The sequence below is a fragment of the Nonomuraea sp. NPDC049152 genome (assembly GCF_040648355.1).
Taxonomy (GTDB): Bacteria; Actinomycetota; Actinomycetes; order Streptosporangiales; family Streptosporangiaceae; genus Nonomuraea.
The window spans coordinates 1-56,254 of the sequence record NZ_JBEZDO010000044.1 but is presented as its reverse complement, the minus strand read 5'-3'; the positions used below and the strand labels follow the sequence as shown (position 1 = coordinate 56,254).

Annotated in this window: 54 protein-coding genes and 1 tRNA gene (1 of these 55 cut by a window edge); 26 read left to right on the top strand and 29 right to left on the bottom strand. The window is 66.2% G+C overall.

What is annotated here, in order from left to right:
• Window positions 1-2,647, bottom strand: partial view of a type ISP restriction/modification enzyme gene (locus AB0B45_RS46645; protein ID WP_358144666.1) — the 5' portion only. Its footprint begins 701 nt before the window's first position; the window shows 2,647 of its 3,348 coding nt (coding positions 1-2,647); its start codon is at window positions 2,645-2,647; its stop codon lies beyond the left edge, outside the window.
• A 799-nt stretch (window positions 2,648-3,446) separates the two neighbouring features.
• On the opposite strand from AB0B45_RS46645, the gene AB0B45_RS46640 reads away from it, so the two are divergent.
• The gene (locus AB0B45_RS46640; RefSeq protein ID WP_358144665.1) at window positions 3,447-3,956 is read left to right on the top strand and encodes an Imm21 family immunity protein; all 510 of its coding nucleotides are present in this window, start codon (window positions 3,447-3,449) and stop codon (window positions 3,954-3,956) included.
• 47 nt (window positions 3,957-4,003) lie between these two features.
• Here AB0B45_RS46640 and AB0B45_RS46635 read toward each other — a convergent pair whose 3' ends face one another.
• From AB0B45_RS46635 to AB0B45_RS46580, 12 genes are all read right to left on the bottom strand, one after another.
• A complete protein-coding gene (locus tag AB0B45_RS46635) occupies window positions 4,004-4,459 on the bottom strand; it encodes a hypothetical protein (RefSeq protein WP_358144664.1) in 456 nt (151 codons plus the stop codon).
• A 345-nt stretch (window positions 4,460-4,804) separates the two neighbouring features.
• The gene (locus AB0B45_RS46630; RefSeq protein WP_358144663.1) at window positions 4,805-5,074 is read right to left on the bottom strand and encodes a hypothetical protein; all 270 of its coding nucleotides are present in this window, start codon (window positions 5,072-5,074) and stop codon (window positions 4,805-4,807) included.
• 134 nt (window positions 5,075-5,208) lie between these two features.
• Window positions 5,209-5,583 (bottom strand): hypothetical protein, encoded by a 375-nt coding sequence (locus tag AB0B45_RS46625; RefSeq protein WP_358144662.1) that lies wholly within the window; start codon window positions 5,581-5,583, stop codon window positions 5,209-5,211.
• A 490-nt stretch (window positions 5,584-6,073) separates the two neighbouring features.
• Window positions 6,074-7,450 carry a tyrosine-type recombinase/integrase gene (locus AB0B45_RS46620; protein ID WP_358144661.1) on the bottom strand — a complete coding sequence of 459 codons (1,377 nt, stop codon included), beginning with the start codon at window positions 7,448-7,450 and terminating at the stop codon, window positions 6,074-6,076.
• Window positions 7,451-7,453: 3 nt separating this feature from the next.
• The gene (locus AB0B45_RS46615) at window positions 7,454-7,681 is read right to left on the bottom strand and encodes a helix-turn-helix domain-containing protein (protein WP_358144660.1); all 228 of its coding nucleotides are present in this window, start codon (window positions 7,679-7,681) and stop codon (window positions 7,454-7,456) included.
• Window positions 7,678-9,261, bottom strand: coding sequence for a YfjI family protein (locus AB0B45_RS46610; RefSeq protein WP_358144658.1), 1,584 nt, complete (start codon window positions 9,259-9,261; stop codon window positions 7,678-7,680). The genes AB0B45_RS46615 and AB0B45_RS46610 overlap by 4 nt, the downstream gene beginning before the upstream one ends.
• Entirely contained in the window at window positions 9,258-10,118 is an 861-nt protein-coding gene (locus AB0B45_RS46605) for a bifunctional DNA primase/polymerase (RefSeq protein WP_358144657.1), read from the bottom strand. Before AB0B45_RS46605 ends, AB0B45_RS46610 begins: the two co-directional genes overlap by 4 nt.
• A gap of 14 nt (window positions 10,119-10,132) precedes the next feature.
• Complete coding sequence (locus AB0B45_RS46600; RefSeq protein WP_358144656.1) at window positions 10,133-10,351, bottom strand: hypothetical protein; 219 nt, start codon at window positions 10,349-10,351, stop codon at window positions 10,133-10,135.
• A 141-nt stretch (window positions 10,352-10,492) separates the two neighbouring features.
• Window positions 10,493-12,709, bottom strand: coding sequence for a cell division protein FtsK (locus tag AB0B45_RS46595; protein ID WP_358144655.1), 2,217 nt, complete (start codon window positions 12,707-12,709; stop codon window positions 10,493-10,495).
• Window positions 12,710-12,849: 140 nt separating this feature from the next.
• On the bottom strand, window positions 12,850-13,602 hold the full coding sequence (locus AB0B45_RS46590; RefSeq protein ID WP_358144654.1) for a hypothetical protein: 753 nt from the start codon (window positions 13,600-13,602) through the stop codon (window positions 12,850-12,852).
• 14 nt (window positions 13,603-13,616) lie between these two features.
• Window positions 13,617-13,931, bottom strand: a complete 315-nt coding sequence (locus tag AB0B45_RS46585; RefSeq protein WP_358144653.1) for a WhiB family transcriptional regulator — start codon at window positions 13,929-13,931, stop codon at window positions 13,617-13,619.
• An 83-nt stretch (window positions 13,932-14,014) separates the two neighbouring features.
• On the bottom strand, window positions 14,015-14,188 hold the full coding sequence (locus AB0B45_RS46580) for a hypothetical protein (protein ID WP_358144652.1): 174 nt from the start codon (window positions 14,186-14,188) through the stop codon (window positions 14,015-14,017).
• A gap of 136 nt (window positions 14,189-14,324) precedes the next feature.
• Between AB0B45_RS46580 and AB0B45_RS46575 the strand changes: the two genes are divergently transcribed.
• The 3 genes from AB0B45_RS46575 to AB0B45_RS46565 are packed head-to-tail and all read left to right on the top strand — an operon-like array spanning window position 14,325 to window position 15,535.
• Window positions 14,325-14,657, top strand: coding sequence for a hypothetical protein (locus tag AB0B45_RS46575; RefSeq protein ID WP_358144651.1), 333 nt, complete (start codon window positions 14,325-14,327; stop codon window positions 14,655-14,657).
• Window positions 14,654-15,202 (top strand): hypothetical protein, encoded by a 549-nt coding sequence (locus tag AB0B45_RS46570; protein ID WP_358144650.1) that lies wholly within the window; start codon window positions 14,654-14,656, stop codon window positions 15,200-15,202. The genes AB0B45_RS46575 and AB0B45_RS46570 overlap by 4 nt, the downstream gene beginning before the upstream one ends.
• 9 nt (window positions 15,203-15,211) lie before the next feature.
• Complete coding sequence (locus AB0B45_RS46565; protein WP_358144649.1) at window positions 15,212-15,535, top strand: hypothetical protein; 324 nt, start codon at window positions 15,212-15,214, stop codon at window positions 15,533-15,535.
• A gap of 117 nt (window positions 15,536-15,652) precedes the next feature.
• On the opposite strand, the gene AB0B45_RS46560 is transcribed toward AB0B45_RS46565, so the two are convergent.
• Window positions 15,653-15,940, bottom strand: a complete 288-nt coding sequence (locus AB0B45_RS46560) for a winged helix-turn-helix domain-containing protein (RefSeq protein ID WP_358144648.1) — start codon at window positions 15,938-15,940, stop codon at window positions 15,653-15,655.
• Window positions 15,941-16,030: 90 nt separating this feature from the next.
• On the opposite strand from AB0B45_RS46560, the gene AB0B45_RS46555 reads away from it, so the two are divergent.
• From AB0B45_RS46555 to AB0B45_RS46545, 3 genes are all read left to right on the top strand, one after another.
• Window positions 16,031-16,267, top strand: a complete 237-nt coding sequence (locus tag AB0B45_RS46555; RefSeq protein WP_358144647.1) for a hypothetical protein — start codon at window positions 16,031-16,033, stop codon at window positions 16,265-16,267.
• The gene (locus AB0B45_RS46550) at window positions 16,267-16,500 is read left to right on the top strand and encodes a hypothetical protein (RefSeq protein ID WP_358144646.1); all 234 of its coding nucleotides are present in this window, start codon (window positions 16,267-16,269) and stop codon (window positions 16,498-16,500) included. Before AB0B45_RS46555 ends, AB0B45_RS46550 begins: the two co-directional genes overlap by 1 nt.
• A 119-nt stretch (window positions 16,501-16,619) precedes the next feature.
• On the top strand, window positions 16,620-16,934 hold the full coding sequence (locus AB0B45_RS46545) for a hypothetical protein (RefSeq protein ID WP_358144645.1): 315 nt from the start codon (window positions 16,620-16,622) through the stop codon (window positions 16,932-16,934).
• 548 nt (window positions 16,935-17,482) lie between these two features.
• Here the strand turns inward: AB0B45_RS46545 and AB0B45_RS46540 are convergent.
• Both AB0B45_RS46540 and AB0B45_RS46535 read right to left on the bottom strand, forming a co-directional pair.
• The gene (locus AB0B45_RS46540) at window positions 17,483-17,971 is read right to left on the bottom strand and encodes a hypothetical protein (protein ID WP_358144644.1); all 489 of its coding nucleotides are present in this window, start codon (window positions 17,969-17,971) and stop codon (window positions 17,483-17,485) included.
• A 2-nt stretch (window positions 17,972-17,973) separates the two neighbouring features.
• A complete protein-coding gene (locus tag AB0B45_RS46535; protein WP_358144642.1) occupies window positions 17,974-25,311 on the bottom strand; it encodes an RHS repeat-associated core domain-containing protein in 7,338 nt (2,445 codons plus the stop codon).
• Between the two features lie 526 nt (window positions 25,312-25,837).
• Here AB0B45_RS46535 and AB0B45_RS46530 point away from each other — a divergent pair.
• From AB0B45_RS46530 to AB0B45_RS46520, 3 genes are all read left to right on the top strand, one after another.
• Window positions 25,838-25,916 (top strand) — tRNA-Ser (locus tag AB0B45_RS46530).
• 363 nt (window positions 25,917-26,279) lie between these two features.
• Window positions 26,280-26,681 (top strand): hypothetical protein, encoded by a 402-nt coding sequence (locus AB0B45_RS46525; RefSeq protein ID WP_358144640.1) that lies wholly within the window; start codon window positions 26,280-26,282, stop codon window positions 26,679-26,681.
• A 214-nt stretch (window positions 26,682-26,895) separates the two neighbouring features.
• Entirely contained in the window at window positions 26,896-28,284 is a 1,389-nt protein-coding gene (locus AB0B45_RS46520) for a hypothetical protein (protein WP_358144638.1), read from the top strand.
• Window positions 28,285-28,528: 244 nt separating this feature from the next.
• On the opposite strand, the gene AB0B45_RS46515 is transcribed toward AB0B45_RS46520, so the two are convergent.
• Window positions 28,529-28,924, bottom strand: coding sequence for a cupin domain-containing protein (locus AB0B45_RS46515; RefSeq protein WP_358144637.1), 396 nt, complete (start codon window positions 28,922-28,924; stop codon window positions 28,529-28,531).
• A 51-nt stretch (window positions 28,925-28,975) separates the two neighbouring features.
• Here AB0B45_RS46515 and AB0B45_RS46510 point away from each other — a divergent pair, with 51 nt between their 5' ends.
• The 5 genes from AB0B45_RS46510 to AB0B45_RS46490 all read left to right on the top strand — a co-directional run bounded on the left by AB0B45_RS46510 (window position 28,976) and on the right by AB0B45_RS46490 (window position 35,518).
• Window positions 28,976-29,962, top strand: coding sequence for a helix-turn-helix domain-containing protein (locus tag AB0B45_RS46510; protein ID WP_358144636.1), 987 nt, complete (start codon window positions 28,976-28,978; stop codon window positions 29,960-29,962).
• A gap of 1,149 nt (window positions 29,963-31,111) precedes the next feature.
• Window positions 31,112-31,843 (top strand): Crp/Fnr family transcriptional regulator, encoded by a 732-nt coding sequence (locus AB0B45_RS46505; protein ID WP_358144634.1) that lies wholly within the window; start codon window positions 31,112-31,114, stop codon window positions 31,841-31,843.
• A 57-nt stretch (window positions 31,844-31,900) separates the two neighbouring features.
• Window positions 31,901-32,659, top strand: coding sequence for a hypothetical protein (locus AB0B45_RS46500; protein ID WP_358144632.1), 759 nt, complete (start codon window positions 31,901-31,903; stop codon window positions 32,657-32,659).
• Window positions 32,656-34,743, top strand: coding sequence for a hypothetical protein (locus tag AB0B45_RS46495; protein WP_358144630.1), 2,088 nt, complete (start codon window positions 32,656-32,658; stop codon window positions 34,741-34,743). Before AB0B45_RS46500 ends, AB0B45_RS46495 begins: the two co-directional genes overlap by 4 nt.
• A gap of 4 nt (window positions 34,744-34,747) precedes the next feature.
• Window positions 34,748-35,518, top strand: coding sequence for a hypothetical protein (locus AB0B45_RS46490; protein WP_358144628.1), 771 nt, complete (start codon window positions 34,748-34,750; stop codon window positions 35,516-35,518).
• Between the two features lie 40 nt (window positions 35,519-35,558).
• Here AB0B45_RS46490 and AB0B45_RS46485 read toward each other — a convergent pair whose 3' ends face one another.
• Complete coding sequence (locus tag AB0B45_RS46485; RefSeq protein ID WP_357599437.1) at window positions 35,559-36,131, bottom strand: Pycsar system effector family protein; 573 nt, start codon at window positions 36,129-36,131, stop codon at window positions 35,559-35,561.
• Between the two features lie 483 nt (window positions 36,132-36,614).
• Complete coding sequence (locus AB0B45_RS46480; protein WP_358144627.1) at window positions 36,615-36,740, bottom strand: hypothetical protein; 126 nt, start codon at window positions 36,738-36,740, stop codon at window positions 36,615-36,617.
• A gap of 73 nt (window positions 36,741-36,813) precedes the next feature.
• On the opposite strand from AB0B45_RS46480, the gene AB0B45_RS46475 reads away from it, so the two are divergent.
• Complete coding sequence (locus tag AB0B45_RS46475) at window positions 36,814-37,257, top strand: hypothetical protein (protein WP_358144626.1); 444 nt, start codon at window positions 36,814-36,816, stop codon at window positions 37,255-37,257.
• A 154-nt stretch (window positions 37,258-37,411) separates the two neighbouring features.
• On the opposite strand, the gene AB0B45_RS46470 is transcribed toward AB0B45_RS46475, so the two are convergent.
• Window positions 37,412-37,963: a helix-turn-helix domain-containing protein gene (locus AB0B45_RS46470; RefSeq protein WP_358144624.1), complete on the bottom strand. Its 552-nt coding sequence runs from the start codon at window positions 37,961-37,963 to the stop codon at window positions 37,412-37,414.
• Window positions 37,964-38,064: 101 nt separating this feature from the next.
• On the opposite strand from AB0B45_RS46470, the gene AB0B45_RS46465 reads away from it, so the two are divergent.
• Complete coding sequence (locus AB0B45_RS46465) at window positions 38,065-39,282, top strand: MFS transporter (RefSeq protein WP_358144622.1); 1,218 nt, start codon at window positions 38,065-38,067, stop codon at window positions 39,280-39,282.
• 75 nt (window positions 39,283-39,357) lie between these two features.
• Here the strand turns inward: AB0B45_RS46465 and AB0B45_RS46460 are convergent, their stop codons facing one another.
• From AB0B45_RS46460 to AB0B45_RS46450, 3 genes are all read right to left on the bottom strand, one after another.
• On the bottom strand, window positions 39,358-40,236 hold the full coding sequence (locus AB0B45_RS46460; protein WP_358144620.1) for a family 16 glycoside hydrolase: 879 nt from the start codon (window positions 40,234-40,236) through the stop codon (window positions 39,358-39,360).
• A gap of 533 nt (window positions 40,237-40,769) precedes the next feature.
• Window positions 40,770-41,915, bottom strand: a complete 1,146-nt coding sequence (locus AB0B45_RS46455; protein ID WP_358144618.1) for an MFS transporter — start codon at window positions 41,913-41,915, stop codon at window positions 40,770-40,772.
• Window positions 41,912-42,259: a winged helix-turn-helix domain-containing protein gene (locus AB0B45_RS46450; protein WP_358144616.1), complete on the bottom strand. Its 348-nt coding sequence runs from the start codon at window positions 42,257-42,259 to the stop codon at window positions 41,912-41,914. The genes AB0B45_RS46455 and AB0B45_RS46450 overlap by 4 nt, the downstream gene beginning before the upstream one ends.
• 129 nt (window positions 42,260-42,388) lie before the next feature.
• Here AB0B45_RS46450 and AB0B45_RS46445 point away from each other — a divergent pair, with 129 nt between their 5' ends.
• The 3 genes from AB0B45_RS46445 to AB0B45_RS46435 all read left to right on the top strand — a co-directional run bounded on the left by AB0B45_RS46445 (window position 42,389) and on the right by AB0B45_RS46435 (window position 45,649).
• Complete coding sequence (locus AB0B45_RS46445) at window positions 42,389-43,534, top strand: serine hydrolase domain-containing protein (protein WP_358144615.1); 1,146 nt, start codon at window positions 42,389-42,391, stop codon at window positions 43,532-43,534.
• Window positions 43,535-43,619: 85 nt separating this feature from the next.
• On the top strand, window positions 43,620-44,438 hold the full coding sequence (locus tag AB0B45_RS46440) for a DUF4097 family beta strand repeat-containing protein (protein WP_358144612.1): 819 nt from the start codon (window positions 43,620-43,622) through the stop codon (window positions 44,436-44,438).
• Window positions 44,439-44,491: 53 nt separating this feature from the next.
• Window positions 44,492-45,649, top strand: coding sequence for a serine hydrolase domain-containing protein (locus tag AB0B45_RS46435; RefSeq protein ID WP_358144610.1), 1,158 nt, complete (start codon window positions 44,492-44,494; stop codon window positions 45,647-45,649).
• 399 nt (window positions 45,650-46,048) lie between these two features.
• Here the strand turns inward: AB0B45_RS46435 and AB0B45_RS46430 are convergent, their stop codons facing one another.
• From AB0B45_RS46430 to AB0B45_RS46420, 3 genes are read right to left on the bottom strand one after another with little or no spacing between them, the layout of a single operon-like run.
• Window positions 46,049-46,270, bottom strand: a complete 222-nt coding sequence (locus AB0B45_RS46430; RefSeq protein ID WP_046086987.1) for a helix-turn-helix transcriptional regulator — start codon at window positions 46,268-46,270, stop codon at window positions 46,049-46,051.
• Window positions 46,270-46,761 carry a DUF2975 domain-containing protein gene (locus AB0B45_RS46425; RefSeq protein WP_358144608.1) on the bottom strand — a complete coding sequence of 164 codons (492 nt, stop codon included), beginning with the start codon at window positions 46,759-46,761 and terminating at the stop codon, window positions 46,270-46,272. Before AB0B45_RS46425 ends, AB0B45_RS46430 begins: the two co-directional genes overlap by 1 nt.
• A 19-nt stretch (window positions 46,762-46,780) precedes the next feature.
• Complete coding sequence (locus AB0B45_RS46420; RefSeq protein ID WP_358144606.1) at window positions 46,781-47,167, bottom strand: hypothetical protein; 387 nt, start codon at window positions 47,165-47,167, stop codon at window positions 46,781-46,783.
• A 130-nt stretch (window positions 47,168-47,297) separates the two neighbouring features.
• Here AB0B45_RS46420 and AB0B45_RS46415 point away from each other — a divergent pair, with 130 nt between their 5' ends.
• The 4 genes from AB0B45_RS46415 (at window position 47,298) to AB0B45_RS46400 (ending at window position 51,544) form a co-directional block, all read left to right on the top strand.
• Window positions 47,298-48,548 (top strand): S8 family serine peptidase, encoded by a 1,251-nt coding sequence (locus tag AB0B45_RS46415; RefSeq protein WP_358144604.1) that lies wholly within the window; start codon window positions 47,298-47,300, stop codon window positions 48,546-48,548.
• A complete protein-coding gene (locus tag AB0B45_RS46410) occupies window positions 48,548-48,919 on the top strand; it encodes a hypothetical protein (protein ID WP_358144602.1) in 372 nt (123 codons plus the stop codon). The genes AB0B45_RS46415 and AB0B45_RS46410 overlap by 1 nt, the downstream gene beginning before the upstream one ends.
• On the top strand, window positions 48,868-50,070 hold the full coding sequence (locus tag AB0B45_RS46405) for a hypothetical protein (protein WP_358144601.1): 1,203 nt from the start codon (window positions 48,868-48,870) through the stop codon (window positions 50,068-50,070). Before AB0B45_RS46410 ends, AB0B45_RS46405 begins: the two co-directional genes overlap by 52 nt.
• A gap of 601 nt (window positions 50,071-50,671) precedes the next feature.
• Window positions 50,672-51,544: a hypothetical protein gene (locus tag AB0B45_RS46400; RefSeq protein ID WP_358144600.1), complete on the top strand. Its 873-nt coding sequence runs from the start codon at window positions 50,672-50,674 to the stop codon at window positions 51,542-51,544.
• A 459-nt stretch (window positions 51,545-52,003) separates the two neighbouring features.
• Here AB0B45_RS46400 and AB0B45_RS46395 read toward each other — a convergent pair whose 3' ends face one another.
• Window positions 52,004-52,369, bottom strand: coding sequence for a darcynin family protein (locus tag AB0B45_RS46395; RefSeq protein WP_358144599.1), 366 nt, complete (start codon window positions 52,367-52,369; stop codon window positions 52,004-52,006).
• A 72-nt stretch (window positions 52,370-52,441) separates the two neighbouring features.
• Window positions 52,442-53,335: an NAD(P)H-binding protein gene (locus tag AB0B45_RS46390; RefSeq protein WP_358144598.1), complete on the bottom strand. Its 894-nt coding sequence runs from the start codon at window positions 53,333-53,335 to the stop codon at window positions 52,442-52,444.
• Window positions 53,336-53,448: 113 nt separating this feature from the next.
• Here AB0B45_RS46390 and AB0B45_RS46385 point away from each other — a divergent pair, with 113 nt between their 5' ends.
• Both AB0B45_RS46385 and AB0B45_RS46380 read left to right on the top strand, forming a co-directional pair.
• Complete coding sequence (locus AB0B45_RS46385) at window positions 53,449-54,393, top strand: LysR family transcriptional regulator (protein WP_358144597.1); 945 nt, start codon at window positions 53,449-53,451, stop codon at window positions 54,391-54,393.
• Window positions 54,394-54,440: 47 nt separating this feature from the next.
• A complete protein-coding gene (locus AB0B45_RS46380) occupies window positions 54,441-54,626 on the top strand; it encodes a hypothetical protein (RefSeq protein WP_358144596.1) in 186 nt (61 codons plus the stop codon).
• A gap of 397 nt (window positions 54,627-55,023) precedes the next feature.
• On the opposite strand, the gene AB0B45_RS46375 is transcribed toward AB0B45_RS46380, so the two are convergent.
• Entirely contained in the window at window positions 55,024-56,124 is a 1,101-nt protein-coding gene (locus tag AB0B45_RS46375) for a DNA alkylation repair protein (protein WP_358144595.1), read from the bottom strand.
• Between the last annotated feature and the right edge of the window lie 130 nt (window positions 56,125-56,254).

Below are 56,254 nucleotides of genomic sequence, written 5' to 3'. Positions count from 1 at the left end.
GCCCGAGACGCTGAGAGAGCAGGCGCGCCAGGCCCGGAGCGAGGTTGGGGGACCCGGCAGCGCGATCACGGTAGAGCGGAAGTACTCGCCCGCCGCGGCCGTTGGTATGGTGCATGTCCGGCACGTAGGCGGTGAAGATCAGACCGGGGCCAGTCTCGATTGGATGTGCGTGCTGTTCTGTCGCGAATACCTGGGTGTCGCTCGCCACCTGCCACAACTCAGGCCGGGGCCGTTCCTGAACACGACTGTCCGGGATGACCCATTGTCGATCGAAGGAGCGGTAACCGACGCGGACCGGGACAGGGCAGGGACCGGACTCATCCTTGATTGTCCCCTTGTGAACAGCAAAACCCATGATCGGCTGTATCGCGCTGTCGACCTTACGGGCGTCGCTCTCCTTGAACAGAACGGCCTTGTCGTCGGCAGGCGCCTTGATCAGGCGCTCCCAGCGGTCTCGCAGGATGTTGGGGTTCGGGTCGTACACCCAGGTCCGGTTGGGCTTAACGCCGGGAGCCTGCCAGGGCATGAGGTCCCCGAGCGCCGGGTAGCTGAGCCAGTCCTCTCCTCCGGCGGGCTGAAGCCGGTCTTGCCAGTCGGCCGCGCACTTGGCCCATCCAGGGCCGTCGACAGCCAGTTCTGCCAGGCGCGCGAACTTCTTGGAGCGATGCCCGGCCAGGCTGAGGTGATGGATCAGTGCGGGTGTTTCCCGGTTGCCCGTGCCGTACCGGACGAAGACGCCGATGCAGAGCGGCTGCTGAACGCCGGGGAAGACACGAGTCGACACGTCGGGTTGATGTCCCTCCGGTGAGAGATCGATGATCCATCCCTCGTCGGCCGTCCGGCGGAGGTATTCGCGCATCCCCGCAAAACCGGGGCCGGTGGTGTAGCCCGAGGTCGTGATGAACGCCACGATGCCAGCGGGCTGATCGGGGTGGGCATCGAAGACCTTCCACGTCGCCCACCGCCAGAAGTACACATACAGGTTGGACAGCACGTACTCATACCTGCCGAGCCCGGCAGCCTTAAAGTCGAGCAGCGGCGTGCCGTGCCCGGAGTTTCCGGCGCCCTGCTCGATCCAGCCGCCCAGCCCCTTGGCGCGCTCCCTGTACGGCGGATTGCCGATAACGACCTGGACCGGTGTCTCCCGCTTGACCCGGTTGGCCTCGCGGCGAGACCGCACGATCGGCTCGTACATCGAGCCCAGGTCAAGCTGCGTGTCGTCGAAAGGGCTGTCCAGGGTGTCGGCGACGTAGAGCTTCTGATCCTTCTCGGCGATCTCGGCGCCATGCTCGGACTTGAGCGCCTGATTCAACCGAAGTTCGGCAACCGCGTACGGTCCGGCCTGCCGCTCCATCCCGACCAGACGTCCGAAGAGCTTCTTCAACTGGGCGGGAACGGCGCCCTTGCCCTCCTCTTCCTCCACCGTCCGGGCCACGCTGTTGACGATGTTGAGCAGATAGGTTCCCGTGCCCATCGCCGGGTCCACGACCACGACGTCGTCTGCTGCGAAGCCGCCGTCCCGCCCGAACCTGGTCCGCAGGATGTCATCGACGAAGCGGACCATGAACGAGACGACCTCGTTCGGCGTGTAGTACGACCCGCTTTCCCTGCGAAGGTCGGAGTCGTATGCCTCCAGGAAGTGCTCATACAGGTGGAGATAGGAGTCCGCCGAGCCGTCGCTGATCCGGTCCCAGTCCACCGCTCCGATGACCCGCTTGAGCGTCTCGGCGACGACGCTGCGGCCCTCTACCGCGTCATGGGTCAGTACGGCCAGGGCTTTACCCATCAGCGAATGATTCTTGCCGAGTGCCGCGGCGATCTGGCCCAGACTGCGACCCTCAAAGGCGATGCCATCCACCCGCGCCAACAACATGGCGAACGTCACCGTCTGCGCGTAGGCGTCGGCGAACTCCTCATGGGTCAGACCGGGGAACAGGAGTTTGCGCCAGTCCGTGGTCAGTTCGGTGAAGACCCTCTGCTTCTCTTCGCCCCGGAGCTCACGGCCGATGGTTTCGATGACCTCGGTGCGCAGCAGTTTGCACAGCCCGGCGACAGCGCGCACGAGCTGGCGAATGTTGCGGGGCGGGTTCGGCTTCCACAGCAGGAAGTTGGAAATGACGCGGGCGAACTCCCCGTCGAGGGGAGCAAGCTTGCTCCCCGCCGTACGGACGTCACCGTTCAACCGGACAACTTGCCCGACCAACTCACCATCGCGATACAGCGCCCACAGAGCGCCATCGGTGTAGAGCACGTTCGGCAGGAGCCGCAGCTTCTCCCATTGCGTCTTCTCATGCTTGTTCGGGGTCCAGGTCGTCGGCACGCCACGGCCCGGCGCCTTGAGCTCGACGTAGCCCACCCGAGCACCGGCCACATCAACGGCATAATCCGGGCGCACGCCGAGCGTTGCGAGCGACATCTCGCCGATCATCGCCACGTCAACGCCGAGGGCAGCGGCCATCTCCTCGAGCAACCGCTCTAATGGCGCGCGAAGCTGATCCTCGGGCTGTCCACCACCGTTCAATTTGACGGTGGCGGATTTGCCGAAGCGGGCCACCGCTTCAACGGCTTTGTCCAGCAGCGGCTTAGGGGGGTTAGTCGCGGCCATGTGCACCCGTTCGATGTGAAGTTGTTGCACCGGACTGGTCACTTGTGTATCGCTTGATCCGGCCTGCCAGTTTCACACGTTCCAAGCCGCATTTACAGGGGTTCGCGGATATTAGTAGATCTTCGTAACGTGCGATCTTGGCGACGAGCAGTTGGCCCAGTAGCCGGGCCACGTGCCACCGCTCATGTTTCGGCCCCAGCCGCACAGATCTATTCGGTAATATGTTCGGCCATCGGACGGATCTTCGGGGCTCCGTCGCGGAACAGGGTGGATCTATGGACAGCCTTAGCCACAACATCACTCCGTACACTCATCCCGAGCGATGGACGGAGGATGAAAAGGCCCTCTTCGAGGAAGGTAGATGCTGCTGGGTGATTGAGAGTGGGCTTGGGCGAACCGAGCATTGTGGTGAGCCCAGCAAGCATGGAGCATCCTTCGGTTACTGCCCAGAGCACACTGATCGTTTTCTTGAGGACTATCACCCCAACGGCACCCCTCGCTATTAGCTGCCGCTCAGCAGGTCGGCCAAGTTGACCACGAAGGTCAGCGGACTCCAGCCGCTTCACTGGCAGCTGCCGTGCCGATCGCCACGTCGGTGCCGAGTTCACGGGCTGGGGCGATCGCTGCCGCGACCCTCCTTCGTCGGGTCTTGCCACCGGGCACGGTGGCGCGGCTGACGGCAACGTCGGCCACCAAGGCCATACAGCAGGCCCCACGCGTCACCCTCCGACGATTTCCCCTGGGGATGCCTTGAGCGGAAGGCGTCATGTGACCATGGCCGAGTAGCCATGCCAGGACCACCGCCTTCTCTGCGGATACACCGATGAAAGCGAGGCCATCAGTGCTTCACACCTGGGTCCAAAGCGCAGGAGGGCCGCTGATCGCCATCCCCGAGTCTGAACTGAACAACTGGGCGGGTGTGGACGACAACGACGGTCCCGTGGAGACTTGGGGTGACTATGGCCGCGCCTGTGCCGTTGAGGGCTACATCGGTCTCGTTGCCGTTGGTGCGCAACAGGCTCTCGTCCTCAGCGACGAACCGGCCATGACGACCTACCTGGTGACCGAACGCCTTTTCGTGCGCTGGGCCGGCGCACACTCCGAAGCCGAGCTGGTCGCGGCGGCCAGGCGAGCTCTGGCAGAGCAGCCGGACTGGGACGATGACGAAGACCTGATCTGGGAGGCGCAGGAGGCGGTCGTGCTCTTCGACTCCGCGATTCCCGGCGCTGAGCTGGAACCTGACGACCGACTCATCATCGATTTCGAACCTGGCCGATACAGGGTCCGGGCCATCTACACGAAGGACGAGGACAACCGGATGGTCCTCGTCCACCTCCAGCCGGCGACCTGAGCCCTGGGCGCCCTTCGCTCCGGTGTCCCTCCATGGGGACGAGGCGGTCAGGTGTCGTATGAGCCGTCCCAGGGTTCGTAGAAGCCGAGGTGGTCCGGGTAGAGCTCGGTGTGTTCGTCACCGTCGAAGGTCTCGATGACGAGGCCGAACAGCACGCCGTCGACCTCGTGGCGGAAGGGCCGGATGGCGATGTCGCCGTAGCGGAGGCCGGGGAGCGCGTTGAGCCACTGCTTCAGCCGCTCCTGCGCCGCGTCGATGGCGGCCCGAAAGTTGTCGTCGGTCCCGGTGCGCTCGATGCGGGAGTTGAGGTGGTGGCCGGCGGTATCGAAGGTGTGCAGGACGGCGTACCAGCGTTTGTGCGTCCGCCAGTCGTCAGTGTGCGTGTAGCCCGCCGGGAAGGCGGCGACGACGGAGCCGAGGAAGTGTCCGCCCTCCCAGTGGCCGATGGTGTCGGTGCGGTAGTCGGGTTCATAACTGATGGGGATGATCTCGGGGACTGCCATGCGCGGGAGAGTAGCGATCAGGTACGACAACGCCCCGGCGCTGTGCGTGATTTTGCTAACGGAAGTGCTAACACCGTCCCTGGACGCGAGTAGACATCCGTAGAAGGCGATCAAGTGTGAGGCGTCTGTGAGCAGGTCTTTCTGGCATCCGTGGACGCCAGTGGACGATCTCGAACTGGCTACGGATCAGAAGGTTAGGGGTTCGAGTCCTCTCAGCCGCGCAGGGCTTGACCGGGGAGTTCCTTGATCGCAAGGCTCCCTGAGTCGTTTCTAGGGCGCCCTCTACGAGGCTCTGCCCGAGATGCAGCGCGTCCTTGGCTTGATCGATGAGACGAACTGAGGCTGCTACCGACGCTCGCGAAGCACGGCCTCGATGCGCAGCCCGAATCCGATCAGAGCGACAACTAGGAAGATCAGTACCCCGGCGAGGGATGTACTGGTACTGGCTGCAACCCCGGCAAGCGCGATGCCAGCGCCTATGCCCACATTGCCGAGCGTGCGCAGGCGAGCAGCAGAGGTTTCGCGTTGCTGTTGGCTGTCTGGGTGAACCGTCGGCCGCTGTCTCACGTCGGCGATCTTCTCACGCTGGCACCAAGATCCGAAATAGGCGATCACGCCTCCACCCGTCCGATCGCGGCCACCGGGCTCACGCGGTGGGCACCATCGGCGACCGCTCATCTCTGGTCGAGGCTGGGCCGCGGTCCGCCTGCTGCACCTGCAAAGCGGAGGTCGCCTGCCATCGGAGTCGGTCATCTCCGCATGAAAGGGACCTCGTAGGTAGGTGGCTGACCGTTCATCAGGTCAGTGAGGTCATCATCGGTGAGGCTGAGGTCGACGGCGTTGCCTGCCTGACATGGATTCCAGCCGCGCTCCAGGGCCCTACGTATGGTCGCTGTCACGAGTGCCGGCCGTATGGACATCGTCCGCTCGCCGAACCACGCGTCCGGCCGAGAGCAGGGAAGCGATACCAAGAGAACGCGGGCCGGTCCATCGGCCAGCTCCACCGCAAAGGTCAGCGGTCCCCAGCTGTTTCCCTCGCAGTACGTGGGCTTGTGGCGGACTCGCCAGCGGTAGGCGACGCCGTCGACGGTGATGATGCGTGAGCCCTTCTTGGGGATCGCCATGAAGGGGTCTCCTGCTCTGTTGTTCCCTGTGCCGTGGGAGTGCCGAAACCAGCGACAAGCGAGACGAAGCGTCCGTCAGCGTACTCCCGATCAGACACACCATCGAGCGGGTTTTCGCAGGAGGCGTTGAAAGCATCAAGATCATGTCATGCCCACGAGAGAGGACGGTCGCGGGGCGGATCAGCTGATCAGCAGGTGACGGGAAGTGCGCGAGCTCGAGCCCGCGCGGAGGCGCGGAGAGTGCTCATCTGAACAGGGCAGGATGCCGCTGACGAGGTTTCTGCCCTTCCCTACGGATAAGAAGGCGCAGGTGATGCTCATCTCGAAGCCGGGCGCGCAGGTCCGAACCCTGCAAGGGGCACCATCGATCGGTCGGCGGCATAATGCCAATGATTCCTGCGGCCCCGTGATCGCATTTGTGATCATGGGGCCGCAGGCTTGAGCGAGAGGGAGACGGCTGGTCGATCGTTGGTCATACTTCTCAGCGCGGCTACGGCGAAGCATTGTCCCCGAGTGCGCCGTCGAGCATCGTGTGCCAGACCTGGTCTTGTCCGTCGATGCACTTGGCGTAGATCTTCAGCAGGACTTCGACGCTGTGGCCTGCCCACTGGGCAACTTGGGTGGCAGGGACTCCGGCGTTGAGGCGGAGGGAGACGCCTGCGTGGCGGAGGTCGTAGGGACGCTTGGCGAGCTGGGTGGCGACCTGTGCGGGCGTGAGCGCCAGGGCACGAGCGGTCTTCCAGGTGCGGATGTAGCCGGACTTGTGGAGCACGCTGCCACGCTCCGTTCGGAAGAGACGACCGTCTGGGGCTACGCCGTACCGCTGGATATGGCTTCGCAGGACGTCCACGAGCTGCGGCGGGATGGGGACTGACCGCTTGGCCTTGCGGGGCCGGCCTTTGAGCCCTCGGTGTTCGTGCACTTGGCCGCTGTCCGTCCACTGGGTGCCAACTGCGGGCGCTGAGCCGCTGAGCATGAGCCGTCCCCAACCCTTCTCGGGCAACGTGCAGTCGTGCTGCCGCAAGGCTGCGACCTCGCTGGGCCGCATCATGGCGTAGTACATGCAGGCGAAGAACGCCACGAGCCGGTCTCCTCGCCGCCATCCGGCGTAGCTGACAGCGGTGAGCAGCTCGCGCACCTGTTCTGGTGATGCCACCGCGGCAGGGTCGATCTCTTCGCAGACCTCGGCCTCGGGCGCCTTCCAATCGAGGTCCTCGCTGAGTGGGTTCTTGGCGAGACGCTTCTTGGAGACGGCGTAGCGAAGCACGTTGAACAGCACGCGTCGACGGCGGCTGTAGTACCCAGGTGCGGCAGCGGTGCCGTCGCGCTTGCGTGCGCATGCTTCGAGGGCGGCGGTGATGCGGTCGTACTCCGCGAGATCGCTGACAGGGATCGATGCCTTGGAGATCCAATCGAGGGCCTGGGCGATCTCGTCGGGCTTGTCAGCGGCGCGCTGCTGCTTGTTGAATGCCCACCTGTACAAGGCGGTCCGCAACACGTCGGCGTCCGGCGCACCCCGCTGATCGCGTACCAAGACGGGAGTGACGGCCACCAGGGTTTCAGCGATGGAGATGCGCTGTCTCCCCGAGACCTTGGCCCAGCGAGCGTCGACGTAGTCGACGGCGTGGGCGTACCAGTTCGTTGTGTTCTGAGCGCGGAGCATGGAGTCCGGTAGGCCAGTCTCAGTGTCGAAGGCCTCGCCGTTCTGGGCGGCCTTCTTCACCTTCGCGCGGAAGCTGTCGGCGAGCTCCCACGTGGCGAAGTGTTCAGTGAACACCTTCTCTTCCACGACCCATCGGGCCATGTGGGGGCGGTTGCCGGCCTTCTTGGTCGAGACCTTCCAGATGCGAACGCGGTAGCTCTTCATGGGTCAGCTCGCCTTTCTCTCGGCCAGGGAGTCGATCCACATCTCGAAGTCCCGGCGCTTGATGCGGAGCTCGCCGTTGGGCAGGCGGTGGCACTGCGGGGTCCTGCCGAGTGCTCGCCAGCGCTGCCAGGTGCGCCGTTTGATGTCCAGCTCTTCGAGGAGTTCGGGGACGCTCATCCAGGTACCGGTGCGGCTGCTGGCGTGGCGGATGTTGATGGCGGTCGGCTTCACTTCGTCGTCCCTTCGAAGGCGTGACCGGACAGGCAGGGGTGGACGGCGTAGGAGGGGGAGGGGCGGCGGCCTGGTCCGCTGCGGGGCGGTTCGGGCTCGCGCCTGATCCAGCCGAGTTGTTCGAGCAGGTCTAGCGGGGCCTCCAACTCGGTGACCTTGCGGAAGCGGCTGCGGGAGAGCGCGGTGAAGGCTTCGCGGACGGTGAAGCGGGCCGTACGGGTGCGCTCAAGCCAGGCGTGAACGATGCGGGCGCCGTCAACGTCGGCGTCGGTGCCCATGGCGTCGAAGGTGGCCAGGACGTGAGCGGTGAAGTACTCGCCGAGGGCGATGGCGGCGTTGACGGTGTCGGCGCTTATCGGGCGTCGCCAGCCGTCGTCGACGTGTGCGGCAAGGTGGATCAGGCCGGCCAGGCGCATCACCGCGCCGTCGAACTTGCCTGCCCAGTCGGTGATGTGTCCGAGGTCGCCCGAGTCGGGGCGTAGGCGGGTCTCGGTCCTGCGGCGGTGCTCGGTGAAGGTCTCGCCGGCCTCGGCGGACAGCACCAGGCGGGCGGGATCGTCCCAGTCGTGCATGCCGATGGTGAGCTGCTGGAGGTTAGCGTCGTAGCGGGCGGCGACGGGTTCGGGCACGGGCGGCGGGTCGATGCGCCGGTATCCGACGTTGCTCTTGGGCAGGCTGTAGAGGATGCGGCCGAGCAGGCCTTTGCCTCGGAAGCCCGGCATGCCTGCGATGTCGGCGATGATCTCGGGTTGTACGGCCAGGCCCATGGTCAGGGCGGCGCTGTCCACCCGTTCCGTGCGGCCTCGCCGATCGACGATCAGGGCGTCTCCGGCGTGCCCCTTGAGGAACAGATCCAGGTTCGGCGTGCCCGAGTAGCGTCCGGCGAGCGTGGCGAAGATGCCGCCCTCGGCGCTGAGTATGGCCAGCCGTCCCCCTTGTTCGGTGAGCAGGCTGGCGGCTGTTTCCGGGGTGATGTCGTCGGCCACGAGCCGGGGCAGGACGGGCACCTTGATGCCCTCCACGGCCAGGGCGGCGCTCTGCGCCTCGGCGATGGCCTCGGGTGCGGCTTCACCTCGCGCGCTGCCTGCCGTACGGGCTGCCTTCTCCGCCATATCGACGGCGAGGCGGCGCGCAACTTCGGCCTCGGTGATCTGCGGGCCGATCCGGTCCAGCAGCGCCTTCTCCGCGCGGTGGAGCGGCGCGGTCATGGCGCGGAAGACGGCAGACTTGCGCGAGCCTGGCGGCATCGCGACCAGGACGAAGAGGTTGACCGGTTCGGTCCATGAGCCTCGGACGTTAACCACTGCGCGGCCCCCGGCGGCGGTGGACAGGGCGGCCAGACCGACACAGCCCGCCAGGTCGAGCGGTGTCTGTGTCTCCTCCGCCACGGCGGACATGTGATCGGCCACCCACGCGGGAAGCGCATGCACGGGAAAGGGCGGCAGTTCGCGACGCTGGCCGAAGGGCGCCGGCTTCTCCCAGGGTTGCGCGGCCTGGTGCAGCTCGGCGAGCTGCTCAGCCGCACCAAGCTTGGTGAGAAGGGCGTCGGCGGCAGCGTGTGGATCGGTGATGGTGCTCAAGCCGCCCTCCGTGGCTGGCGGCTCCCGGAGTCGAGTCCCGAACGGATCGTGGAGAACGCTTCTCGGGCCGAGAGCCCGATGGCCTCGGCGGCGCTTTGAAGGCAGACTTCGGCCAGATGGCGCGGCAACAGGTCTGCGGCGGCGAGCTGGCCGAGGGCGAAGGCTGCGGCGTTGAGCGTGTTGTTGCGGGTGCCAGGAGCGGCGGCCAGGACGCGCTCCACCTCGGCACGCATGGCGGTCAACGCGTAGCCGAGAGCGTGACCCAACGCCGGCCTGGGGGCGGGCTGCACGGGGTCGAGTGCGAGACGTTCGGCCAGCCACGAAGGAAGCGGCGCCGGCGCAGCTGTGTGGATGGCCTCATACCTCCCAGAGCCCACGCGGCTTCCAGGGCCGACGACGTAGCCGCCGCGCGCCCGGGTGTCGATCTTCCAACCCAGCTTGCCGGCCGAGTTGCCAAGCTCCACATCTGGCGGGGTGGAGAAGTAGAGATGCGTGCCGCCGCGCCCCGTGCGGACCGAGAAGGTCTCCAACAGCAGAGGCTCTGCTGCCTGCTCGCAGAGCACGGCGAGAACGTCAGAGCCGTCATGAACGCCGGGCAGAGCCCATTCCGGCGGCGGTGGATCATCCCCGGCCTGAGGGACGTCCAGGTCGATCACCGTGAGGCGGGACGGGCCGCATGCGATGCCGATGTTGTACGGCGCGCGTGCCCACATCTGGCGGATGCGTGCTGCGTCGGTGGTGGCCTGCCGTTCCCAGTCGGTGAAGCCGCGCAAGGGGCGCTTCTGGCCGGGTGTGAGGGGGAAGACGTGCCATCCGCGAGCGGCGGCGGCCAGGGCGTAGCGGGTGAGGTCGTGCATGTGGATCTCCAAGTTCAGTGGTTGCCGTCGCGGTGGAGGCGGCGGGCGTAGACGTAGAGCTGCCAGCCGAGGCGAGGCCGCATCCCGGTGCCGTGGCAGGCGCGGCAGGTGCGGTTCTTGCCGCCGGGGGCGCAGCGGCGGCAGAGGCCCCACGGGGACGCGACACAGAAGCCGAGATAACCGAGAGTGATGAGTGGCAGGCACAGCACTAGCAGGACGATGGCGGTAGCCATGAAGGCCTCCAGGGCCGATTTCGGGGTTTTGTGCAGGTCAGGGTCTAGGTACTAGATCGCTGATAGGTAGGCGTTTTCGGCTCTAGGGGAGCCTCTAGACCTAGAGGGGCCGGCCTCTAGGTCTAGAGGCGATCCCGGGCTCTACGAAGCCGCTCCACGGTCACGTTGGGTGATGGCGTTCGCGATGTCGTCGCGGACGATGCCGATACGGTTCGCGCCCTTGCCGCCACCCTCGGGAGTGCCCCATACCTGGCTGGTCTTGATGCCGTACGGCTTGAGCGCTGTCGTGAGCTGAGCCGTCTTCGCTCCGCCCTCCAGGGCCGCCCATGGCCCGTAGACCTCGCTGCGGAGATCAGCCAGGCGGTCCACGACGATCTCGTTCCAGACCTTGGCCTCGGAGGGCGGGACCACAGCGAGGATGTCGGCCAGCAGGACATAGGTCGGGGTGAGCTGCTCAGGCCTCTCACCCAGGCCGTGCCCGGACAGCGTCCCCAACTCGGCGCGCAGCGCGTGAGCCCGATCGGCGATGCGCTGGGTAGCGGGCGTGTCGAGATAGGCCGACCGGACCACCTTCGGCATCGGAGTCGCCCCCACGAGATAGCCGATACCGGCGTCGGTCTCAGGGACGAACACGGTGGCACGGACGCCGTTCTTGTAGGCGGACGTCCCGAGGATCATGTCGTTCTCGATCTGACCGGCCACCCGCAGACAGAATCGGATCGACACGTTCGCCGAGATGCCGGTGGGCAGGCTGTCCTTATCCGGACGCTGGGTGGCCAGGATCAGCACCACGCCGAGGGCGCGTCCGAGCTTGATGATGAACTCGGCGTCGTCGCCGGCCTTTCCGCCGTACACGGGGTGCGCGAACAGGTTCTGACACTCGTCGATGAAGCAGATCAGCGGGTGGAGCCCAAGGGGCCGCTTGTCGGCGATCTGGCGGGTGACGCGCTTGTCCGGGCATAGGTCGGGCGGCAGCGCCTTGAGGGCGCCCGAGCGGCGCATGACTTCCTTGCGCAGCAGGGTCAGGGAGTCGGCGGCGTAGGCGATGGCTTCGTCCTCGATCCCCGAGACGTAGCGGTGGCAGTTCTGCTCGTGAGGGTCAAGGTCGCCCGTGCCCTTGAGTTCGTGAATCCAGCCCTCCACGCTCGGGTCGAGCAACGCCCCCGAGGCCAGCACTCGTACCGCGGCGGTCTTGCCCTGGCCGGGCAGCGAGCCGATCAGGATGTTGTGCTGGATGATCGGCACCACGATGGGACGTCCACGCGGGTCGCTGCCGAAGGGGATGCCCTTGAACACGTCGTGGCTGCTCGCCTTGGTCAGCGGGGAGCGCACGGAGGTCTTGGACAGGTCCTTGTCACCCACCCAAAGGATCAGCCGTCCCTCGTGAATGGAGCTGTCGCCCTCGGGCCAGATGCACCCGAGCGGGCGGCGCAGCGCCGAGGCCAGGCGGTCGCGCTTGTCCATCACGTCGGCCACGGTCACGCCGTACGGCAGATCGATGTCCGCCCGCCACCCAGGGCCGTCGCGGGTGATCGGGGCGACGAACCGGATGGCGTCCTTCGGGTTCTTGGCGATGGCCTGGTTGATGCCGGCGATGCTGAGAGCGGTCAGCGCACGGACGACGATGTCACTGGTCAGCCGCTCCACGTTGGCAGGCACCACGGCGCGGTTGATGAGCGGGCGATCAGCGGGCTTGCCGATGACCCCGAGAGCGGCCAGGGCTACGGCGAGAGCCGTCCACTGAACGTGGGTCGGCTGGTCGGCCATGACGATCGCCGCGATCAGCAGCGTCACGAGGGCGGCACCAGCGATCCAGACACGCAGGCGGACGCGAGAGTCACGCTGCCTGCTCAGCTTGAGGTAGTTCTCCGGGTCCGTTTTCTGCACGGCGGCCAGCCGTACCGGCTCGCCCTCCAGGTCGAACGTCCACCGGACCATGCCACCCACCAGGCGGACGAGGCCCCGGGGACAGCGGACGGCCAGCCGTCCGCCGTACAGCGGCGCGCGGGCAAGCTGGTAGCCGCCGACGTGAAGGTAGTGGAGACCCACCCACCTGAGCGTCTCGATCGCTTCGTCCGCCGACCGCAGCCACAGCGGGACGATCGGCTGCCGGGCGCGGGCCTTGGCCTCCAGGTCCGTCCGCCAGTCGGTCCGGTCGGTTCCGGGCTGGTCCACGCGGACGATCTCGCCTTCGAGAACCGGTCCGTCCGCAGGAGCGGCGGCGGTCCGGTCCGCATCTTCGGGACGGTCGGCGGTCGGTCCGTACGGGTGGCGCCCAGCGCGGGCGGCGTCCAGGTGGACGATGTCCGCGTCTTTGCCGTCCGAACTGTCGTTGGGGTCGGAAGGGTCGTGCGTCATGATGAGGTCACCTCGTGGTCTTCGCGGTTGCGGGGTGGCGGGGCGCGGTCTGGTCTTGGCGGATGAGTCCGCGCCCCTGCTTGTGGTCGGCGCCGATGCACGGTCTGTCGGTGCGCCGTCCGGCGGACGGTCGGCGGCTGTCAGGCGGCCCGCCGCTGCTTCAGTACGGCTTCCGCAGGTTTGACATTGGCCTCGTTCTTGAGGCGGGCCAGCAACGCCGAGGCGCGGTCCGAGGACATCGACCGGCCGGTGTCGCGAACGGCCTTCAGCAGACGGTCACGGGTCAGCGAAAGACCTCGGCCCTCCAGATCGGCGGCGATGCTGCGACCAACCGGCATGAGGTCATCGATACCGGCCACGGTCCGCTTAACCGCCGTCCGTTTGGGGCGCCTGGCCGCACGTGCCGGCGGGTTGGGGCGTGGGTTGGCTGTGGCGACGGCGTGCAGGTCGCTGGCCTGCTCGGCGGGCGATTCGGGGGCTTGAGCCGCATCACGGGTCAGCAGGTGACCGAGGGCGGCACCCATGCCCAAGACCAACACCGGTAGGACAGAAACCGCCGCTGTGATCCAGTCCGGCGCCTTCGCCCGAGCGGAGATCTCCAGTAGGTGAAAGGCGATCTGGCCGAGCATCCCCAGCGCCAGCGACCCTACGGCCGACCATTTGGCGAACGTGCGTGTGGTCTCGCTGACCTGGCTGCCGGTCTTCAGCCACGCGCCCAAGGCGTACGCGGCATAGGTCTCCACGCCGAGCGGCAGGGTGATGGCCGTGTTGATCTGGAAGCCGTCCGCGATGCCGGGCAGTGGGGTGACCATGCCGAAGCCGGTCTTCTCCCCCAGTCCGACCCACCCAGACCATGTGGCCACACCGGCGGGCAGGGCGAGCAGCACCAGCATCGTGTTTCTCTTCATCACGCCGCCTCCGCCTGATACTCAGCGAGTTCGGCGGCGGTACGGCCAGCCCAGATGCCAGAGGTAGGGCGGACTCGGAGCGCGTAAAGCTCGCAGAGCTTCCGCGCCGGGCAGGTGGCGCAGACGTCGCGGGCAACGTCCTCGCGGGCGGCGCGCTGATCGGCGCTCTCGATCGTGTCGACCGGCCCGGTGTGCAGCTCGGGGTCATAGACGCACTCAGGGAGCAGGATCTCCCCTTGCGTCCGCCACGGCGTTCCGAACGCCGTGCGCGACGGGTGGAGGGAGCGATTTACGCGGTTGAACTTGCGAGTCATGATGGTGTTGCTCCTTTTACCGGGAGTGAGGGGCGGCCTGCGTCTTGGCGGATGGGGCCGCCCCTCTTCGCGTGTGGTGGGTCTCAGCCGAGGTGAGAGGCGAAGGTCGCAATGGCCTCGGCGATCTTCATCAGGGCGTCCAGCGCGCTCGTGGCGAACTCGGCAGCCTTGGCGGGCTCGCGGACGATGAAGAACAGAGCGCCGATACCGAGCAGGGTCGGCATGATGCGGCGGGACTGCTGCGTCGGGATCATCATCGGTTTCCTCCAGGTCGACCGCCCGTGTAGGGGGCGCTACACGACAAACCGTATAGCCCCCCCTGCACGATCGTCAAGGGGGTACTACACGCGTGTTGTCTAGGCCCCCCTTGACGAAGCGTCTACGCTGGTTGGCATGACAGAAGAAGGCGTGAGCGAGGCGGTCGAAACCGCGCTTGCTGACCTCGGGCGCGCTTTCGAAGCGGCAGTGGTTGCGATCGACGCAGAGCCCGATCCCAACCGTGCGTACGGCGGAGCGACCGAACTCGTGGAGACGCTCAGACGGCTGATCGAAGCCTCTGGAGATCACCGCGCGCTCACCGCCGCCCGCATCTTCGAGCAGGAGCGGATGTCGCTGGCCGATCTGGCCGGCCGCATCGGAGTGTCGAAGGCACGAGCAGCCCAGTTGATCAAGTCGGCCAAGGACGCCACTGATCAGCATGGAACCGCGACGAAGGAGACTCAGTGAGCGAGCGCACCGAAGTTCGGGTAGAGGTCTGGCCGGTCTCGGCGGACCCAACCGGAATTTGGCTGATCAGCGGGAGCGACGCATGGCGTTCCTCGGCCATCCTTCAGGAAAGCGACCCGCACACGACCGTCACCGACCTCTTGGAGGCGAACAAGGCCACCTCGGGCGTCGAACTGCTGCACTCGACCTCATGGCGTGCCGACGGTCAGGCCGTCATCCTGACGTACGTCGCGGTGATCAACTGCCTGGACTACGTCCGCGACCAGTGGCCCGACGCGAAGCCGATCAGCCCTGCTCTGACTGACGTCGTCGGCAAGCCCATCGAGGTCGAAGCGACCGAGGCACCCATTCCGCGGTACATAGACGTTCTCCTCCATGGAATGCGCCACCTGCAATTCCTGCTCCAGACCGACTCCTCGGCCCGAGACGCGCTGTGCGACACGTGGCGGCGACACCTCGCAGCCTTCCGTCCGGCACTGGCCGGCATGTACGACCACAAGCACGGCGAGGAGCCCATCACCATCGCCGATGGGCAGATCGCTTAGGGGGCACGCATGGCTGAACAGTCCGAGTACCAGCGTCGGGCGTATGAAGTGCTGGGCGCGCTCCTGGAACGGGCCGCCCGCGAGGACCTGCCGGTCATCGCCTGGACCGTGGCGAGCGCCCAGTCCGAACCGATCCTCGCTGGGTACTGCGATGCGGTCGACCCGATCCAGCGACAGGACGATTTCGAGGCATGGCGGTCAGCCCTGGGAGCACGGGCATGGCCCAACGGCATCAAGCAGGACTACGGCGTTCGCCTCCATGCCTCTGCGACAGACCAGGAAGCGGGCGTGACTATCACGCTGGCCGCGGAGGTCCGTAACGACGAGATGTGACACGGGAACCTCGTCGCACAATCCGCAGTAAGCCCTCAGAGGAGCGATCTTCTGGGGGCTTACGGCTTTCGGTCGGGGTCGCCCGCGCTCAGCGGAATCACGCAGAACTCCGCAGAATCAGACGGCGTCCGTCTCGGCGTCACTCGCAGGCTGAGGCGTTGCCACGAAGGTCCCCTTGGCGGGCAGGGTCACGACCAGACCACGTTGACGCAGTTCCTCGATCGCGCGGCGCGCGGTACCCAGCGCCACCCCGTACTCCTCGGCCAAGGCGCGTTCTCCGGCGAGACGGGCATTCGCGCGTAGCTCGCCCGTCTCGATGCGGGCGGCGATGTGATCAGCCATCGCCGCGTAGACGTAGACCGCGCCCTCAGGGTCGAACGGCGGGATGCCCTGCTCTTCTGCCATAAGAGCAACCTAGAACGGCCCTGAGCTGCACAAACACTTAGGTAGCGGCATGCTGCTGCATACCGCTCTATACCGCGTTATGATGAGGTCATGAGAGTGCCAGGTTTCTCGCGCATCACTCTCGACCTGAATCAAGGGCAGGCCGAGGAATTCACTCAGTCGATCCAGAAGGCGTATCCAGACTGGCTCATCGAACAATCCGGGGGCATCTGGTGCGCCACCGGAGCATGTTGGGAGCCCGACTGCACCTGCACACGAACGATTCACCACCACAGCCCTCTCGGGCTCGTCGTCCTCCTCGCCCGCGCGAACGGCGAAGTGTCCTGATGTGGACCACAACTGACCCCTTCATGGAGCGCTTCGCACTGGTCATCAGCGGGATCGGACCGTGGTGCCTCGTCGAGCGCCAAGCCGACACCGCCGTCTCACAGACCGTGACCGCCGTATGCGGACGCACCGCCAGGGTGGGCAACCGCTTCGGCCAACTGTTCACCTGGCGCATAGGCGACTCCGTCTGCAAAGAGTGCGCCCGCCTCATCGCTCGCGAGAGACGCCCCTAAGCGGCGCGGCGGCGAGCGCCCCGTCCTGCCACACCCATCCCAAAGGACGGCCCGTGTCGCGCCGCCGCCGCGCCCACCACCGCAGTTGCCGGGCAACGATTGATCAGGGAGCACTCGTAATGGACCCTTCCGACGTCGTGGACCTGGACGCCGCTCTGTTCGCGCTCAGACGCGCCTACCAGGAAGCGGTACGGCAGATGCGGGCTGAGCCTGACCTGCACGCGGCCTACCTGATCGCCACCCGCCTGGCCGAGCAGGTACGCGAAATTGCCGATGGCGCCGCCCTAGTGAGAGCCGAGGCCGCCTTGTGCATCCAGACGGCAGAGGCCCTCTCGGTGTCGGAACTCGCCGCACAACTCGGGCTGTCCAAGGCTCGCGCTGGACAGCTCGTCCGCGCGGCCCGTCGCGGGCAACAGACCTCCGAATCTGCGTAGTTCTGCTGGATTCTGCGGACAGCATTCCGGCGTGGAGACGCACCCTCGTTGCCCTGGCCCCAACGGGGCATCGGAGGGGATTTCGCGGATTACGCGGATTCAGCGGCGGTCATGTGCAACAAAGGCAGGGCGTTCCGCGGCTTCTGCGCGCCTGGTATCGGCTGCCAGTAGGGGCGAAGAGCCAGCTGGAGCCATGGACATGGTGAGCAGCGGGGTGAGCCCAGTCGCCAGCCGTTGCCTCCAACGATTTACCCCATGTCCGTAGGGAGCACACCCGAAGGCCTCGCTATCTACAAAGACGAACGGTTCACCCCCACTTGGGGGTGAACCGGTAGGCGTTAGGAACGGCCTACTGAAGTCCTCCCCACGCTGTGGGGGTGAGCCGACCTCAGTGGTCTCCTGGATATGTGCCGGCCGCTCAGGCCACCGCAAGAAACAAAGACGGCCGAGAGGCCGATACAGAAGGCGAAGAAAACCAGCACGGCGGGCCGTAAGTGCGATCAACTCTTTCCCGCCCCAAAGGCGGACCTACGCGCCACAGCGCAGTCTCACCCAATTGACCCTCTAGAGATGTCAAGGTAGACGAGCGATTCTTCATTTATAGAGCGCTTCTTGATCTCCTTCAACACCTCCGGATTATCTTCGAAGTATGCGGAATTATATGGACGCAACGCCAGAAACGTGTCATTCCATCGGGTGGTCGCCATCATCACAATGGTCGGCCTATTCTGTCCTTTGATCACCCATTTACGGGCAGTCAACAGGTCGACCGCCTTGTCGAGCGACTCTCGGCCGCTCCGCCCCCCGACATCGATGATCATCTTTTGCGAGATCAGCGTCCCCCCGTCTTCTAGGTCGCTCACATTGTTGAGCTCTGCTTGCACTTCTCCTATGCCACGAACATCATCGAGCGCTGCGGGATCAACGCGGAGCACCACGGGCGCCGGAGGCACCATGCAACCGGAGGCCACTATAAATATACCTAGGATAATGACCATGATCCTGTCAACGGCCGCAGACCTCGCCGTACGCGCCATGTTCAATCACACCTGGCCGAGCCGATGCGGATACACTCCCAGTACTCATCGACCGCGTTGCCGTCCTGCAGCCATTCAAGTATTTGATGTCGACGCTGTATTCCCGTCGCACGACTCTTTGGATCTCTGACGGTAAGGAACTCATCTCGAAATCCGTTTTCTGCCCACGTCCTGAAGCGATCGAAGTTGAGTTGGGTGTTACCGGATGCAGGATTATCGACGGTTACTCCCGAGCAGCCGCAATAGGCGATCGCCGCTTCTTTGTCGTCCAGATAGTGCTTAGCGCCGTCCTTCATATACCATACATTCTCCTTAAGATGGGCCATCCATGCGGCAGCGAGATGTATGGATCTGTTTGGGTCTAGCCCCTGCTTTACATAATCGGCAATGGGCCGTCGCTTCCACTCCTCCTTCCCGTAGTGTTTCATCATCATCATCCGGACCTTGTAGATTTCCAACTGGGCAAGTCCGATAGACGCACCCACTCCCTTGTTTTTTGTCTTTCTATCGCTGTAGATCCCGAGATAGAAGTCCGCAGTGAGGGATATGCCGCCGTACTTGTTGGCCGTCGTATTAATCTCCCACAACAGAACAGCCGTCAGAGATTCTTCACTAACACCGTGATTCGAAGCCGCCTTTCTGATTGTTTTATAATACCTAATCAGTTTTGAGTACGTGTCGTAGTACTTGAATTCTGGAGCCTTTCGGATGGAGGGGGAGAGCCCGCCGCCATATAGGCCGTGGGTCGCTGTCAGCCCTCCAGCCATTGTCCAGTTATTCATCAATGTCGAATCTTTTGCCACAGGAGACCATGCAGCCATATATCCGTCCCGGGTCTTCTCCGGAACGCTGTCAGCCCAGAAGTATGGCTGGTCGACTGGCCTGCCGTTACGCATGTATTTGCCGCCCCAACGCTCGATCTCCTCATTGGAAAGGCCGGGGCCGTAGAGCCAGTCATAGCCGGGTGCGCTGGTGAACTCGCTCCACCACTGCTGGTGCGAGGCGGTCTCATGACAGATACTGCCGCCCCCCATGCCGCCGACGCATCCTCCGCTTGCCCAACCGGCTTCATGGAGCGAGCTTCCCGGCACTATGGCGTCTCCGCCCCACCCCATGGGACTGGGGTTGACCAGCACCGTGGAGTGCCCCGTGGGGTCGGTACCGGTCAGCGGTGAGGCGTTGCCGTAGGTATAGCGGTTGGCCTGCACAGACGGGTAGGGGGCCAAAGTGGCGATATCGCGACTGGCGAAGCCGCCGGTACCCGGCTGGTACCAGCGGGCGTACATGTTCACCTTCCCGGTGTCCGGGTCCGTGTATTCGCCCTGGTAGCCGAGGTTGCGCTTGGTTCCGGTCTGTGCGGTGATCTGGCCGAAGGGGTCATAGGCGGTGGAGTCGACCAGAGCATTGGCGTTGAAGGTGGCCACCAGGTCACCGTGCAGGTCGGCCAGGGCACTGACCGCCACCCCGCCCCCTTCCTGAACGCTCAGGGCGCCGCCGGAGAGATCGCGACCGTACTTTGCCTGGACTGCGCCTGCGTTGTCGGTGATGGCGGCGATGTCGTTTGCCAGACCGGAGTAAGCGTAGTGCTGGGTGGCTCCCGCCTTGGCGCGGCTAGTGAGGCGGCCGAGCGCGTCGTAGGTGTAGGCGAGTTCACCGTCGTTGACGAGCTGGTCGAAGGCGTTGAAGGTCAGGTTACGGGTGGTGCCAGCCTTGGTCTCGGTGGCCAGGGTGCCGCGTGCGGTGTAGGTGTAGTCCGTTCCGTCGCCCGTGGTGAGGCGGTTGCGCTCGTCGTAGGTGAAGGTTTTGTCGCCGGCCTTGCTGCGGTTGCCGGAGTCGTCCCACTCGTAGCTTGTCGTCGTCCCGCCGGGTGCGGTCCAGGAGGTCAGGCGTCCGGCGTGGTCGTAGCCGTAGGTGTTGCTGCCGGTGCCGGCAAGTCCTGCGGTGACCTTACTGGTGAGGTTGTCGTCCTCGTCCCACCCATAGGTGATCTTCGATAGCTGGGCGCCGGTGCCGTTCTTCAGCGTGTGGGTTTCCACCCGGTCGAGGTCGTCGTAGGTGTAGGTCTGGGTTCCGGCCTGGCCGCTGGTCGGCGTGATCGAGGTCAGCCGGTCGGCGTCGTCGTAGCCGTAGGTGAGGGTGCGGCCGGCCACCGGGTCGCTGCCCGTCGCGAGCCGTCCCACATTGTCCCAGGTGAAGTTCGCGGTGCCGGCGGCGTCGACCCGCTGGCTCGGATTGCCGAGCTCGTTGTAGCTGTAGGCCGTGCGCTGCACCGACCCTTCGGTGATCTTGGTGATCAGGCCGCGATCGTTGAACTCCACGCTCTGGTTGCCGAAGCTGGTCTGGCGGCCGGCCAGGTCGTAGCCGAAAGTGCTGTCGGATGTGACGGTTTCGGCGCCGGTGCCGGTCTCCTTGGTGAGCCTGCCGAGGTGGTCGAAGGTGCGGTCGATGCGCACCCCGCCCGGCTGGATGAGACTGACCTGGTTGCCTGCCGTGTCGTAGCTGCTGGTCCAGGTGCGGTCGGCCAGGTTGGGGTGCGCGGTGGTGGCGGGCTCGGTGACGCTCTCCGGCAGGCCGAGGCTGTTGTAGCTGGTCCACGTGGCGTTGCCGCGGCCATCGGTCAGCCGGGTACGCGCGCTGCTCGCGTCGTAGCCGAAGCTGGTGGTGATCGACTTGGCCGCGGAGACGGGTTCGATCAGCGAGGTGGCGCGGTTGAGGGCGTCGAAGGTCTGCTTGGTGACGTGTCCCTCGGGCGAGGTGGAGCTGGTCGGGTTGCCCGCCGGGTCGTAGCCGGTGCTGGCCGTGCGCATCACGGTGCCGGAGGCGTTCAGGTCCTTGGTAGCGATCTGGCGGCCGGCCAGGTCGTACTCGGCGACGGTGACGTTCCTGAGCGGATCGGTGACCTTGAGCGGACGACCGGCAGGGTCGTAGGTCATCGTGGTGGTGTGGGTGGCCGGGTCCTTCTTCTCGGTCATCTCGCCGGCTGCGTTGACCTTGAAGTTGGTTGCCCGGTTGCCGGGGGCCACCGTCTTGGTGAGGTGGCCGGCGTCGTTGTAGGTGAGCGTCGTGGTGTACGCAGCCGAGGTGGGCTTACGCTCGACCGTGGTACTGGTGATCGCGCGGCCCAGGTCGTCGTAGGTGGCCTCGACTCGGGCGCCGGTCGGGTCCACGCTGGCCAACTGCTCGCCGGCCAGGTCGTACTCCGTCACCCACCGTCCAGGGCTCTGCCCCTGCGGAGCCGGGTCGGTGACGCGGACCTGCCGGCCGAGCTGGTCGTACTCGAACGTGGTGGCATAGCCGCGTGGGTCGGTCGTGCCGATCAGCTGCCCGGCCGGGTCGTAGGAGTTCGTGGTGGTCGGGGTGACAGCAGTGCCGCCGGGAGGTGTGTAGCTGGGGGCGCTCTTGCTGGTCAGGCGACCCGCCTTGTCAAAGACCGAGGTGATGGTACGGCCTTCGGCGTCGGTCTCCTGCGTTGTGGCCCCGAAGGTGTCGTAACCCAAGTGGACAGATGGACGCGCCGTGCTCGACGTACCCGCCTTGTCCACCTTGACCTGCGGTCCGGTCACCTCGACCGGACGGCCCAGCAGGTCGTAGCGCATGGTGCTGGTGAAGTCCGCTTCGTTCGCGCCGCTCACGTTGCCGCGCGGGTCGGTCGTGGCGGTGATCAAGCCGCGGTCGTCATAGCTGGCGGTGGAAACGAGGTCCTCGTCGCCGTTCTCCACGGTCGTCTTGGTGACCTGGTTGACCTTGTTGTAGGCGTACTCGGTCACCTCGGCTCGTGCCGTACCGGCGCCGGTGAGCGTGGCCTTGAGAAGGTTGCCGTTGGCGTCATAGGTGAAGGCCGTCTTGCGGTTCAGCACACTCGGGTCGAACGTCTGCGAGGTCAACCGCCCGGCTTCGTCGAAGACGAACTCCGTGGTCGCCGTGTCGCCACCGGTCACCAGCTTGGTCCGGTTGCCGGCCGCGTCGTAGGTATGGTCCTCCAGCACCACATCGCGCGGCGTGGTGGACCCGTTCAGCTTGACATCATCGGCGATCTTCTTGGCCACCAAGTTGTCACCGAAGTAGGTGTAGGAGGTCTTGCGGCCCATCGCGTCCACCTGCGTGGCCAGCCTGCCGCCCGCGTCGTAGAAGAACGACTCCAGCACGACATCCTTCGCGGGCGTCGGATTGACCGGACTGCCCGTCCACCCCTTCAACGTCCGAGAGGTGAGCTCGCCTCGCTCGCCGTAGCTGTGCTCGACCACCGCACCCCGGGCATCGGTGACCCGCACCAGCTGGCCCAGCGTGTTCCAGCTCTGCCTGACGACACCGCCCTCCGGCCCAGTGACCGTCTCCACCCGGCCAAGAGCGTCGTAGGTGTAGACGGTGGCACGCTCGGCATCGCCGCCGGTTAGGTCGGAGATCTTCTCGCTGAGCCTGTTGCCGTCCGCGTCGTAGGCCAGCTTGGTGCGCTTGGTGTGCGTGACATTGGTGGTCTCGTTCTTGACCCCCGGCTCGGTCTGCGTCGCCGGTCGGCTCAACTCGTCATAGGTGAAGGTGGTCTTCACTCCGTCCGGATGCGCCTGTGACACCTGAGTCGAGTCGATCAATCGACCGAGAGCGTCATAGTTCAGTTTCGTGACCAGCCCGACCGGGTCGGTCTGCTCAGCCAGGTCACCCGCCGCGGTGTACCGGTAGGTCCAGGTGTTGCCGCGCGCATCTCTCCGTGACGCCACCAGCCCAGCAGGTGCGGTGCCGCCACCTACGGCCGCTTCGCTTCCGTCGGTGTAGGTGGCGACGGTCGAGCGTCCGCTGGGAAAGTCCGTTGTCGCCGGCGTCGTCTCCTTGGTCTGCTCTCCGAACTGGTTGTACTCGTACGTGGTGGCGTAGGTGTTGCTGCCGGAATCCGACGAGCGCGCATCGCGGTAGATGAGCACGCTGTCATTGCGTGGGTCGAACTCGTCGTCCTTGTTCAGGTAGTACGTGGCGTACGTACTCTGGCAACTTCCTGCGGTACGGCAGGACTCGCTGCGAATCGGATTACCGCGTTCGTCGTTGTACCGCCGGAAGACGTTGCCGTTCCGATCTGTCACCTTCGCCTGGAAGCCACCCGTGTCGTATTCGTAGCGCGTCTGGAACTCGCGCTGATCCTTCTGATACACCAGGCGAGAGCCACGCCACTTGTCATAGCCGTAGGTCAGCGTGTCGTTGCGCGGGTCGGTGACCGTGACGATGTCGACCTTCTCCAGCCAGTCGGTGTCCGGCTTGCCGATCTGCCAGGTGCCGCCATGGCGGTCAGTGTGCGTCTTGAGGCGATCCGTCGCTGTGTCATAGCTGTTGGCCGCCCAGACACGCCCCGACGGGAGCGTCATCTTCACCAGCTTGTTCGCAACCTTCGCCCGCGCCGCATAGTGCGTCTGGACCTCGGTATCGGTCAACGGCTTGTCATAGATGGCGAACTCGTCGATCGACCCCTTGAAGGAGAAGGCGCCGGTGATGTTCGGGCCAGCGGGGATGGAAGCCCACGAGCTGCCACGATCTCCACTGCCGACGGAGGCTTCCGCCCGGTAGTCCGGGTAGATCTCACCGCTCACTTCGCCTACGGCTTGCCCGTCGAGGAAGAGCTTCTGCCGCCCATCGGCCACATTCAGCACCACGTGATGCCACTGGTTGTCGGTGACCGCGGCTGCGCTGGTGATCGGGGTGTATACCCAGTTGCCGCTGCTGTTCTTGATGTTGCCCAGTTGGCCGCGCAGGCGCCCGTCAGTACCGATGTAGAGGACGGGCTGCGTCGCGCCGAACGCGTAGTCGAACTGTCCGGCCGAGAAGATCATGCCCTGCTGTGTGGTCTTGAACCAGCCCTCGATCGACAGGCGCTCACGCAAACGGGATATGGCATCGCTCGGCAAGGCCATCTTCGACTTCGTGAAGCCAGCGGCTGTGTGGGTGCTGCCTTCCAGCGCGCCCGGCTGCCCCGGCGTTATGTCCCTGTAGTAGCCGGTGCGGCCGCTACTGCCTTCGTTGATGGGGTTACCGGTTGGTTCTGGGCCGAAGCGGAAGTAGTGCACCGGTTCGGCGTCGAGCACCACGGTGCGATACCGCGACCCGTCCTCGTAGGCATAGTTCGTGCAGTTCGGTGCCGCGACCGGGGCGCACACACTCGTCAGGTTGTCACCCGTGTAGGTGTAAGTCCAGGTCAGGCCCTTGCCGTCCACAGGATCAGTGGACACCGTCGCCACTCGGTCACCCTGCCAGGTGAGGTGCAGCCCCCTGCCGCCAACGGCGAATACCTTGCTGATCTTGCCGTCGCTGCCGTAGTGCAAGCTCTGGGCCCGCCCGCGACGATCCGTGATCTTCAGTAGCCGTCCGGCCGCATCAAAATGGTAGGAGGTCGACGCCTTGTCCATTAGCCGCCAACCGCCACCGGCCACGTCGGCCAGCACATCATGCATGCCAGGCGGCGGCTGGTACGTGCCATTGCCCTTGTTGGCGAATCGAACGCGACGTCCGGAAGGGTAGGTGACCAGCAGATCGGTCACACTGGCCGTCGTCCCCTCTGCCGTGATCTTCATGTCCCACGGCGTTGACCATCCCGCTCCGAAGATGCCGTTCGTGCGGGCGTCCGCGCTGTTGTAGGTGCGTACTACCGAAAGCGGCGGCCCAGCGACGGTGACCTGCGCGTCGACCGCAGTGGTCGTGTAGTTCCCCGCGATCGGTGAGAACTCCTGGCCGTCGCCGCCCCGCTCACCCAGGTGTGCGCTGGTCAACGGCTGCCGCGCGCCCGTCGTCACCAGCAGCTTGTCGCTATCGTCCGTCTCGCCGCTCTCCACGTCGACGACGTGGACCCACCACTCGTACTGCTTGCCCCACTCCAGCTTGCCTGCAGGCACACGCCAGGTCTCCTCGCCCACCAGTCCGCCGGAGGTCACACATTCCGGTGCAGGCGTTGAACCTTCGTCCTCGTCCGGCTTCTCGCAGATGGTGTAGAAGAACTCCAACTGGGCCGACGAGCCACCACCCATCCGGGTGGCGCGGACGGTCAGGAGTGGCGTCACTGTTCCCAGCATTCCATGTTCGGGATAGACGTCGTCGATCATCGGGAACGTGGTACCGGCCTGCATCATCCGGTTGACTCGTTCTGTTGGTTCAGAGCTCGCCTGACGGTTCAGAGCCTTCATCGGTGTTGCAGACCGTGATTCCAGAGCGAGCGCTCCCGGCGTCCTCTTGCGCCGCTCTGGCTCGGCCGCGTCGCCTGCCTCGCGCGTGATCGAAGCATCGACCAAACTCGGCAGGACACCCGACGTTCCGGTCATCTGCTGGGGTGTGGTGACCGGGCCCTGATAGCCGGTTAACTCGCTCACCACACTGGATCGCGTCTGCGCAGACGCCGGCACGCTGACAAGCGACACAAGGCCCGGCAATGAAGTGACGAGCAAAACCGCAAACCCAAAACGAGCCCATGCCAAAGATCGGCGCATACGCCGCCACACTCCGAACCACGAAGGGCGCCCGCAGACGCCGGACGAAGCTCCACCCGCCCGACGCAGAAACAAGGTCCCTGACTCGTGCGGCTCGGAGCATGTTGCCAAACGGACGAAGCGTAACTTCCGTCCGAAACGACAACAAGATCCAATCAAGTGATGCAAAGATCACAGAATGCGACATCTCGCATCGAGTAGCGCGGACAGCGCGTTGACCCTCGTCGAAGGGCGCAGAAGTTGATCGTTCCCCCCGCGTTCCCGGGAGGGCGTGGCATCAGGCGAATCAGCAGGTCAGAGCGCTGTCGCCACAGGACTGTAAATCCGCTCCCCAATCGTGCGGGCACGACCCGGGAAGCGTGCGGGAACGTGGTCACGTACGGCCTACGTACAGACAACGGCTCGTACAGCGCTTTTCACCTGGTGAGCGCCATGACTGGGGCCGGTCTCCGGAGCCGGGTGCGCAGGTTCGAATCCTGCAGGGGGCACACTCGACCTACCTAGCGATACGCGCACTGACCTGCAGAGATGCAGGTCTTTTGCGTTTCTGGGGTGTGCCACCGGATGCGGCCGACGGCAAGCATGTGCCCATGATCACGTAGGTGCCGCGTACCGATCTTGGTCGCGATCATATGGCGGTGGAGCAGCGCGCCGCCTCAGCGCCGTGCTCGGCGTGGAGCTGGCGCTCCTACCAGGAACTCCTCCTAGCGAAATGCTCTAGTGCGGCTGGTCCGACACGATCCTCGTCATTCAGCTTTTGAAAATATCGAACGCTTTCTGGCTCCAGCCCGGATCCCATGTCTCCAGGTACGGCAGCGTTACGGCTTGGCTCCGCTTTTGTGGTGGTTCCCATGGTGTTGACCCTGGTTCGGCAGCCACGACGCGGGGTCGAGCTGATCGGCTCGGTGCGGTTGCTGGGTTGGTCGATTGGTGCCCTGGTGCTGACCGCGGCTACCTCCATCCTGACGACGATCGCCCCTTTGCCTTTGGATGTCTGGCTGGAGTTCGCTCCCCTCGGGCTGGCCGCCATCGCCTGCGGGCTGGCCATGCAATCCTCGGCGGGCCGCAGAAGCGCCCTCTTGCTTGCTCCCGTCTACCTGCCCACGGTCACCAGCTTCTTGGTGATGCACACTGCCTGGGGCGCCGGAACAGGCGACCAGGCGCTCGCCATGATGGGGATGGCCGCGGCAATGTTTCTGCTCACCTCATACCCCACGTTGCGCCACAAGAGCCCGAAGCGCGCGAAGGCCTAAACGTAGCCGGTAGCGGCTAAAGAGGGTGTTGCTGAACTCCGGCGCCAGCCGAGATACCTCTCCGGAGTCCTGGAGCACGCTTCCAGGCGTCGTTGATCGTGCTCCGGTCGACCCGCCGGGCATGCAACGGCGTGATTGCTCCCGGGGGTCTTCCGTTCGTGCCCGCTGATATCTGGCGAATCGAGCAAGAATCTTCAAGACCCGCGCAACGACTATGTACAAGATCGAATGCGTGATCTCTTCTCGCATCAGAAGGTCAGTACGAACACCGTCGAGACTTGCAGCCGCCTTGGGGTTCCTGGCAGTTACCAGCATGACCGCGGCCGGATCCGCCTACGCGGCGGCCTCAGAGCCCAGCATCTCTCCAGCACCACTTGCGTCGAGCGACCCTGGCCCTGAGCACTGGAAGAAGCAGCGCCGTACCGACCTGGTCGCCGACGCCATACAGGCGGCGGCAGACAAGTTATCCGGCGATTCCGGTTTCACCGAGGCCATCGTGCACCCTGAGCAGCTCAACGTCACCCTGCTCTGGCACGGCAACGTCCCGCCCGCCGTCAAGGCCGCCTACACCAAGGTCGCAAGAGCCCAAGGTGTGAACGTCAGCGTGGTTCAGGCGCGGTACACGCAAAGGCAGCTGCGCACAGCCATGGATGCCGTGACCGCCGACAACAAGGCGCACATGGCCGAGTTCGCGACGGCCGGCCTGCCACGGGTGTTCTCGGTGGGGCCCTCCGCGGACGGTAATGGTCTCGACGTGAGTGTCGAGGCCCCAGGTGACAGCCTGGCGCCCAGCGCGAGCGCCGATGTCGCCGCGCGGATCGCCTCAGTGGCCGGCGGAATTCCCGCTCGGGTGCGCACGGGCGCGGCACCCCAGGCGGTCAGCCGCGACAATGAGCAGAACTACGGTGGCGGCCGCTGGGGCACCAGCGTCTTCGGCGGACAGGGACATTGCTCCGAGGGGTTCGCCGTCAGGCAGGCAGGCACGGGCTTCACCTACATGCTGACCGCCGCGCACTGCGCCAACGAAGGAGCTGCGGCCACGAGCGCCGCCACCGGAGCGCGGTTCGCCACCGTGGTCCTACGAGACGCTGATTTCGACACCGAACTCCTCAGGCCCCCGAACTCTCAGCCCACGTTCTTCGGCCCGCAGATCTGGGTCGGCGGCGCACACGAGGGTGTGTGGCGCGGGAACGTCCACGGCGTGGCCTCCAACAGGCGCAATGACTACGTCTGCCAGTCCGGGGCGTTTTCCGGTGTGACGTGCGGGATCATCACCGAGCCCTACACCAACATCACGTTGAGCGACGGCCAAACGTTCTACGGCGAAGCCCACTACGTTTCGCTCTACGGCTACAACCCGCTTCTTGGCCCCGGAGATAGTGGCGGCCCGGTCTACACCCCCGACGGTGGACCCGAGGGCTACGTTTACGCGAACGGAACCAACAGCGCAGCCACCGACAGCGGAATAACCTGCCAGGGGGACCAGGACCGGGGAACCTATCCCGACGGCGGCCCTGTAATGTGCGGTAACCACGGCTGGTACGCCAACATCACCAGCTTCCTCCACGACCGCGAGCCCAGCTTCTCCCTCCTCACCCGCTGATCCGTGCAGGAAGCGTCGCAAGGAGATCCTTAAGAGGGTGTTGTTGAGCTCCTGGAATCGTTGCTGATCAACCGGGGCAGCGTGACGCTTCGTGGCCGTATGGCTCGGGTGAACATGTCGCGGTGATCAGGAACGGTAGCGCGGCCAGGACCAAGACCGCTGACCGGTGTCCTGCCAGTTGACGGGTGTCCGGCGAACGGAACCGCCCTGACGGCAGGCTCGGCGCCGTACAGGGTGGCCAAGTTCAAGAGCCGAGGGCGTGTCCCGTCGTCACATCGATGTGGTCTGGGATCTCGTCATGGTGATCGCCCACGCTCGGTGTCCCGGTGGGCTCGAACATGAGGATCGCGGCGCCAGACGGAGCGGCCGGCTTGTGCTCCATGCCTCGAGGGACGGTGAAGATCGAACCCGTGGGGAGCACGACCGTACGCTCCCCATCGGGTTCGCGTAGGGAGATGTGCAGCTCACCGTTGAGCACCAGGAAGAACTCATCGGTGTCGTCGTGGGCATGCCAGAGGTGTTCGCCCTCGACCTTGGCGACGCGTACGTCGTAGTCATTCACGCGCGTGACGATGCGGGGGCTCCACAGGGCGTCAAAGGAGGCCAGGGCCTTGCTGAGGCCGATGGGTTCGTTGCTCATGGAGTGATGCTCCCCGTTTCGCACGGCCGCCGTAACTGCTAGGAATTGCATATGTCGCAAGAATTCTCGCATGCAGTCGGTGGGGCGGGCCTGCACCGGGTCGTCGTGATCGTGGACGAGAACTCCAATCCGTTCGAGCTTGGCTGCGCAACCGAAGTCTTCGGCCTAGGCAGACCCGAGCTCGGCCGTGATCTCTACGACTTCAGACTCTGCTCGCCCGAGCCCCGCACGCTGATGCGGGACGGATTCTTCACTCTCACCGGAGTTGCCGATCTCGAGGCGGCCGATTCGGCGGACACCTTGATCGTTCCCAACCGGCCGGACACCGAGGTGCCCCGCCGCCCGGCTGTTCTCGATGCCATCCGACGGGCACACGCGCGCGGCGCCCGTCTGCTCGGCTTCTGCAGCGGCGCGTTCACGCTGGCCGAGGCCGGGGTCCTTGACGGGCGCCGGGCCACCGCGCATTGGCAGTGGGCGGACTCCTTCCGGGCCCGCTTCCCCTCCGTCCACCTCGAATCGGACGTGCTGTTCGTGGACGACGGCGACATTCTCACCGCCGCGGGGAGCGCTGCCGCTCTCGACCTCGGGCTGCATGTGGTTCGCCGCGATCATGGCGCTGAGGCCGCCAACTCGGTGAGCCGGCGACTGGTTTTCGCAGCGCATCGAGATGGCGGGCAGCGGCAGTTCGTGGAGCGGCCGATGCCCGATCTGCCGGATGAGTCCTTGGCACCTGTCCTGGCCTGGGCCCAGGAGCGGCTGGACTCATCGCTTGCGGTGACCGACCTCGCAGCGCGCGCGGCGGTCAGCCCGGCGACGTTGCACCGGCGCTTCCGAGCTCAATTGGGCACAACGCCGCTGGCGTGGCTCACCGGGGAACGGCTCGCCCTGGCATGCCGACTGATCGAACGGGGGGAATCCCGCTTCGACGTGGTCGCGTGGCGCAGTGGGCTTGGCACCGCTACCAATTTGCGCGCTCTGATGCGTCGCGAGACCGGTCTCAACCCGTCGCAGTACCGGCGCCGGTTCGGGCCGGGGTGAGCTCAGACTCAAGAATCTTCTGACGAACCACCGAAAATGGTGACTCAGCACCTGCTGTCGCCAGGAGCGAGCAGGCTGGTGACCTCAGCGATGGCTTCGGGAGGAGGCTGTGACCGAGGGGTTCGGCCGGGTCTTCGAGATGATGCGGGCCGCCCCCACCCTGACCGCGAGGCTGTCACCTTCGGCGCCTGCCCGATTCTCCTCAGCCGGACTGGGAACGGCTGGTCGATCGTTCGTCATAACTTGTCGGCGCAGCTACGGCGAAGCGCTGTCCCCGAGTGCGCCGTCGAGCATCGTGTGCCAGATCTGGTCTTGTCCGTCGATGCACTTGGCGTAGATCTTTAGCAGGACTTCGACGCTGTGGCCTGCCCACCCGCATGTGTCTGCACCTGGGCTGGGTCGATGTCACTCGTCCGGGGGTGCGGATCCTCGGCACCGAGCGGTGGGGCAGGAGTGGGCATGCGAATCGCAATCCTTGGCAATACGACACAAAGCGGGTCCGGCTGGGGGCTGCCGGACGGCTCCGGACCCATTCGAGGCCGGTACCCGCCGCCAACCCACCTTCTGCTGTTCAGTCTGCGCTACCCCGGGGGCAAACATCGTAGTTCGTCCGGCCTGATCCGCATCTGTGGCCGGACGCCGCAACCCAGAGGTGCCATTTCTGTATTCGGTCAGGGGAGCAACCCTTCTCGCCGCACAGGAAGGAGCCTCACGATGCAAGACCTGGCACAGTGGATTCCCTTAGCCATCTCTCTGATCAACCCAGTTACGGCGCTCACTGTGGCTGGCCGCCGCCTGCCGCGAGCTCGCCGTGTTACGCACCAGGTACGAGCGAGTGCTCGGCGCCGAGCACCGCGCGAGCATGTGCGCGGCGCTGGCTGGACTGCATGGTCACGATGGCGGCGCCGGTAGGCGCGTGGGACCATGCGGCATGCTGACCTCTCTTGAGGTTCCAGGCATGCAAGTCAACCAAAGTGACTCCACGAAACCCAGAGCACATCAAACCGGGCGGGCCTCCAGATTCATGGAGTCTCGCCTGTTCTCGTGGATCCTCACAGGCTGTGGACTACCGGCGCAAAGGCCAGCCGATGAGTCCGAACGTCTGCGAACGTTTGACTCCCTTGCCGAGACAACCCGGCTGGCATATGTGTGAAACATCGCCTGCTGGAGGCAACTTTGGCACCCAACCGATGGCCGATCGGCACCTTCATGCACCGTCTGTCGGACGAATTGCGCTCGGAGCTCCTTGAGCTCGGGACCTTGCGCTCGCTCCCGCCTGGACATGCGCTGATCAGGCAGGGAGATCGCGGCACATCGGTTTGGATCCTGTTGGACGCGCTGGTCAAGGTGACCGGGGGCGTTGAGAACGGTGTGGAGGCGACCCTGGCGATCCGCGTGTCGGGCGACATCGTGGGCGATATGGCCGCCATGGATGGGTCGCCGCGGTCGGCGACCGTGACCACCTGCGGGCGCGCTGTCTGCCAACAGGTCAAGGGCCCGGTGTTCCGCTCTTTCGTGACCCGGCGCCCGGCCGCGGCACTGGCGCTGACGCAGGTCGTGGCCGAGCGGCTGCGTTGGGCCAATCAACGGCGCCTCGACTTCGCTGGGTATGAGACGAAGATCTGCCTGGCACGCGTGCTGATCGCGCTGATCTCGCGGCACGGCCGCACCACGGATGATGGCGTGAGCATCGGCATCCCGCTCACGAGAGCCGAACTGGGCATGCTGGTGGGCGCCAAGGAGATCACGACGCAGAAGGCACTGCGCGAACTGGCCGCGGAGGGGGTCATCCGGCGAGGGCACCGCGACGTGGTGGTGAAGGACCTGGCAGGGCTGACTGCGCTCGCCGACCTCCCGTTCCTCGCCAAGCCATATTTCTAAGGCTTCTGTCGCCGGATGGTGCCTCACGGTAGAGCCCACCCGCTCATTGGAGATGCCATGGTCATGCACGACTACCGCGTCCTGCTCACAGCCGACATCGAGAACTACGGCGGACGAACCGACGCCCAACAGCGAACCCTCCAGTCCGGCCTGATCAGCGCTATCGAGACGGCGGCGGACCGCGTTCAGCTGGACCACGAGTCGTGGTCGCGTCAGGTGGGCGGTGATTCGCTGACCGCCGTCCTTCCCGCCGAGCCGGGCCCTCTCGTCACGATTCCTCTTCTCCTCGACCAGTTCCTGACTGAGCTGGATGTGGCCATCGCCGCACACAACAGCCGACGCGCCGATCCCACCTGGGCCCGGATGAGAATACGGCTGGCCGTCCACGTCGGACCGCTGCAGTTGGACGGCGCGGCCGGGTGGCCTGGGCAGCACGCGGTACAGCCCGCGAGGTTGCGTGATTCGGCACCGATCCGGATCGCGCTCGACACCTTCCGCGACGCCGACCTGGCACTGATCATTTCGCGGGAGGTGTTCCGCGACTACGTGTCACAGGGGCCGGGGCGGCCCAGACCGTCGGAGTTCCTGGAGGTTGCGGTGGCGGAGAAGAAACAGGAGTACCCGGCATACCTGTACGTGCCGCACTTCGATGTCCATGACATGGAGATTCCGGAATCCCTGCTGTCCAGCGACGACGCCCCGTCCCCACCGCCGTCGGGCAGCGGATCGATCAAGAACCGGGTCAAGAAAGGCGACATTCTTTTCGCGCAAGGAGACATCAACGTCACTCATGGCCCGAAGCGGAGGAAGAAATGAGCGATTCCCCGCCTGAGGAATCGAGACCCGAGGCCCCGCAGCCGGAAAACCCGAAGGTCGAGGACACCTCGCCTGAGGAGCCGGATGAGGCGTCCCAGGAACCCGACAACCAATCGATCCGTAACGAAATGACCGCCTCCGGACAGGAGTGGCTGGAACGCAGGCAGAGCCTGGACGACCTGTTCGCCGACGAGAGGCCCAGCACCGGCACCCGAGACTTGAAGGGCCGCGTAAGCAACCGCGTCAAGAAAGGAAATATCTGGTTCGCCCAGGGCGACATCCACGTAGACCAGGGGCGGTCACAACCGGCAGCGACAATCCACGAACTGACGGTAAACGAGATCGAGGACCTACGACGAACGCTGGTATCGACTCAGTCGCAAGCCGAAGCACGCAGGCTGCTCGACAGCGAACGCCTGGTCCTGCTCGGCGGCGCGGCGGAGACAGGAAAGGCGACTACTGCCCTGGCGGCGCTGCTCGACTGGGGTGGTAGGGCGAGCTGGATCATTCCGCATGGAGCGAGCACGCCGAACCCCCGCGACTGGAAACTGGAATCGGGTCACGGCTATTTGCTGGACCTGGTCGATACGCCCGATGCCGTGGACAGGGTGACCACGAATCTCAAGCGCGCCGGAGTCAACGCGGACTGCAGGATGATCGTCCTGGTGCCGGAGCACATCAAATCGTCTGTCGCGCCCATGGTCGAGCACGACCCTCCACCGAGCAGCCGGATCTTCGCCAAGCATCTGTCTGTTCAGGCACCGGGCGTACGGCTTGTCTCGGACGATCAGCAGCTTCTGGACGAGGAGCTCCGAGCCCTTTTCGCGCCCTGGCAGGTGGTCGAACTAGCCAGGCAGGTGGCCGCCACCGTGGAGTCCGGCACCTCCATCGAGGTCATGCTGAACCGGCGGTTCAATCGAATGCGCGCGAAGGTGGGCGAAGACCTCGAGAAGCGCAGGCCAATCCTGGGCCGGTGTTTCATGACGAGCATTGCCGTACTCCACGGGTTGCCTGAGGCGGAAATCTCCGCCGCGGCGCTGGCCCTGGCCGAACGGCTCGACGAAAAGTGGCGTCGTGAGCGTTCGCCAAAACCGGTCCAGCTCTGGGAGAAGCTGCCCCTCTGGCTGAGTTACGTGGATGCCGAGGCCACACCCGCCGGGCCCGGTGGTGGGCGGAGCATAAGGCTGAGACGCCCCAGCCTGGCGGCCGTCATGCTGCGCGTGATCTGGGAGGACCAACCGACCATCCGCGACTCGTTGGTCGACTGGCTGCTCTGGCTCGGCGGTGAGGGATCTTCGCATACGAGGATCAAGGTCGGACACGCGGTCGGAAAGCTTGCGACCTTCGACTTCGCTCTCGTGAGCGAGCGGTTCCTGGAGGTGTGGAGCCGGTCCCGCCGGTCCCGGGATCATCAGCTCGCTGCCCTGGCGCTGGAAGCCGCCGCTGAGGACCCGTCGATGACAGGCCGTGTCCATCTCCATCTCCGTTCGATGATGCAAGGCAACGATGCAAAGAAGGCGATCGCGATCCGTGCCTACGCCTCGTCTGTCGGTCTCTCCGCACCCGACCAAGCCCTCGCCGCGTTCAGGACCTTGGTTCTCACCAGGGGCGTCAAGTTCCACCACGACGTGGCTCAGTCCATCGCTTACCTCTATCGCGTGGACACCGCGCACACCATCGTGAACGACCTCGCCGACTGGGTCGGTGAAGGAGGACAGGCCGGTCATCGCAGCGCCGCCCTGGCCTTTGGACGGCTGGCCGCGCTGCCCGTTTCGTCCGCTGAGCGGCCGCATCTGAGCCGGCTCGATCCGCATCCCTCGCTGGTGACGCTCTGGCGCAACGCGCTCAGCTACGAGGAAGGTGGCCGCCTGGTCGTGCCCGAGTCCTGGGACCTGCTGCTGAGCGAATGGCTGAGCCATTACGACGAGCGGCCCACCGTACGGGAGATCACGGACCAGATCTTCAGCCTGACCGATAGGCGGAACGCCAAGCGGGCCCTGCTCTACCTCCGGCTCTGGCGGCATCAGGGCGAGATCGCCGCCGATCTTTACCATCACCTGCGTCAACTCGTTCATAGGAGCTGATCCCATGCGTAAATGGCTGGCACCCATGCTCTATCACGTCCAGCAGAACGGCCCTGAGGCCGAACCGCCCGTCAACATCGAGCCGTTCGTTCTGGCCTCGCCCGCCAAGGGCGACGCTTACGACTTCTCCGTCACCCTGCTCCGGACCGCGACCTCGGCGGGGAAGCGGGCCCGAGCTCTCTTCAACGATGAAGTGCCCGAAGCCGAGGCGGTTCTCCAGCGCGCTTGCGAGGAGGTACGTTCGATCACCCGGCGGTTCGAGATCACGGAGGCGGGCGCGGCGGAGGAGGCCGCGAACGAGAGACTTCGATCGATCTCAGGCTCGATGACGGGAGTCTACCGATGGACGGTCAGAGCCGAGGTGAATGTTCCCGAGGAGATATGCCAGCTCAACCGGGATACTCACAGGAAGCTGCATGACATCAGATCCAACGCCGCGGCGGCGCTGCTCCAGATCAAGAGCACCGACGAGGTCCGGCAGAAGTGGCAGGAGTTTCTCGCCGCCGTGGAGGGAAGCGCCCGAGTGGTGCACGCGATCCAACTGGCTGTCGCCCCGGAGCAACTGCCACAGATCATCGCGGAGCTCGTCGAGCAGCGGCAGCAGGGAGCGCAGAAACTGCTCGGCACCGTCGACAGGATCATGCAGAGCTACCAGGCGGTGGACATGCTCGACTTCGTCGTCAGCAACGAATCAGTGCTCCGTAGCACCCTGGAGCTCCTCGGCCTGCCTGTTCCGCCGCTGGAGGACGACACGCTGCTCGTAGGCAGAGCTTGACCTGCCTGACCGCGCAGGCGCCATACCTACGGCTGCGCGGTCACGGCAGAGAGCCGGTGAGCACGACGTTGATGAGCGCCGCGCTCACCGTGGCCGTCATTCCACTCAGGAGCAGCCAGAACCCCCAGCGGATGAGGCGATACTTCCGCCCGACGATGCGGCTGACCCGGTACAGCTGATCAGCGACCCGCTCCAGGTCCAGTGCCGAAGACCGCATCAGAGCGCTGGCGACGGTCGCCGTGGAGTCGAGGTGGAAGATATCGGCGTAGTACATGACGGCGTCGTTCCCTTTCCGTCGATCCAACCGCGGATAGACCGCGCCGGCGAGCACTACCACAGAAGCGAGCGCTGCCGCCGCCCCTGCCCACCACAGCCACTCGACGGCATTGGACATTGCGAAAGGTGACCAGCTTCCCGCGAGCAGACCGCCTGTGACGGCGCCGAGGCCGATGCCAACGATGCCGAGGAGGACCTGGGCTTTGGTGTCCGCCCGGTTGAGCTCCTCGCGGGCCTCGCTGAGCATCTGTGTTCCGTATGCGCACGCATCGTCCTCGGCTGCCTGCCGTTGGTCTGGAGTGGTTTGGGTGAGGGCTCGCATGATCTTGTTGAACACGAGGAACCTCCTGGCCGGGGGGCGATCACAACGCAGAGCATTCCACGACCGCTGTTGGTTGAAGCCCATGATGCGCTTCGCGCCCGCTGTTCAGGGGGCTGTCTGCATGATCGTGGGCCACGTGTGGGCCATCCATGGCCTTGATCGATTGACATTCGCGCGTCGCCCCTGGTCAAGGGCGTGCTCACCAGCAAACCTGCAATGCTCTCCGGAGCCGGGTGCGCAGGTTCGAATCCTGCAGGGGCACACTCGATCTACGTAGCAATACGCGCACTGACCTGCAGAGATGCAGGTCTTTTGCGTTTCTGGGGTGTGCGACCGGATGCGGCCGACGGCAAGCATGTGCCCATGATCACGTACCAGCCGCGTACCGATCTTGGTCGCGATCATATGGCGGTGGAGGACAGCGTCAGGGGGAATCGATCGGGGGCCGCCGGCCCAGGGCTTCGGCGTAGTTGAGCTTTGTCCGGTTCGTTGATCTGATCACGTGAGGCCGAGGATGGCGAGACTGCGGGTGGCATCTCGGGAGACGTGGCGAATGGCGTGGGCGAGGTTTCTCGCTCCGGTCAGCCGTAGCGCGCCGATGGCCAGGTTGCGCAGGGTGGCCATGGCGCGAGGTGCGTTGCCGGTCCGAACCTGGGAGTGGTCTTCGGCGTGGGTGACGTCGCGGACGTAGTGGAGTTTGTTCTCGATCGACCAGTGTCCGCGGATCCAGGTGGCGAGGTCGGCGGGGCTGGCCTGCCAGGCGGGCAGGCTGGACGGTGACGGTGGTCCACTTGCCGGTCTTGAGGTTCTGCACCTGCCGCTTGATCTGCATCGCCTGGACGGCGTGGGGGAACAGCAGGCCGGCCTTGACGGTGACGGCCTCGAGGGTGCGGCGTGCGTTTCTGCCGTGTCCGCGGTCGCGTTCTCGGTGCTGAACCGGGACCTGTTTCCACAGCAGCCGTTTGACCTGGTTGTACAGGCTGGGCTGGTTCTTCTTGACGATCAGGACGTAGTCGGCGGCCTTCCGCTCGATGAGGAAGCTCGCGTGCTCGCGCTGGGTGTGCAGGGCACAGGGTCGACTCATCCGGCGGCTGCCAGGCCCCGCTCAGCGGATCGCGCCGCACTTTCAAGGCGGCCATGACCTGGGCGGGAGCGTCAGCGATCCACTCGCCGATCGCGGCAAACGAGCGTGCCCCGGCCAGCACGGCCACCGAAGCCATCGCCAGCAACGAGGCCAGCGCGTGACGAACGCCCCGCCCGCAGGACGGATGACCTTGGACTTGGTGAAGTAGGCCTCACTTGCTCTCATGTAGGGCGCAGAACAGGCCGACTGGCCGACCTGCAGGGTCGTCTGCGTCGCTGAATTCCGTGATCATGGCTCGAAGTGCTTGCTGGAATTCGACGTACCGCTCAGGCGTCAATCTGACCTCGATGGACGCCAACAGCGGCTCGGTGTCGGTGGAGTCTGCGGCTGCGGCAAGGTAGCTATCGCGGGCGCGGTCGAAGCTTGCGGCGTCCAGTGCTCTGGACTGCTGTCTGCCTTGCGGGCTCAGCAAGCTCGCGTCCAGGTACAACAAGACCTGGCATGCTCGGTAGCTTCGCTCGGCAATCCCCGAGACCAATCGGGACGCGGCGACTTCGATCAGCCCGCGCGATTCCAGCATGTTGATGTGGCGGTACAGCTTGGTGACCGGCTGTCCCAGCTCGGCAGACAACTCCTTGACCGTTCGCACTGGCATCTCGTCGCCGGCGCCTGGCGTCAGCACCCTCAGGATCGCGAGGCGCGTGGGGTGGGACAACGCCTTGAGCGTCTCCACGTCGCTGACGGGGTTTGCGGGTGAGTCCATCACACATCCTGAGGCAGATTGTCGGATAGTCCTTGCAACCCATTCACGGACCTGACAGCATTCACCATATCGTGAATAGCCTGCCGATGAGGACCATGAGCATGGACATCACAGAGTCATGTACGGTTCCGCTGAGGCGCAACTGGCGCTTCCAAACGTTATGGATCGGCTCCACCACCAGCTTCCTCGGCATGGAGGCCGCCGATGTCGGCTACCCTCTCGTCATCCTGGCGATCACCGGGTCGCCGGCCCACGCCAGCCTGTTCGGGTTCGTCCAGCTCTCGGCCTTGATAATGCTCGGCCTGCCGGCTGGCCGAATCATCGACCGACGAGATCGGCGTCGTGTCCTACTCCTGGTCGAAGGCGTCCGGTTCCTTGCGGTAGCCAGCGCTGCCATCGCGCTTGCCATGCAGGAGCTGACGCTGGCGCACCTTCTCATCGTCGCCGCGATCCTCGGCGGCGGCGGAGCGTTGAGCGGCCCAGCGCGCATGTTGATCGTGCGGGAGATCGTACCGCCGGAGCAGCTCACAGCGGCACTCACTCAGGAGGAGGTACGCGACAACCTGGCGACTCTCCTTGGGGCGCCTTTGGGAGGGTTCTTGTTCGGTGTCCGGCAGTTCCTCCCGTTCGCACTGTCGGCTGTGACCTTCGCTGTTTCGTGGATTGCGGTATTGATCGTGCGGGTTCCGGCCAAGGGTGCGGCTCAGGAGAGTGCTCCCAGTGGCTGGCTTGACGGGGTCCGAATGCTCTTTCGGGATCCGGTCCTGCGTGCTGCAACGCTGGTGGTCACCGCGCTGAACACGGTGGGTGCGCCGCTCATGCTGATCACGATCGTGGTGCTTCGCGATCAGCAGATCCCGCCGTGGCAGACCGGGTTGGCGCTGAGTGGACTCGCTGTTGGCGGACTGCTTGGTGCGCCTCTTGTGCGGCCGCTCCATGGGCTTCGGCCGGGCATTGTGCTGTTAGGTGTGCTGCTGAGCCAGGTGCCGGTGTTCGCGCTGCTTGCGGTGCCGTTGGGACCATGGTGGGTGTTCGCCCTGCTGTTGTGGGCAATGCTTGGGCTTCCCGCGCTGGGCGTGCTTATCGACGTGCTCATCTTCCGCCAGGTACCGGACGACCGCCGGGGCAGCGTGATCGCCGCGACCACGACGATCGCCGGAATCGGCGCACCTGTCGGCACCGCGGCCGCTGGTCTCCTCCTGCAGTTTCTGGCCCCGAGTATCGCTCTGCTGCTCGTGGCGGTGGTGCTCGCGCTCGCCGGAGCGTACCTCGCGAGCAACCCAGGGCTGCGGCAGGCTCGATGGCCGGAACAACGATGAGCAATCAGGGCTCCGGCGAGGTGTCGTTGACAGCCCGGCCGGAGGACCGATCGAAGCTGGACACGCGAGCACCAGTCATATGTTGGAGACGGTAAATCTTCTGACGCTGATTTGGCTGCTGTTGCTCCAAAGTCCGACTCGGCCGCCATCCAGGTATGTGTTGTTGACGCCACTGAGCACAAGCGCATCATTGATCCACATTTGGATTCTGTTTCCCTCCACCTTCACTTTATAGGAGTACCATTTTTGCTGTTTCGGCTTAAAGGGTGCTGCATCAATCACCGTGTTGCCGAATTCCTGGGGAATCCACAGCACAGCAACATATTCTTCCCCAGAATCGTCACACGAAAATATCCCTGCCGCCGCACAATACCCAGCGCCATATCCAGGACCCTCGGCTTTCCGTACGACGACACCAAAAGACGCCAATGCAGAGTTCGTGAAATCGATAAATTGAATCTCGGCCTCGACGACGTAATCATCTACGCCTTCAAGGTCGACTGGGGCTGTCGCCGTCATCTCGGCGCTACTGGAGGTGCCATCGTTCACCAACATCCCGTCGGTGACCTTCCACCCCTCGGTAGTTGCCCAACCCGCCATGTCCTTACTCGAGTCTGCAGTGTAAGGGAGAGTGTCACCTTGCGCCTCAGGCTGGGTAGGGGGCGGTGAAGAGTCGGATGGATCAGGTTTCGGAATGACAGGAGGCGGAGGCTCCGGCTTCGGCTGCTGCTCCTGCTGCTGCTGCTCCTGCCCCTGCTCCTGCCCCTGCTCCTGCCCCTGCTCCTGCTTTTGTTCCTGCTCCTGCTTCTGCTCCTGCTGTTGCGTTGTTGACGAGCCGAATTGATGCTGAGCAAATTGAACGATGTTGGCCAAATTCGCAAGAAAAGCGACAATCGCGGCAAACGCTATACATGCAGCGATTACCCAATGCCTTCTTTTGCTGGTCGCGCTCATGGCTTAATCATGAATCTCAGAAGGAGTCGAGATACAGCGGCAACGCCGTCACGCCTCCGAAGTCGTGACTCCGGCCCGAGAGATGAGATCGTACCGTCCGTCGTACGGATCGTAATTATGAACGCAGTGAACGCAGACAGCTCGGTGAGTGCCTTTTGCCGCCAGGCCAGCACATTGGGCAGCAGCTTGTCCGGGCCACGCGTCAGGTAGGTGCCGTCCACCGAGCATGCCTCAGCGACCTCGTGGCATACCGGTAGCGGCGGCCGGAGTTGACCCTGCCCATGTGCACCCACTTGTTGATGGAGCGGGCGACGCGGGCGAGGGTCGCGGCCGCAGGGGACAGCTTCCACTCGGTGCTTGTGACCTGCAGCGCTCGTTGGCCAGGAATCTGCAACATTATCTGGCCGCATGGCACGGACAGCGATGTGTTGAGTTGGCCCGATCACGAGGGCGTTGGATCTCGGCGTCAGGGTCGGCGGATCAGCCAGGGGCAGGCGATCCGGTCGGTCTTGGGCCGGGCCTGGTCACCCAGATCACGATGGGTCTCCAGTGGGAAGTTTGACGCGGCGGAAGATCCGCCACAGGGCCAGGTCGTAGAGGGTCTTGGCGGTCCCGGCGATGAGGAACGGCCAGGCCAGACCGAGGGGCTGCAGCAGCCCGGCCAGCGCGGGACCGGCCGGGCGGGTCAGGTAGCGGGCGGTGTTGGTGACGGCGGCTGTGGTGGTGCGCTCGGTGGGCGGGACCATGGCCATGACGTAGGCCTGGCGGGTGGGCACGTCCATCGAGGACAGGCAGGCGCGGGCCAGCAGCAGCCCCGCCGCCACTGGGAGCCCCGGGGCGAAGGCGACGCCGATGAGCAGCAGGTTACTCGGCAGGTGGGTGAAGACCATCGTGTTCAGCAGCCCGATCCTGGCCGCGATGACCGGCGCGAGCAGGAAGGAGGCGGTCTGCAGGACGGCACAGCCCGCGAAAAGCAGCCCGATGCTCGCCGTGTCAGCTTGGTAGTGGACGCCCAGCCAGTAGGCCAGGTAGGCCTGCACAACGAAACCCCCTGCCAGGCTGTCCACGGCGAACAGCGCCGCCAGCCGGACCACGACCGGGCGAGGCCGGACCGGTGCGGAGGCCTGAACCGAGGCCACCTCGAGCGAGGCGGGCAGCCGCAGGGCCAGCAACGCACCAGCCACGCCCACGGCCAGCAACACAGCGCCGAGCAGCGACCGCGAGGGCGGGAGCGCGCCCAGCAGCGCGCCGGCGGCCCCGGCGGCGGCGGCGACGGCGTTGTAGAGGCCGAAGCCGCGCACGGCCACGCCGCTGCCATCCAGCATGACCTGCTCCACGGTGGTGAACGGCCCGGACTCGACCACCTCGACCGACAGCGCGCCGGACAGAGCGGCCAGGCTCAGCAGCCACACCGGAGCTCCGACCGCAATCAGCGACCCGCACAGGGCCAGGGCCAGGTACAGCACGGCGTAGGAGCGGCGACGGCCGAACCGGTCGCCCCAGCGGGCCAGGGCGATGCTGGCCAGCGCGCCCCCGGCCATCACGGCGGCCAGCACGAGACCGACCCCGGCGGCCTGCAGTCCCTCGGCCCGCAGCAGCGTGGCGAGCTGGACGGCGGCCAGGCCGTATGCCAGACCGCGTAAGGCCTGCGCTGCGAAGATCAACCGCGCGGCACTCACGCGGGCACTGGATCGACCGGGTGCACCTCGTAGCCGTCTGCGGCCAGCCACTGTGCGCGCACTCCCGTGCCGCCCCCGACGTCGAGGATGCGCGCCGGAGGCGGCACTGCCCCGGCCCCGGCCAGGGCCTTGCGCAGCCGGTGCACCAGCGCGTGCAACGCGTTGACGGTGCCCCCGGACGAGTGTTCCCCCCACAGGCCGTCGAGCAGCGAATCGACCGACACCACTTCGTTCCTGGCCAGTGCCAGCCTGGCCAGCAGCGCGCGCACCCTGGTGCCGCCCAGGTCGATCGGCGCGCCATCGCCGGCGTACGCCAGAACCGGCCCCAACACCTCAATCCGCATGCGCGACAGGCTACCGATCAAGCACTCCCTTACAGCAGGCCGGTGTGGCTGGAAGCGGGATATAAGCCGCCTGTCAGAGCTGCCGGACATCGTTCAGGACATCGGAAGAACCACACGGAAGGCAGTGCGATGGCAGCGAACGAGAACGTGCAGCAGGTGCTCGACTGGACCGTGGCGGAGGTCGGCGTCCCCGGCATCGTCGCCGAGGTCAAGGACGGGGACCGGACCTGGTTCGGCACCGCCGGTGTGGCCGACCTCGAGACCGGCTCCCCGCGCCGGCCGGGGGAGTACTTCCACACCGGCAGCAGCGGCAAGACCTTCACCGCCGCGACCATCCTGGCTCTGGAGGCCGAGGGCGGCCTCAGCCTCGACGACACGGTCAACGCCCACCTGCCCGGCGTGCTGGACGTCAACGGCTACGACGGCGACAAGATCACCATCAGGCACCTGCTCAGCAACACCAGCGGTCTGTTCCCCACCGGCCTGGCGCCGGAGGTGGCCCACCGCTACGCCACCCGCTCCGGGTTCGTCCAGCATCGCTTCGACACCTTCAGCACCGAGGAACTGCTGCGGGTGGCGGTGTCCCAGCCGCCGGTCGGTGCGCCCGGCGAACGCTTCGAGTACGCCAACGGCGGCTTCCACATCGCCGGCGCGATCATCGAGAAGGTCACCGGCAGCAGCTACGCCGACGAGGTCGACCGCCGGGTCATCCAGCCGCTCGGCCTGACCCACACCCGCGTGCGCCCCACCACCGACACCGGATACCCCGAGCCGCACCCGCGAGGCTACTCCCACCTGTTCCTCAAGGACGGCGCCGACCCCGCCGCGCTCACCCCGGAGAACTGGGAATCGCTGATGGAGGAGCCCGGCCTGCCGCCCCTGGACGTCACCGCGCTCAACTCCTCCCTGGGCTACGCGGCCGGCAACGTCGTCTCCACCACCGGCGACATGATCCGCTTCTTCAGCGCGATGACCACGGGCAGCCTGCTGCCGCCCGCCCAGCACCGGCAGATGTGGACCACCGTCTCCACCGAGGGCAGCTACTGGATGCCGCACACCCGCTATGGCCTGGGCCTGTTCGAGTTCGACAAGCAGGCGACCGGCGGCCGGACGCTGCGCGGCGTCGGCGGCAGCCTCTGGGGATCCTGGTTCTTCGCGGTCGGCACCCCCGACGGCCAACACACCGTCGCCGTCCACACCAACACCGAATGGAAGACCTGGGACCCCATGTTCAAGATCATCGAAGCGGAGTTCGGCGCCTCCATCGGTGCGTAAGCACGCTGCCCGCCACCGGCTCGCGATGTCCACCGGGGGCCAGCGCGAGCCGGTGGCCACCTTATCCCCTGAAAGAGGAACATCAATGACTACGATCAAAGGCGGGGTAGGCGACATGCCGACATTCGCCACACCAGAGCCGATCACCGCCGTCGTCTCGTTCACCGCGGCCGACATCCGCATCAGCGCGACCCAGCGCACCGACACCACCGTCGAGGTACGGCCGGCCGATCCGGCCGACGCCACCGACGTCGCAGCCGCCGAACGCGCCCGCGTCACCTACGCCGACGGCCGCCTGACGGTCAAGGACCGCTCGAGCATCCGATCCCTGCCCGGCCGCATCGCGGTGGCGGTCGAGCTGCCCAGCGGCTCGGCGCTCGACATCAGCGTCCGCGACGGGCTCCTGAACGGCCAGGGGCGCCTGGGCGCGGTACGGGCTCACCTCTCCCAGGGCAACATCGACCTCGACCACACCGGCGAGCTGCGCGTGACCACCGACGACGGCGACATCACCGTCGCCAACTCCGGCGGCCCGGCCGCCCTCACCACCGCCCACGGTCAGATCAAGGTCGGCGAGAGTACCGGCACCACAGTGATCGGCAACGGCGCCGGGAACGTCACGGTGGACCGGGCCGCAGACGCCCTGCGCGTGACCGTCGAGCAAGGCGCCGTCAAGGTCGGCGCGATAGGGCGAGGGCGCGCCGATCTGGACGTCGGCGCCGGGACGATCAACGTCGGGATCCCGGACGGCACCGCCGTACTGCTGGACGCCAAGACCACGCTCGGCAGGGTCCGCGACAACCTGGGCGACAACCCCGAGGAGTCCGGCGGCAACACCGTCGAGCTCCACGCCCACGTCGCCCGCGGCGACATCCAGCTCCACCGTGTCACCAGCGGCCGCTAGCCCGCTGCACTTCCCCTGCACGAACACTCACTTGAATGAAGGGCGATCGACCCATGACTAAGATCCTCCGCACTGCCGCCTGCCTGCTCGCCGCCGCAGTCGCCGTGACCATGAGCGCGTCGGCGGCGGTAGCCGACGACCACGCCGAAGTCCAGCAGGTAGTCGACCAAGCCGTGGCTGACGGCATGCCCGGCATCATCGCTGACGTCCGTGACGGCCACAGGTCCTGGTTCGGTACGGCAGGCGTGGCCGACACCGAGACCGGACGCAAGCGCCGCCAGCAGGACCACTTCCGGGCCGGCAGCGTCACCAAGTCGTTCTCCGCGACCGTCGTGCTGAAGCTCGCGGCCGAAGGCCGGCTGAGCCTCGACGACAAGGTGGAGAAGTGGCTGCCCGGCGTGGTGAAGGGCAACGGCCACGACGGTAGCAAGATCACCATCCGGCAGCTGCTCAACCAGACCAGCGGCATCTTCCCCTACACCTCGGATGCGGGCATGGCGGCAAAGCAGTGGACGCCCGCCTTCCTCAAGCACCGTTTCGACCGCTACCGTCCCGAGCAGCTGGTGAAGATCGCCATGGCCAACCCGGCCCCCTTCACGCCGGGCAAGGGGTGGGGCTACTCCAACACCAACTACATCCTGGCCGGGATGATCATCGAGAAGGTCACCGGCAGGTCCTACGCCGAGGAGGTCACGCGGCGCATCATCCGTCCGCTCGGCCTGAAGGGGACGTACCTGCCGGACGAAGAGACGAAGTTGCGCAAGCCGCACGTGCGGCACTACATCAAGCTCCCGGTGGGCGACCCCAATGGCAAGATCTACGACCTCACGGACATGAATGCCTCCTGGGCCGGGGCGGGCGGCGGCATCGTCTCGACCGCCGGGGATTTGCAGACCTTCTACCGGGCACTGCTGAGCGGCCGTCTGCTGCCGCCCGCGCAGCAAAAGGAGATGTTCACCGCCGTCTCCACCAAGGGCGTGCAGTGGATCGACAACACCGCCTACGGGCTCGGCGTCTTCTCTAAGACGCTGGACTGCGGAGTGACGGTCTGGGGCAACGGCGGCCGGATCCACGGCTCCTGGACCATCGCGATGGGCAGCAAGGACGGCAAGCGCATGCTCGTCTCCAACATCAACGGCGACTGGGACAACCCGCTCGACATCCTCACCAAGGAAATGGAAGCCGAGATGTGCCCGCCGAGCTCCCAGTAACCGCTCGACACCACCTGCTCATCCGGTCTCGCGAACGCGAGGCCGGATGAGCAGGTGACACCGTATGCTGCTCAGCGGCTTGAGCGCATCCAACCGAGACTGGCGAGGTGACAGCGGCTTACGCGGTGTCGGCCAGACCGAAGCCAGCCGAGAGCCTCGGCGAGCTGGCGGTGGTCGTGGGAGGTGGTTCGGTGCACGAGCAGAGCGGGTTCGGCCGTCGGGGGATTCCTTCCCGGCCGCGATCAATGGGGGCGAGCGGCGGTGACGGGGTGCTGGTAAGAACCGAGTCACGCGCCCCAAACGAGCGGCATCGTCGCAGGTGACTGCACGTGACCGGCATCCCGACCGAGATCCACAGGCCGGTGGTGCCAGGCGTTTTCACGCTCGCTCTGGGGCGCGTCATCCGCCCGCGGCGTCCTCGGCCTCCCAGCGCAGCAGGTCGCCCGGCTGGCACTTGAGTACCTCGCAGAGCGCGGCGAGCGTCGCGAAGCGCACCGCCTTAGCGCGGCCATTCTTGAGTACCGCCAGGTTGGCGGGCGTGATCCCTACGCGGTCCGCGAGGTCGCCCACAGACATCTTCCGCCTGGCCAGCATCACGTCGATGTCGACGACGATCGGCATCAGATCACCTCGTCCAACTCGGCCTGCATCTGCGCCGCTTCGACGTCGCGCGCGACGGCCTGGGCGAGCAGCATCCGCAGCACGAGCACGATGAGCGCGACCCCCAGGATGGCCAGGCCAACCCCGCCCATGATGACGGTGACGCCCGGGTCGGCCCGCTGGCCCGGCGCATTGAGGGCCGTGACCGCGAACCACAGGAGGGCAGCCGCCACGATCGCGCCGATCACGGCGTCCACGTACCGGAAGGCGGCGTGGGAGAACACGGTTCCGCGTCGCACCATCGTCACCAGCCGCCATACGCTGACCAGGGCGACCTGGACCGACACCATGCCCAGGATCGTGATCACGCGCAGCGGGGTCAGCGGGAGCGACCCGTCCTCCGGGTCGCTCCCGCTGGCCAACACCCACACCATCAATGCCTGTACGAACACGGTGCCGGCGAGCACCACCACGAGCACGGCGCGAAGCGCACGCACTGCCAGCTTTCCCATGGCCCATCCTTCCATCGAGTTACGATGAGAATTTATCGAATCTCGATAGGTGAAGCAAGGGCTGGGCCAGACCACCTAGCCCTCCGGGCCCCGGTAGCAATGGGGAATTTCCAACGGACATCCAGGTCAGAGCCCCTTGTGGGCATTGCGTCGACGCCAGAGCCGACAGGTTGCCCCGGGTGACGTCGGTGACCACCGTGATGGGCAAGCCGAGCAGGACCTCGATGGCGTCCCACCGGCTGTCAGGCAGTTGTGCGAGTGCGGCAGAGCGTTCCCGCGCGAGGTTGAGCATGGCCTCGCTGGGCCTGCCGATGGTGGCCTGCAGGAGGCCGAGCCAGTGGACCTTCTCGGCTTCCGAGAGGGGGCGTGTCTCGGTGAGGGCGGTCTCCATGACCTCCCCGGCCATCACGGCGATGCTCTGGGTGGCGTACGTGACTGCGGGCTACCGTTGCGGTTGCTGAGCCCTCTCAACCCTTCGGGTGGCTCGTGAGTTGAGGAGTGCGAACGATCATCCTTGACGGACGAGAGGAACATCCTTGAGAGTCGCGGGAATATCGGCGGGCGTGCTGCTGTGCGCGTCCGCCCTTGTGGTCGGGCCGTCGGGTCACGCTTCCACGGCCGATGCGCACGCGGAGCAGCGTGCGATCACCCTGATCACCGGCGACACGGTGCGACTGGGAGGCGGCGTCCACACCATCGAGCGCGGGCCCGGGCGGGAAGGCGTCACCTTCCTGATCGACGAGGCCGGCGGCCGGTTGCGCGTGGTGCCGAGCGACGCGGCGCCCCTGCTGAGAGAAGGGCGGCTCGACACTCGCCTGTTCGACGTGTCCGCCCTGCTGGAGTCCGGCTACGACCGCGAGCCGGAGCTGCCGTTGATCATCGTCCAGGACGCTGACGCGCGGGCCAGGACCACCATGAGCGGCTCCCGCGTCGTGCGCGACCTGCCCAGCATCGACGGCACCGCCGTACGGGCGCAGGCGAAACAGCGCACCGGATTCTGGAAGGACCTGACCCTGGCGGGCGGGGTGCGGAAGGTATGGCTCGACGGCCGGTTGAAGCCGTCACTGGAGACGAGCGTCCCGCAGGTCGGCGTGCTGGATTCCGGCGTGGACGCCGGCCATCCCGACCTCGCAGGCCGGATCGCCGGCGAGCGCAACTTCACCGACGCCCCAGAGGGCGGCGACGACCACGGCCACGGCACCCATGTACCCGCGACGATCGTGAGCGGCGGTGGCGCTTCGGCGGGCCGTCATCGCGGCGTCGCTCCAGGAGCGCAGGTGCTCGCCGCGAAGGTGTGCGCGGACTTCTGTCAGGAGTCGGCGATCATCGCCGGGATGCACTGGAGCGCCGAACAGGGCGCCAAAGTGGTGAACATGAGCCTCACCGGGGATGACCACCCCGGCCTCGACCCGCTCGAACAGGCGGTGGAGCAGCTGACCGCCCAGTACGGGACCCTGTTCGTGGTGGCGGCGGGCAACAACGGCAAGGGGACCGTCGGCTCTCCGGCCACCGCCGACGCGGCGCTGGCGGTGGGCGCGGTGGCCAGAGACGAGACCCTGGCCGCCTTCTCCAGCACCGGCCCGAGAACCGGTGACCACGGGCTCAAGCCCGACATCACCGCCCCCGGCGTGGATATCGTCGCGGCAAGGAGCAGGCTCGCGCCGGTGGGTGAGGGGTCCTACATCAGCATGTCGGGCACCTCGATGGCCACCCCGCACGTCGCAGGGGCGGCGGCGATCCTGGCCGGGCAGCACCCCGGCTGGACCCCCAGCTCAAGGCCGCGCTGATGGGCTCGGCGCGGCCGGGGGCCATCGGCGTCTTCGGCCAGGGCTCAGGCAGGGTGGACGTGGCGAGGGCGATCTCCCAGCAGGTCACGGCCGACCCGCCCAGCATCGGCTTCGGGCTGCGGGCCTGGCCGCACACCGACGACCAGCCGGTCACCAGGAAGCTCACCTACACCAACGCCGGCGCCGAACCGGTGACGCTCGACCTCGCGGTCAAGGCCGTGGACGGTGCGGGCAAGCCCATCGGCACGACGCCGTTCAGCCTGTCGGCCAAGACCGTGACGGTCCCCGCGGGAGGCACGGCCGAGGTGTCCGTGAACCGGTGGGCGCCCAGATCTTCTTCTCCCGCCGTTTCGGTGACAACCTCAGCGTGAACCGCTCACTCTGGGCGCCAGCGTTCGACCGCTTGTTCGCCGCCCAGCTCGGCGCCGACCGGGCCTACCCCGAGTTCCTCAGCAGCGTCTCCGGCGCGTGGGTGGAACCGGGACCGGACGGTGGTGTCTTCGGCAGCCCGCGCACCTACCACGCCGCCTACTTCGTCCCCCAGCGAATGGTCACCGAATTCCAGCGGACTCCCGCGCCGGACAAGTTCGCGGCGGTCAGGGTCGACTACGCGCGGCAGACCCCCGGTTCCACCGGCAGGGTGTTCGTCGCGCCGATGCCCGGCGACACGTGGATACCGACGTGGGGAGAGCAGATCGGGTTCGGCCTGCCGTTCACCCAGACCGCGTACCTCAACACCGACGACGGCGTGCGCTGGGTCCGCATGATGCAGGAGACCTCAGCCGACGGCCGCCCGCACAGGACAGAAGGCCGGCCCACCACCTACCGGGCTGGGCGCACCACCATCGAACGCTGGAACCTCGGCGTGTTCGGCCCGGCCTATGACCCCTCTCCCACCGAGCTCACCGGCCTGTCACGCACTGGGGACACGATCGACGTGCGCGTCCGTCCTCTCGGCGACCATCTGGGCAGGCCGGGTTTCGGCCCCGGCCTGAAGGTGCGGTCCGCGCTGTACCGCGACGGCACGCTCGTCACGGAGAAGCCGACACTCTACCCGTCGTTCACCGTCCCGCCTGACCGGGCGACCTACCGGGTCGAGACGCAGGCAGTGCGCGGCGAGCCATACCCGTCCACGCGGGTGAGCTCGGCCTGGACCTTCCGGTCGGAACACGTCACCGGCCCGGCGGGGGTCCGGCTGCCGGCGGCGGTGATCGGCTTCACCCCGCCGCTCAGCAGGGAGAACACCGCCCCTGGCGCGGTGCCCTACTTCGTCCCCGTCATCGTCAGGCAGACGCCGGAATCAGGCGCGGACCAGCGGCTGAAGGACCTGTCGGTCGAGGTGTCCTACGACGACGGGGCGACGTGGCGCACACCCAAGCTGGTCCGCACGCCGACCGGAGGGGTGGTACGCGTGGACAACCCGGCCTCCGGCCACGTCTCCCTGCGCGCCAAGGCGACGGACGCCTCGGGCAACACGGTCGAGCAGACGATCATCAGGGCGTACCGGACGACCGGCGGCTAAAGAGGCAGACCGGCAGGCCAAACTCACGGCAAACAGGCGCTTCGATGCGGCGGCGGATGTCGCGCTTACGGGCCTCGTCTGAGGTCATGATCGATTCCTCTCGGCGGGTGCCCACGTCACTCCGCCGGGTGCGATCATGCACAGGTCATGGGCGAAGCGAACGGAAAGTCGCTCGCGCGAGGCGGGGCCCTTGTCCTCGTTGCGACCGCCGACGTGGGCGGCGGTGGCTCGGAAGCGGGCAGGCGCGAGATCTGCCACTGGCAGAAACCGTATCCCGCCCGCCCGACAATTTGACCGCTATGGCCTCAGCGCTGGGCGTCGGGCCACGGCGCCAGGCGCGCCCGAACCGCACCTCCGCCGCCTCCCACTCATGCGGGGTCAAGCGGGCGTCCACGCCCAGGGCGCCGTCCGTCCTGAGCGCCTCGGTGAGTGCTGTCTCCGCGCCCTTCAGGCGCGCGTTTTCAGACTGCCGACCGGCGTCCAGGTGATTAGGCCCTTCTCATGCCAGGGCGGCTGCAGGACAATCCTGAAGCCGGTCGACGCGACTAGCTGGGGACAGATCTTGATTCGACACGCGACATCCGTAGCCGCCACCTGTGTTGTGATCACCGGCCTGGTCTCGGGCTGCGACCACACCAGTTGCACCCCGAATCCGATCGTCAGCGCCTACGAGGTCTATTCGCCTATCGTATTGGCTGTCCTGCCCGAGGCAGCACCGAAGACGATCCCGGGCATTGCGGTTAGTCTCGGTCTGTTCGCGGCGGACGCTCTGGCGAAATACCTCATCGACCACACGGTGCCGAAGGACAAGACATGGCTGCTGGTCGAGCAGACGCTCCAAGGGCAGCAGCAGACGAGCGTGTTCGAGCTCAACACCGATCACGAGCTCAAGGTCAGCGTGAACGGCGCGCAACTCAAGCACGTGGACCTCTACGTCACAGAGCGGCAGATCAAGGTGGTCATCCCGCCCGGCACCACGGCGAAGGTCGCCGTCACCGACGCCAAGGGCGGTAGCAGCGTCGCGGTGCGCGGCACCGTCCCCGGCGACCTGGACGGTTCCCAGGACCTGGACACCGGCAAGACCTTCCAGGCCGACCCTCCCGAGGCCCGCACGGCGGACATCCGGATCAAACGAGTAGGCATCAACATAGGCCCGGAGCTGATCAACGGGGCGACGGCCGCGGAGTTCACCGGAACCGGCCAGCCGACGCTCAGCGCATGCATGTCCACTCCCTCCACGGCCTGGACGAGCAAGTTCCAGGAATGGCACTGGCCGGGAGGAGACAAGGACCGCGCCTGGTGCATCAAGACCAACGCCGGGCACTACGGCCTCGCCGTCCCCAAAGTGACCAGCGCCTTCTGGGCCGGCCCCACCGCAGACTTTGGCGCCATCTCCTACCTGCTCTGGGCCCAGCCCGGCCTCGCCGCGGCCACTGCCACCCCCGTCCCCGAAGCGAAGAACAACAGGTGCTGACCCGGACAAGAACACGACCCGGGCAATACCGCGCATCGCTTGACCAGCATGTTCTGGGCATCTTGCTGGCCGATACGGGCTGGTCTCAAGAAAGCGGTCATGACGCAGGCGCGGAGTCCGCAGGCGCAGTCAGGTCGTCGTGATCGATGTAAGTTCTACCGGGCTGCAGAAACGCATCCCCCGCTGCCCGTCGGGGGCCGAGCGGATAGCCGACGCCCTGTTTGACGTAGTGAGACTCGCCGAACACCCAGTAATGCAGGTCATCACCGTGCCGCGCGACGTCGACGGGCATGCCCCACTCGCGCAGTTGCTGGCCCCAGGTCTGGTCCGTGCTGTACTGCCGCAGGCGTCCCTCCCGGCTGACGCCGTAGATGCAGGCTCTCGTTCTTCCTGGTCCGATGCCCTCTGGCCGGTTGCGGCAAGAGGGCATCGGACCAGTCGCGCGGGGTGGGCGGTGTGTCAGGTGGTGATGGTGGCGACGGGTTCGAGGCCGTAGGTGCGGGCGTAGCCGTTCTCGGTGCCGACGAGGAGGTCGACGACCTCGAAGTAGCGGTCCCAGAACGGGGTTTCGCGCAGTGCGTCGATGAGGAGCTGGTAGGCGTGGTGGTCTTCCGCTTCCCACACCCAGACGTCGGTGACGCGCGCGGAGTAGAACTCCGTGTCGTAGAAGCGTGACCGGACGCCGCTGGTCCTGGCCTCGATCGCGGGCAGGACCTGGGTGGTGAAGGCGTCCACACGTTCCTGGACGGTCAGGGCGAGCCACTCGGGTGTGGTCTTGACGAGCATGAACGCCGTGACCGGCGGTTCGGTTTCCTCAGCGGGCATCAGGACGCCTCCAAAGGTATAGGTGGTCTTGGTCGCTGGGCACCATGTGTTCCGGCGACGGGTGGTGGACCCTCAGGAGAGGACGGCGGGCTTGAGGGTCTGGGCGCACCACTGCTCGAAGCCGGTGGGGGAGGCGGTGTCCGGGGTGCGGGCGACGCCGGCGTCGAGGCCCTCGTCCTTGGCTCGCTTCATGTCGGTGACGCCCTGGACGAATGCCTCGTTGAGGCCGTAGCCGAGGAGGGTGGTGTACAGCTCGTCGAGCGGCTGGCGTTCGTAGCGGACGGGGCGGCCGAGCTGCGCGGTCATGATGCGGGCGAGGTCGTTGGGGGACAGGTCCTCCGGCCCGAGGACCGGGACGCTGTCGGTGCCGGTCCACGAGCGGTCCAGCAGCAGGCCGGCGGCGGCGGCCGCGATGTCGGCGACAGCGACGAGGGGGGCCTTGCGGTCGGCGTCGACGGTGTCGGTGAAGACGCCCTTGTCGCGGATCGAGTCGGACTCCTCCAGGAGGTTCTCGAAGAAGGACGGGTTGGCCAGGGCCCGGTAGGCAACACCGGTACCGGCGATGAGGTCGTCCATGGCGAGGGAGGCGGTGACCAGGCCGGCGCGGTCGGCGACCGGGGTACCGCGGCCGAGTGCCGAGACCCCGACGACATGGCCGACACCGTGGACAGCGAGCGCCTTCAGGGCGGGGCGGGTGAAGCCGCTGTAGCCGTCGTGCGGGGCCAGGGAGGCGTCAGGGGGGACGAGCCAGAAAACGGCGTCCGCACCCTCGAAGGCCCGGTCGAGGACCTCGGTGTCTGCGTGCGAGCCGGTGATCACCTCGACACGTCCGCGCGCCGCGTCCGGAAGCCGGGCGGGGTCGCGCACGATCACGCGCAGTTCCTCACCCGCGGCGGGGGCGGACTCCAGGAGCTTGGAAAGCAGGTGACGGCCGATGTTCCCGGTGGGAGCGGTAATAACGATCATGAAAACCTCGCAGGTCGTGCCGGATCGGTACGCCCCTCATCCTGCGGAGGACAGCCGTGTTGCCACAATGGGAACTTCAGCACGGAATCATTGACTGAAATGGAATGATGCTGGTGAGCAGCCCGGATCCGGTCATCGACGCCAATCTCGCCATCGCGCTGGATGCTTTGCTGGCCGAGCACAGCGTGACCCGCGCCGCCGCACGTCTGCAGACCTCGCCCGCCGCCATGAGCCGCACCCTCGCCCGCCTCCGTCGCATCCTCCAGGACCCCCTCCTGGTCCGGGCCGGACAGACCATGGTTCCCACCCCACGCGCCCAGGCCCTGCGCGAGGAAGCCGCCGCGGTGGTACGCAGCCTCGGAGCGCTGCTCAGCCCTGGCGCGAGCGTCGACCCCGCCAGCCTGCGCAGCACCTTCACTCTCCAAGCCGCCGACCTGGTCGGCGCGGTACTGGCCCCCGGACTGCTGCAACTGGCCCAGCGGGAGGCACCGGGGGTCTCGTTCCGGATCCGGGCCGAAGAACTGGAGGCCGGACCCGCCCTACGCGACGGCCGGATCGACCTGGAGATCGGATCCATCGACCACGTGGACCCCGAAACCCAGATCGAAGAACTGGTCAGCCTCCGAATGGTGGCGGCCGTCCGGCCAGGCCACCCTCTCACCGAAAAACCCCTGACCCCGGCCCGGCTCGCCGCCGCCCAGCACGTCGCGGTCAGCCGCCGCGGCCGGTTCACCGGCCCCCTCGACACCGCCCTGGCCGAGCAGAACCTCCACCGGCGGGTCAGCGTCGTCCTCCCCAGCCACCTGGCCGCGATGACCCTCGCCACCCGCAGCGACATCGTCTGCCTCGTACCTGCCGCACTCCCCGGCGCCGCCCCCTCACCCCTCACCGACGACGCCACCGCCCTCGGACTGCGCCTCCTCGACATCCCCCTGGCACTGCCACTACTGACCATCGGCATGGCCTGGCACCCCCGACACACAGCCGACGGAGCCCACCGCTGGCTCCGCAACGCCATCCGCCGAACCCTCCGCACACCCGGAAGCCCAACCACATGATCTGACCGAGGCACCGGGACAGCCACGACCAGGCGACACCGGCAAAAGTGCGGCAGCTGGTCGCCGAAGGCTGGACCATCACCGCCGACCAGCTCGGCCAGATCGCCCCCTACCTGCGCGCCCACATCAGCCGCGTCGGCGCCTACGCCACCGACGACCTGGGCCGCCAGCCGGACCCGTTTGACCCGCTGCTGAAGGAGGTGGACTTCACCAGCGTCGAGCCGGCCGCCTGACTGTCCGGGCTACGGCACGAAGGGCCGGTGTCTGGCGGTCGGCGGGCGCGGGCGGTCACAGGCCGGGGTGCCGGCCCGCCGGGCGTCGTCTACTGCCGAAGAGGCGTCGGAAGGATTGCCTTCCAACGCCTCTTCATTCTTTTCCGGCAGTTTTCAGGCGTTTGTTCGTCCTTTATCGGCGGCTGTGGCTGCTGCCATTGGCTGCGCCGTTGGCACTGCCGCCGCCATCGAGCTGGACAACGAGAGCGGATGCGGTGGCGGTGGACTTGGCCATGGTGTCGGCTCCTGCGCCGCCGCTGCTCCAAGGCCGCCAGGCCGGACCGGTCTTCCTGGGCGGCCGGCGCGGCCTCCGGCCGCCGCGATCCCTTGCGGCCGCCGTGATCGCGCCATGGCCCGCTTAATCGTGCTGTCGGCGCACCATCTCGGTGATCCAGATGGGCGCGAACGGAGACGTGCAGCCCGGGGAAGTCGGGTAGTCCTTGAGCACCTCCAGGCGCTCACCGATGTCGATTGCGCGGGCGCGGTGCTCGGCGTGCTCGATCCCGATCTGAGCCAGGCAGTGGTTCATCGCCCACTGCAGGCGATCCGGAGCGGCTTTCATCTCCGCCTCGATGACGTCGAGCAGTCCTGCGAGGTCGAGGCCCTCGGGCTTCTTCGCCACGCGTTCGGTGGTCAACGCCCAGCCGGCACTCGCGACCCCTGGATCCGGATCGGCGAACCAGGCCAGGCGTAGCTCTTCGGAGTGTGGATTCTTCTTCACCACGTAGTTCACGAGCCAGTCGTGCACCTTGGGTGTGCGCGCCTCGCGCACCATGACGTCCAACTCGTCACGCTCGAACGCCTTCGGGCGGCAGATCAGGATCGCCAGCAGTCTCGCCGCGGTGTCATCCGTCTCCCAGAGCCGGCACGCGAGTTCCTGCTGCGTCTTCAGCCGCTTCGCGAGCGCGCGCAGCTTGCTGAGGTTCACACCGTGATCGTCACCGTGCTTCTCGTTCACCTCGCGTGTCTTCGGGTCCTCGAGCTCGGCCAGCTCGGCCATCACCTCGGCCACCATCGTCTCGGTCAGCGTCGTCTCGGCCACCTCAGCCTCCTGTCCCTCACGTGCGAGACGCAGCCTACGACGGAAGTCGGCCTCCTGCCGTACACGCCGGTTCGGTGGGCCCATGCCGGGCAGCGGGATCCGCGAGGCACCGGGGATCTCGCGGGCCAGGGCCTCGGCGTGGCCGTAGGGGAGGAGCGGGTCCTCGGTGCCGTGCAGGACCAAGGTCGGTGCGGGCACGCGAGCAGGTGAGACGGCATGTCGATCAACCTGGCTTACCCTGATCTGTATGCCTCCACCGGAGGCAGCACCGGCCCCGTTACTGGAACGCCCAGCCCGACGGCGGCGGAAATCGGTCTTGTGCAGGGCAGCGGGTGGGCGGATCTGCCCCGTACGGCTGGCCATCGGCTGCACGTCGAGCGTGGGGAAACGCACGGCAAGGCCGCGGGGCAGGCGCATCAGCTCGGTCCAGGGCTCGGTGTCATGGAGATGTTCCAGAAATCGGCGTAGTGGCCGCCACGGCGCAGCAGCTCGTCGTGGCTGCCCTCCTCCACGATCCGGCCGCCGTCCAGGAAGACGACGCGGTCGG

Bases quoted from the DNA above. Each gene is read 5' to 3' on its own strand.
- AB0B45_RS46635 (WP_358144664.1), bottom strand. From the start codon at position 4,459: ATGGCAGTCCCCGAGATCATCCCCATCAGTTATGAACCCGACTACCGC.
- AB0B45_RS46625 (WP_358144662.1), bottom strand. From the start codon at position 5,583: ATGGCGATCCCCAAGAAGGGCTCACGCATCATCACCGTCGACGGCGTC.
- AB0B45_RS46620 (WP_358144661.1), bottom strand. From the start codon at position 7,450: ATGAAGAGCTACCGCGTTCGCATCTGGAAGGTCTCGACCAAGAAGGCC.
- AB0B45_RS46605 (WP_358144657.1), bottom strand. From the start codon at position 10,118: ATGCACGACCTCACCCGCTACGCCCTGGCCGCCGCCGCTCGCGGATGG.
- AB0B45_RS46600 (WP_358144656.1), bottom strand. From the start codon at position 10,351: ATGGCTACCGCCATCGTCCTGCTAGTGCTGTGCCTGCCACTCATCACT.
- AB0B45_RS46595 (WP_358144655.1), bottom strand. From the start codon at position 12,709: ATGACGCACGACCCTTCCGACCCCAACGACAGTTCGGACGGCAAAGAC.
- AB0B45_RS46590 (WP_358144654.1), bottom strand. From the start codon at position 13,602: ATGCTGGTGCTGCTCGCCCTGCCCGCCGGTGTGGCCACATGGTCTGGG.
- AB0B45_RS46585 (WP_358144653.1), bottom strand. From the start codon at position 13,931: ATGACTCGCAAGTTCAACCGCGTAAATCGCTCCCTCCACCCGTCGCGC.
- AB0B45_RS46580 (WP_358144652.1), bottom strand. From the start codon at position 14,188: ATGATGATCCCGACGCAGCAGTCCCGCCGCATCATGCCGACCCTGCTC.
- AB0B45_RS46575 (WP_358144651.1), top strand. From the start codon at position 14,325: ATGACAGAAGAAGGCGTGAGCGAGGCGGTCGAAACCGCGCTTGCTGAC.
- AB0B45_RS46565 (WP_358144649.1), top strand. From the start codon at position 15,212: ATGGCTGAACAGTCCGAGTACCAGCGTCGGGCGTATGAAGTGCTGGGC.
- AB0B45_RS46560 (WP_358144648.1), bottom strand. From the start codon at position 15,940: ATGGCAGAAGAGCAGGGCATCCCGCCGTTCGACCCTGAGGGCGCGGTC.
- AB0B45_RS46555 (WP_358144647.1), top strand. From the start codon at position 16,031: ATGAGAGTGCCAGGTTTCTCGCGCATCACTCTCGACCTGAATCAAGGG.
- AB0B45_RS46550 (WP_358144646.1), top strand. From the start codon at position 16,267: ATGTGGACCACAACTGACCCCTTCATGGAGCGCTTCGCACTGGTCATC.
- AB0B45_RS46545 (WP_358144645.1), top strand. From the start codon at position 16,620: ATGGACCCTTCCGACGTCGTGGACCTGGACGCCGCTCTGTTCGCGCTC.
- AB0B45_RS46540 (WP_358144644.1), bottom strand. From the start codon at position 17,971: ATGGCGCGTACGGCGAGGTCTGCGGCCGTTGACAGGATCATGGTCATT.
- AB0B45_RS46525 (WP_358144640.1), top strand. From the start codon at position 26,280: ATGGTGTTGACCCTGGTTCGGCAGCCACGACGCGGGGTCGAGCTGATC.
- AB0B45_RS46520 (WP_358144638.1), top strand. From the start codon at position 26,896: ATGTACAAGATCGAATGCGTGATCTCTTCTCGCATCAGAAGGTCAGTA.
- AB0B45_RS46515 (WP_358144637.1), bottom strand. From the start codon at position 28,924: ATGAGCAACGAACCCATCGGCCTCAGCAAGGCCCTGGCCTCCTTTGAC.
- AB0B45_RS46510 (WP_358144636.1), top strand. From the start codon at position 28,976: ATGTCGCAAGAATTCTCGCATGCAGTCGGTGGGGCGGGCCTGCACCGG.
- AB0B45_RS46500 (WP_358144632.1), top strand. From the start codon at position 31,901: ATGGTCATGCACGACTACCGCGTCCTGCTCACAGCCGACATCGAGAAC.
- AB0B45_RS46495 (WP_358144630.1), top strand. From the start codon at position 32,656: ATGAGCGATTCCCCGCCTGAGGAATCGAGACCCGAGGCCCCGCAGCCG.
- AB0B45_RS46490 (WP_358144628.1), top strand. From the start codon at position 34,748: ATGCGTAAATGGCTGGCACCCATGCTCTATCACGTCCAGCAGAACGGC.
- AB0B45_RS46480 (WP_358144627.1), bottom strand. From the start codon at position 36,740: ATGGCCACCCTGCGCAACCTGGCCATCGGCGCGCTACGGCTGACCGGA.
- AB0B45_RS46470 (WP_358144624.1), bottom strand. From the start codon at position 37,963: ATGGACTCACCCGCAAACCCCGTCAGCGACGTGGAGACGCTCAAGGCG.
- AB0B45_RS46465 (WP_358144622.1), top strand. From the start codon at position 38,065: ATGGACATCACAGAGTCATGTACGGTTCCGCTGAGGCGCAACTGGCGC.
- AB0B45_RS46460 (WP_358144620.1), bottom strand. From the start codon at position 40,236: ATGAGCGCGACCAGCAAAAGAAGGCATTGGGTAATCGCTGCATGTATA.
- AB0B45_RS46450 (WP_358144616.1), bottom strand. From the start codon at position 42,259: ATGCGGATTGAGGTGTTGGGGCCGGTTCTGGCGTACGCCGGCGATGGC.
- AB0B45_RS46445 (WP_358144615.1), top strand. From the start codon at position 42,389: ATGGCAGCGAACGAGAACGTGCAGCAGGTGCTCGACTGGACCGTGGCG.
- AB0B45_RS46440 (WP_358144612.1), top strand. From the start codon at position 43,620: ATGACTACGATCAAAGGCGGGGTAGGCGACATGCCGACATTCGCCACA.
- AB0B45_RS46435 (WP_358144610.1), top strand. From the start codon at position 44,492: ATGACTAAGATCCTCCGCACTGCCGCCTGCCTGCTCGCCGCCGCAGTC.
- AB0B45_RS46430 (WP_046086987.1), bottom strand. From the start codon at position 46,270: ATGCCGATCGTCGTCGACATCGACGTGATGCTGGCCAGGCGGAAGATG.
- AB0B45_RS46425 (WP_358144608.1), bottom strand. From the start codon at position 46,761: ATGGGAAAGCTGGCAGTGCGTGCGCTTCGCGCCGTGCTCGTGGTGGTG.
- AB0B45_RS46420 (WP_358144606.1), bottom strand. From the start codon at position 47,167: ATGGCCGGGGAGGTCATGGAGACCGCCCTCACCGAGACACGCCCCCTC.
- AB0B45_RS46410 (WP_358144602.1), top strand. From the start codon at position 48,548: ATGGGCTCGGCGCGGCCGGGGGCCATCGGCGTCTTCGGCCAGGGCTCA.
- AB0B45_RS46395 (WP_358144599.1), bottom strand. From the start codon at position 52,369: ATGCCCGCTGAGGAAACCGAACCGCCGGTCACGGCGTTCATGCTCGTC.
- AB0B45_RS46390 (WP_358144598.1), bottom strand. From the start codon at position 53,335: ATGATCGTTATTACCGCTCCCACCGGGAACATCGGCCGTCACCTGCTT.
- AB0B45_RS46375 (WP_358144595.1), bottom strand. From the start codon at position 56,124: ATGCGCCTGCCCCGCGGCCTTGCCGTGCGTTTCCCCACGCTCGACGTG.